This window comes from Streptomyces sp. NPDC049813, from assembly GCF_044465085.1.
Classification (GTDB): domain Bacteria; phylum Actinomycetota; class Actinomycetes; order Streptomycetales; family Streptomycetaceae; genus Streptomyces.
Genome location: NZ_JBITLI010000005.1, coordinates 435386 through 490889, shown reverse-complemented (window position 1 = coordinate 490889; position 55504 = coordinate 435386). Strand labels below are relative to the sequence as shown.

Annotated in this window: 50 protein-coding genes, 1 pseudogene and 1 riboswitch (1 of these 52 only partly in view); of the genes and pseudogenes, 20 read left to right on the top strand and 31 right to left on the bottom strand. The window is 73.0% G+C overall.

The window, feature by feature from the left end:
* From ACIBW6_RS14860 to ACIBW6_RS14835, 6 genes and pseudogenes are all read right to left on the bottom strand, one after another.
* On the bottom strand, nt 1-665 hold the 5' portion of the coding sequence (locus tag ACIBW6_RS14860; protein ID WP_399059679.1) for an ATP-binding cassette domain-containing protein. The gene continues 1312 nt to the left of window position 1, outside the view; the window shows 665 of its 1977 coding nt (coding positions 1-665); its start codon is at nt 663-665; its stop codon lies beyond the left edge, outside the window.
* 560 nt (nt 666-1225) lie between these two features.
* Nucleotides 1226-2992: pseudogene (locus tag ACIBW6_RS14855) on the bottom strand (ATP-binding cassette domain-containing protein); the annotation flags it as partial.
* Nucleotides 2993-3108: 116 nt separating this feature from the next.
* Nucleotides 3109-3246 (bottom strand): SapB/AmfS family lanthipeptide, encoded by a 138-nt coding sequence (locus ACIBW6_RS14850; protein ID WP_399059678.1) that lies wholly within the window; start codon nt 3244-3246, stop codon nt 3109-3111.
* Between the two features lie 79 nt (nt 3247-3325).
* Complete coding sequence (gene lanKC / locus ACIBW6_RS14845; RefSeq protein ID WP_399059677.1) at nt 3326-5950, bottom strand: class III lanthionine synthetase LanKC; 2625 nt, start codon at nt 5948-5950, stop codon at nt 3326-3328.
* Between the two features lie 179 nt (nt 5951-6129).
* Complete coding sequence (locus ACIBW6_RS14840) at nt 6130-6363, bottom strand: ferredoxin (RefSeq protein ID WP_399059675.1); 234 nt, start codon at nt 6361-6363, stop codon at nt 6130-6132.
* Nucleotides 6364-6365: 2 nt separating this feature from the next.
* Entirely contained in the window at nt 6366-7838 is a 1473-nt protein-coding gene (locus ACIBW6_RS14835) for an aldehyde dehydrogenase (RefSeq protein WP_399059674.1), read from the bottom strand.
* Between the two features lie 210 nt (nt 7839-8048).
* On the opposite strand from ACIBW6_RS14835, the gene ACIBW6_RS14830 reads away from it, so the two are divergent.
* The 8 genes from ACIBW6_RS14830 to ACIBW6_RS14795 all read left to right on the top strand — a co-directional run bounded on the left by ACIBW6_RS14830 (nt 8049) and on the right by ACIBW6_RS14795 (nt 16683).
* Nucleotides 8049-9110 carry an MBL fold metallo-hydrolase gene (locus ACIBW6_RS14830; RefSeq protein ID WP_399059673.1) on the top strand — a complete coding sequence of 354 codons (1062 nt, stop codon included), beginning with the start codon at nt 8049-8051 and terminating at the stop codon, nt 9108-9110.
* A 106-nt stretch (nt 9111-9216) separates the two neighbouring features.
* On the top strand, nt 9217-9459 hold the full coding sequence (locus tag ACIBW6_RS14825; protein ID WP_399059672.1) for a hypothetical protein: 243 nt from the start codon (nt 9217-9219) through the stop codon (nt 9457-9459).
* 13 nt (nt 9460-9472) lie between these two features.
* Nucleotides 9473-10639, top strand: a complete 1167-nt coding sequence (locus tag ACIBW6_RS14820; RefSeq protein ID WP_399059670.1) for a flotillin family protein — start codon at nt 9473-9475, stop codon at nt 10637-10639.
* Between the two features lie 352 nt (nt 10640-10991).
* A riboswitch (cobalamin riboswitch) is annotated at nt 10992-11045 on the top strand.
* 113 nt (nt 11046-11158) lie between these two features.
* Nucleotides 11159-12394: a prenyltransferase/squalene oxidase repeat-containing protein gene (locus ACIBW6_RS14815; RefSeq protein ID WP_399059669.1), complete on the top strand. Its 1236-nt coding sequence runs from the start codon at nt 11159-11161 to the stop codon at nt 12392-12394.
* Entirely contained in the window at nt 12391-13080 is a 690-nt protein-coding gene (locus ACIBW6_RS14810; protein WP_399059668.1) for an SCO2322 family protein, read from the top strand. Before ACIBW6_RS14815 ends, ACIBW6_RS14810 begins: the two co-directional genes overlap by 4 nt.
* A gap of 5 nt (nt 13081-13085) precedes the next feature.
* Nucleotides 13086-14213, top strand: a complete 1128-nt coding sequence (locus tag ACIBW6_RS14805) for an energy-coupling factor transporter transmembrane component T (RefSeq protein WP_399059667.1) — start codon at nt 13086-13088, stop codon at nt 14211-14213.
* Nucleotides 14210-15829: an ABC transporter ATP-binding protein gene (locus ACIBW6_RS14800; RefSeq protein ID WP_399059666.1), complete on the top strand. Its 1620-nt coding sequence runs from the start codon at nt 14210-14212 to the stop codon at nt 15827-15829. The genes ACIBW6_RS14805 and ACIBW6_RS14800 overlap by 4 nt, the downstream gene beginning before the upstream one ends.
* A complete protein-coding gene (locus tag ACIBW6_RS14795) occupies nt 15826-16683 on the top strand; it encodes an ECF transporter S component (RefSeq protein ID WP_399059665.1) in 858 nt (285 codons plus the stop codon). The genes ACIBW6_RS14800 and ACIBW6_RS14795 overlap by 4 nt, the downstream gene beginning before the upstream one ends.
* Nucleotides 16684-16706: 23 nt before the next feature.
* Here ACIBW6_RS14795 and ACIBW6_RS14790 read toward each other — a convergent pair whose 3' ends face one another.
* Nucleotides 16707-17876, bottom strand: a complete 1170-nt coding sequence (locus ACIBW6_RS14790) for a steroid 3-ketoacyl-CoA thiolase (protein WP_399059664.1) — start codon at nt 17874-17876, stop codon at nt 16707-16709.
* Nucleotides 17877-18123: 247 nt separating this feature from the next.
* Between ACIBW6_RS14790 and ACIBW6_RS14785 the strand changes: the two genes are divergently transcribed.
* On the top strand, nt 18124-19371 hold the full coding sequence (locus tag ACIBW6_RS14785) for a cytochrome P450 (RefSeq protein WP_399059663.1): 1248 nt from the start codon (nt 18124-18126) through the stop codon (nt 19369-19371).
* A 113-nt stretch (nt 19372-19484) separates the two neighbouring features.
* Nucleotides 19485-21119, top strand: coding sequence for a hypothetical protein (locus ACIBW6_RS14780; RefSeq protein WP_399059662.1), 1635 nt, complete (start codon nt 19485-19487; stop codon nt 21117-21119).
* Here ACIBW6_RS14780 and ACIBW6_RS14775 read toward each other — a convergent pair.
* The 16 genes from ACIBW6_RS14775 to ACIBW6_RS14700 all read right to left on the bottom strand — a co-directional run bounded on the left by ACIBW6_RS14775 (nt 21093) and on the right by ACIBW6_RS14700 (nt 37045).
* Nucleotides 21093-22325 (bottom strand): lytic transglycosylase domain-containing protein, encoded by a 1233-nt coding sequence (locus ACIBW6_RS14775; RefSeq protein ID WP_399059661.1) that lies wholly within the window; start codon nt 22323-22325, stop codon nt 21093-21095. The genes ACIBW6_RS14780 and ACIBW6_RS14775 overlap by 27 nt on opposite strands.
* Nucleotides 22326-22376: 51 nt before the next feature.
* Nucleotides 22377-23096 (bottom strand): hypothetical protein, encoded by a 720-nt coding sequence (locus tag ACIBW6_RS14770; RefSeq protein ID WP_399059660.1) that lies wholly within the window; start codon nt 23094-23096, stop codon nt 22377-22379.
* A gap of 16 nt (nt 23097-23112) precedes the next feature.
* Entirely contained in the window at nt 23113-23640 is a 528-nt protein-coding gene (locus ACIBW6_RS14765; RefSeq protein WP_399059659.1) for a nuclear transport factor 2 family protein, read from the bottom strand.
* A gap of 11 nt (nt 23641-23651) precedes the next feature.
* Complete coding sequence (locus ACIBW6_RS14760; protein WP_399059658.1) at nt 23652-24875, bottom strand: hypothetical protein; 1224 nt, start codon at nt 24873-24875, stop codon at nt 23652-23654.
* On the bottom strand, nt 24872-25369 hold the full coding sequence (locus tag ACIBW6_RS14755; RefSeq protein ID WP_399059711.1) for a hypothetical protein: 498 nt from the start codon (nt 25367-25369) through the stop codon (nt 24872-24874). The genes ACIBW6_RS14760 and ACIBW6_RS14755 overlap by 4 nt, the downstream gene beginning before the upstream one ends.
* Nucleotides 25369-26607, bottom strand: a complete 1239-nt coding sequence (locus ACIBW6_RS14750) for an MCE family protein (RefSeq protein WP_399059657.1) — start codon at nt 26605-26607, stop codon at nt 25369-25371. The genes ACIBW6_RS14755 and ACIBW6_RS14750 overlap by 1 nt, the downstream gene beginning before the upstream one ends.
* Entirely contained in the window at nt 26604-27803 is a 1200-nt protein-coding gene (locus tag ACIBW6_RS14745; protein ID WP_399059656.1) for an MCE family protein, read from the bottom strand. The genes ACIBW6_RS14750 and ACIBW6_RS14745 overlap by 4 nt, the downstream gene beginning before the upstream one ends.
* Nucleotides 27803-28804: an MCE family protein gene (locus tag ACIBW6_RS14740; RefSeq protein ID WP_399059655.1), complete on the bottom strand. Its 1002-nt coding sequence runs from the start codon at nt 28802-28804 to the stop codon at nt 27803-27805. Before ACIBW6_RS14740 ends, ACIBW6_RS14745 begins: the two co-directional genes overlap by 1 nt.
* A 10-nt stretch (nt 28805-28814) precedes the next feature.
* On the bottom strand, nt 28815-29879 hold the full coding sequence (locus tag ACIBW6_RS14735) for an MCE family protein (protein WP_399059654.1): 1065 nt from the start codon (nt 29877-29879) through the stop codon (nt 28815-28817).
* Nucleotides 29879-30949: an MCE family protein gene (locus tag ACIBW6_RS14730; RefSeq protein ID WP_399059653.1), complete on the bottom strand. Its 1071-nt coding sequence runs from the start codon at nt 30947-30949 to the stop codon at nt 29879-29881. Before ACIBW6_RS14730 ends, ACIBW6_RS14735 begins: the two co-directional genes overlap by 1 nt.
* Complete coding sequence (locus ACIBW6_RS14725; protein ID WP_399059652.1) at nt 30946-32220, bottom strand: MCE family protein; 1275 nt, start codon at nt 32218-32220, stop codon at nt 30946-30948. The genes ACIBW6_RS14730 and ACIBW6_RS14725 overlap by 4 nt, the downstream gene beginning before the upstream one ends.
* Nucleotides 32217-33023: an MlaE family ABC transporter permease gene (locus ACIBW6_RS14720; protein WP_399059651.1), complete on the bottom strand. Its 807-nt coding sequence runs from the start codon at nt 33021-33023 to the stop codon at nt 32217-32219. Before ACIBW6_RS14720 ends, ACIBW6_RS14725 begins: the two co-directional genes overlap by 4 nt.
* A gap of 7 nt (nt 33024-33030) precedes the next feature.
* Nucleotides 33031-33888: an MlaE family ABC transporter permease gene (locus ACIBW6_RS14715; RefSeq protein WP_399059650.1), complete on the bottom strand. Its 858-nt coding sequence runs from the start codon at nt 33886-33888 to the stop codon at nt 33031-33033.
* Between the two features lie 169 nt (nt 33889-34057).
* Nucleotides 34058-35065: an ABC transporter ATP-binding protein gene (locus ACIBW6_RS14710; RefSeq protein ID WP_399059649.1), complete on the bottom strand. Its 1008-nt coding sequence runs from the start codon at nt 35063-35065 to the stop codon at nt 34058-34060.
* 430 nt (nt 35066-35495) lie between these two features.
* Nucleotides 35496-36083: a hypothetical protein gene (locus ACIBW6_RS14705; RefSeq protein ID WP_399059648.1), complete on the bottom strand. Its 588-nt coding sequence runs from the start codon at nt 36081-36083 to the stop codon at nt 35496-35498.
* Nucleotides 36084-36109: 26 nt separating this feature from the next.
* Nucleotides 36110-37045, bottom strand: coding sequence for a hypothetical protein (locus tag ACIBW6_RS14700; protein WP_399059647.1), 936 nt, complete (start codon nt 37043-37045; stop codon nt 36110-36112).
* Between the two features lie 431 nt (nt 37046-37476).
* Between ACIBW6_RS14700 and ACIBW6_RS14695 the strand changes: the two genes are divergently transcribed.
* The 3 genes from ACIBW6_RS14695 (at nt 37477) to ACIBW6_RS14685 (ending at nt 41155) form a co-directional block, all read left to right on the top strand.
* Nucleotides 37477-38079, top strand: coding sequence for a hypothetical protein (locus tag ACIBW6_RS14695; protein WP_399059645.1), 603 nt, complete (start codon nt 37477-37479; stop codon nt 38077-38079).
* A 117-nt stretch (nt 38080-38196) separates the two neighbouring features.
* A complete protein-coding gene (locus tag ACIBW6_RS14690; RefSeq protein ID WP_399059644.1) occupies nt 38197-39750 on the top strand; it encodes a DUF6801 domain-containing protein in 1554 nt (517 codons plus the stop codon).
* Nucleotides 39751-39946: 196 nt separating this feature from the next.
* Nucleotides 39947-41155, top strand: a complete 1209-nt coding sequence (locus tag ACIBW6_RS14685) for a helix-turn-helix domain-containing protein (RefSeq protein ID WP_399059643.1) — start codon at nt 39947-39949, stop codon at nt 41153-41155.
* Here the strand turns inward: ACIBW6_RS14685 and ACIBW6_RS14680 are convergent.
* The 3 genes from ACIBW6_RS14680 to ACIBW6_RS14670 are packed head-to-tail and all read right to left on the bottom strand — an operon-like array spanning nt 41143 to nt 44333.
* Nucleotides 41143-41475: a DUF397 domain-containing protein gene (locus ACIBW6_RS14680; RefSeq protein WP_399059642.1), complete on the bottom strand. Its 333-nt coding sequence runs from the start codon at nt 41473-41475 to the stop codon at nt 41143-41145. The two genes, ACIBW6_RS14685 and ACIBW6_RS14680, sit on opposite strands and share 13 nt — an antisense overlap.
* On the bottom strand, nt 41444-42289 hold the full coding sequence (locus ACIBW6_RS14675; RefSeq protein WP_399059641.1) for a helix-turn-helix domain-containing protein: 846 nt from the start codon (nt 42287-42289) through the stop codon (nt 41444-41446). The genes ACIBW6_RS14680 and ACIBW6_RS14675 overlap by 32 nt, the downstream gene beginning before the upstream one ends.
* Nucleotides 42290-42320: 31 nt before the next feature.
* The gene (locus ACIBW6_RS14670; RefSeq protein ID WP_399059640.1) at nt 42321-44333 is read right to left on the bottom strand and encodes a bifunctional glycosyltransferase 87/phosphatase PAP2 family protein; all 2013 of its coding nucleotides are present in this window, start codon (nt 44331-44333) and stop codon (nt 42321-42323) included.
* 457 nt (nt 44334-44790) lie between these two features.
* Between ACIBW6_RS14670 and ACIBW6_RS14665 the strand changes: the two genes are divergently transcribed.
* Nucleotides 44791-46176: an MFS transporter gene (locus ACIBW6_RS14665; RefSeq protein ID WP_399059639.1), complete on the top strand. Its 1386-nt coding sequence runs from the start codon at nt 44791-44793 to the stop codon at nt 46174-46176.
* 274 nt (nt 46177-46450) lie between these two features.
* Nucleotides 46451-47137: an O-methyltransferase gene (locus ACIBW6_RS14660; protein WP_399059638.1), complete on the top strand. Its 687-nt coding sequence runs from the start codon at nt 46451-46453 to the stop codon at nt 47135-47137.
* A 36-nt stretch (nt 47138-47173) separates the two neighbouring features.
* Here the strand turns inward: ACIBW6_RS14660 and ACIBW6_RS14655 are convergent, their stop codons facing one another.
* A complete protein-coding gene (locus ACIBW6_RS14655; protein WP_399059637.1) occupies nt 47174-47575 on the bottom strand; it encodes a hypothetical protein in 402 nt (133 codons plus the stop codon).
* A 96-nt stretch (nt 47576-47671) separates the two neighbouring features.
* On the opposite strand from ACIBW6_RS14655, the gene ACIBW6_RS14650 reads away from it, so the two are divergent.
* From ACIBW6_RS14650 to ACIBW6_RS14640, 3 genes are all read left to right on the top strand, one after another.
* A complete protein-coding gene (locus ACIBW6_RS14650; RefSeq protein WP_399059636.1) occupies nt 47672-48097 on the top strand; it encodes a DUF1992 domain-containing protein in 426 nt (141 codons plus the stop codon).
* A gap of 4 nt (nt 48098-48101) precedes the next feature.
* Complete coding sequence (locus ACIBW6_RS14645) at nt 48102-48419, top strand: antibiotic biosynthesis monooxygenase family protein (protein WP_399059635.1); 318 nt, start codon at nt 48102-48104, stop codon at nt 48417-48419.
* 100 nt (nt 48420-48519) lie between these two features.
* Entirely contained in the window at nt 48520-49149 is a 630-nt protein-coding gene (locus ACIBW6_RS14640) for a glyoxalase (protein ID WP_399059634.1), read from the top strand.
* A 10-nt stretch (nt 49150-49159) separates the two neighbouring features.
* Here ACIBW6_RS14640 and ACIBW6_RS14635 read toward each other — a convergent pair whose 3' ends face one another.
* Both ACIBW6_RS14635 and ACIBW6_RS14630 read right to left on the bottom strand, forming a co-directional pair.
* Nucleotides 49160-49945: a hypothetical protein gene (locus tag ACIBW6_RS14635; RefSeq protein ID WP_399059633.1), complete on the bottom strand. Its 786-nt coding sequence runs from the start codon at nt 49943-49945 to the stop codon at nt 49160-49162.
* A 90-nt stretch (nt 49946-50035) separates the two neighbouring features.
* A complete protein-coding gene (locus tag ACIBW6_RS14630; RefSeq protein ID WP_399059632.1) occupies nt 50036-50707 on the bottom strand; it encodes a hypothetical protein in 672 nt (223 codons plus the stop codon).
* A 171-nt stretch (nt 50708-50878) separates the two neighbouring features.
* Between ACIBW6_RS14630 and ACIBW6_RS14625 the strand changes: the two genes are divergently transcribed.
* Nucleotides 50879-51376, top strand: a complete 498-nt coding sequence (locus tag ACIBW6_RS14625; RefSeq protein ID WP_399059631.1) for a GNAT family N-acetyltransferase — start codon at nt 50879-50881, stop codon at nt 51374-51376.
* An 18-nt stretch (nt 51377-51394) separates the two neighbouring features.
* On the opposite strand, the gene ACIBW6_RS14620 is transcribed toward ACIBW6_RS14625, so the two are convergent.
* Nucleotides 51395-53398 carry a DHA2 family efflux MFS transporter permease subunit gene (locus tag ACIBW6_RS14620; RefSeq protein ID WP_399059710.1) on the bottom strand — a complete coding sequence of 668 codons (2004 nt, stop codon included), beginning with the start codon at nt 53396-53398 and terminating at the stop codon, nt 51395-51397.
* A gap of 231 nt (nt 53399-53629) precedes the next feature.
* Here ACIBW6_RS14620 and ACIBW6_RS14615 point away from each other — a divergent pair, with 231 nt between their 5' ends.
* Nucleotides 53630-54481 (top strand): peptidoglycan-binding protein, encoded by an 852-nt coding sequence (locus ACIBW6_RS14615; RefSeq protein ID WP_399059630.1) that lies wholly within the window; start codon nt 53630-53632, stop codon nt 54479-54481.
* 22 nt (nt 54482-54503) lie between these two features.
* On the opposite strand, the gene ACIBW6_RS14610 is transcribed toward ACIBW6_RS14615, so the two are convergent.
* The gene (locus ACIBW6_RS14610) at nt 54504-55172 is read right to left on the bottom strand and encodes an HAD-IA family hydrolase (protein WP_399059629.1); all 669 of its coding nucleotides are present in this window, start codon (nt 55170-55172) and stop codon (nt 54504-54506) included.
* Between the last annotated feature and the right edge of the window lie 332 nt (nt 55173-55504).

The following is a 55504-nucleotide window of genomic DNA, read 5'->3' as shown; positions in this document are numbered from 1 at the left end:
TACTCGCGGTCGATCAGCGTGCCCGCGTCCCGGGCGGCCGGGTCCTCGGCGCCGGCCGCCGTGACGTCCCGGAGCCCGGCGCAGACGGTGGTGAGGCGGGCCGAGACCGTCTCGTCGGCGATCAGGAAGGCCTCCTGCCCGCGGGCGAGCGGGCGCAGCGTGGCGAGGAACAGGGCGACCCCGGCGACCAGCGGCGGCGCGACCACGAGCAGCAGCACCGGGGCGAGCGAGAAGAGGCCGATCAGGGCGCCGGCCGCGGTGAACACGAAGGCCCGGGAGACCATGACGAGGCCGGCGAAGGTGTCGCGGGCGATCTCCACCTGCTGGGTGAGCCGGGAGACCGCCGCGCCGTCGCCGGCCCGCACGCCGCGCTCGACGACCCGGCGCACGAGGAGGTCCCGCAGCGGTTCGACGAGCCCGGCGACGGCGCCGTAGACCCGGGCGGTGCCGAGCGCCCCGGCGGCGACGCCGAGCACGGCCACGCCGAGCCAGAGCAGGCCGACGTCCTGGCGCCCGGCGAGGAACCCGTCGTCGAGGGCCCGGGCCAGCGCCTGCCCGAGCAGGAACGTCTGCCCGGTCTCCAGGACGGACCAGGCGATGAGCCGGGCGACGGTACGCCGCCGCCGCAACAGGAACCGCAGCCCGCGCCGGTAGGTGCCGCCCATGGACGGCGCCCCGCTCACGCCGTCCCGCCGGGGCGGGGGTCCCTGGCGGGACGGGTGCGGGTGCCGGTGCCGGGCGGGGTGCGGGTGTCCGGCGGGGTGCCGGTGCCGGGCGGGGAGCCAGTGCCGGGCGAGGCGTCGGTGCCCGGCGCGGTGCCGGTGCCCGGCGGAGTGCCAGTGCCGGGTGCGGTGCCGATGCCGGGCGCCGTGCCGATGCCGGGCGCCGTGCCAGTACCGGGCAAGTTGCCAGTGCCGGGCGGGGCATCAGTGCCGGGCGGGGTGCCGAAGCCGGGCGCGGTACCAGCACCGGGCCCTGTGCCGATGCCGGGCGCCGTGCCAGTACCGGGCAAGTTGCCAGTGCCGGGCGGGGCATCAGTGCCGGGCGGGGCGCCGAAGCCGGGCGCCGTGCCGGTGTCGGACGGCTCAGCGTCGTGGCTCCGTTCGCCGGCGCTGGGCGCGGCGCCGGCGCGGGCCCCGGGCACGGTGCCGTCATGGACGCCGGACGGGTCACCGTCGCGGCCGGGTTCGCTGGTGCCGGGTGGGTCGCTGTCGTCGTCGGTGACGAACACGGCGCGGTAGGCCGGGTCTCGCCAGAGGTGTTCGTGGGGGCCAAGGGCGCGGACGCGGCCCGCGTCCAGCCAGGCCACCGCGGAGGCGCGGGCCGCGGTCGTGGCTCGGTGGGCGACGACGAGGCGGGTGGTGCCGGGGGCGTGGCGCAGGAGCGCCGCGGCGATCTCCCGTTCGGTGATCATGTCGAGGCTGGAGAGGGCGTCGTCCAGGACGAGCAGCCGCCCGCCGTGCGCGAACGCCCGTGCCAGGCCGAGGCGTTGGATCTCCCCGCCGGACAGCGGGGCGTCCGCGCAGGCGGTGGCGTAGCCGTCGGGCAGGCGGCGGACGAACCCGTCGGCGTGCGCGGCCCGGGCCGCGCGGACGATCCGGTCGTGGTCCGGCGCGCCGGACCCGGGGCCGAGGGCGATGGTGTCGGCCAGGGTGTCGCCCAGCAGCGTGGGCCGCTCGAAGGCGTATCCGACGGCCGCGCGGAGTTCGGCGCGGCTCAGCTCGGGCAGCGGGGTGCCGTCGAGGAGCACGGTGCCCCCGTCCGGGTCGGCGAGCCGGCCCGCGAGCGCGGCGAGCAGGGACTTGCCCGCGCCGGAGGCCCCGACGACGGCGAGCGTCTCACCGGCGGGGACGGTCAGGTCGACGTGGTCGAGGACGGTGCGGCCGTCGCGTTCCGCGCGGACGCCGCGGAACTCGAGGCGTCCGCCCCGGCGTTCGAGCCGGGTGGTGCCGTACGCGGGCGCGGGCTCGGCCAGGACGTCGGCGAGGCGCTGTCCGGCGGCCCGGGTGCGCACCAGGGCGGAGAGGTCGCCGACGAGCATGCCGACCCCGGTGGCGAGGACGGCGTAGCGGGACGAGGCGAGCAGTTCCCCCACGGTCAGGCGGCCGTGCAGCAGGAGCAGGCCCGCGGTGGCGATGACCGCGATCTGCAGCAGCGGCGCGAGGGTGACCGCTCCCGCGCTGGCCCGGCCCTGCACCCGCCACAGCCGCAGCCCGTGGTGGCCGAGCCGGGGCAGTGGCTGGAGCACCCGCGCCGTCTCGCGGTCCGCGATGCCCGCGGCGGCGATGGTGCGGGCCCCGCCGATCGCCTCGGTGAGCCGGGTCGCGATCTCGCCCTGCTCGTGGAGGTAGGCGGAGACGCAGTCGGAGGAGGCGCGGGCGAAGGCGCGCAGCAGCAGGGCGAGGGCGGGCGCCCCGGCGAGGAACGCGGCGACGAGCCAGAGGTCGGTGAGGGCCAGCGCGACGACGGCGCCGACGGGCAGGACGAAGGTGGCGGCGAACGCGGCCACGGTCGCGGGGGCGGGCCCGGCCTGCGCGGTGCCGCCGACCAGCCGCGCGACGAGGTCGCCCGCGGGGAAGCGGGCGGTGGCCCGGGGCCCGGTGGCGAGGACGTGTCCGACGAGGCGGTGGCGCAGCCAGGCCGTGGTGCGGGCGTTGGTGGTGCCGGTGAGGACGGACTCGCAGGAGTCGAGGAGGGTGAGGCCGCCGAGCAGGGCGGCGCACAGCAGCAGCCAGTGCCCGGTGTCGCCGCCGGCCGCGCCGCCGGCCTGGGCGGTGTGCGCGGCGAACAGGGCGTCCAGGGTCCGTCCGAGGACGTACGGCAGGAGCAGGCCGGCGCCCGCGGAGACGACGGTGAGCAGGCACAGGATCACGCACCGGCCGGCGCTGTACCGGGTCGCGGCGCGCAGCAGCGCGTCACCCGGCTTCCTGGCCGACGTCCGCTCCGACGTCCGGTCCGACGTCCGCACTGGCGTCTTCACAGGGCCTCGCATCCGGGGTCGCGTCCAGCGGGGGAACGGGGACGGGGCCGCCCGCAGTGGGGCGGCCCCGCCGTCATCCGTGCGGAGTCCTCAGCGGTGTCCGGAGGATCTCAGCGGCGGACGGTCGGTCACAGGCACAGGATCGTGCTGTTGGAGCTGTGCTTGTCGCAGAGCAGCAGGCTGACGTTGCTGCCCTCGCCGCCGCCGCCACCGCCACCGCCGTGGGTCTCGTCGGCTTCCATGCTCTGCAGGTCGAGAAGTGCCATGGTTTTCCCTTTCGTCGACGTTCATTCCTGTGGGGACGTGGTGCGGTTGTGTCACGACTCCGGACGTGCCGGAACCGGTTCAGGGCTGCCGCAGGGGCGGCAGGAAGGGCAGATGCGCGCCGCGGTCCGGGTCCAGGGCCGCGCTGAGCGCGAGCAGGCAGCCGGCGGTGCCGGTGCCGAGGTCCATGGACAGGCGCATCATCTGGTGTCCGGGGAAGGCGAGGTGGTCCTGGTAGCGCATCGACAGCCAGGACAGGGCGTCGATCTGGGCGGCGAGCGGCTCGCCCGCGGCGCCGGGCGTGGTGGTGCGGGCGAGGTGCAGGATCATCCCGGCACGGCCCTCGAACAGGCCGGGCTGCACGTAGAAGCGGGAGGTCGCCGCGGTGAGGACGCCCTGGCGCACCTCCTGGGCCGGCCGGCCGCCGAGCGGCGCGTCCGGGGCGGCCCGCAGGTAGTCGTCGAGGACCATGCCGACTCCGGCGCTGCCGTCCCCGAGGTAGGGCATGGTGCGCCAGCCCTCGTCGACGTGCAGGCCGCCGTCGGACGATTTCCGGCACCGGTCGAGGTCGAGTTCGAGCGCCTCGCCCGCGAGCCGCAGACAGTCCGCGCTGCCGGTGTGTTCGTGGCGGCGCAGCAGGAACAGGGCGGGTCCGCTCAGGCCGCGCATCAGTCCGGCGCGCCGCTTCGAGGTGGGGACGCGGTCCGTCGTGCCCACCTCGGTGATCCGGTCGGCGACGAGGTGGGCCGCCTCCCGGGCGCGGTCGGCGAGGGTGCTCTCGCCGGTGGTGCGGGCGAGGTGGTCGAGGACGAGGCCGACGCCGGCGAGGCCGCTGTGCAGGCCGACCGCGAGCCGCTGCCACTTCTCGCTCAGCAGCCGCTCGGTCAGGTCGAGGGCGCGTTGGCGGTGCCCGAGCCGGTCGAGGACGTAGGCGATGCCGGCGATGCCGTCGTAGAGGCCGAGCGCGGTGCCGGGCGGCACCGGGTCGGTGTGGTCCAGGAGCCAGCGTTCGCCCTGTTCGTAGCGGGCGGCGCCGGTCTCGGTGAGGGCGTGCAGGACGCCGGCCGCGCCGTAGGCGAGGCCGAGGCCGCCGCCGGTGGCGAACTGGACGACGTCGCCGGGGAAGAGCCGGTCGTCGCGGTCCGGGGTGGCCGAGGCGAGGATGCCGGCGACCATGGAGTCGCGGCTGTTGGGCCAATCGGCGGGCTCGACGGGGCGCGGTACGCCGCTCGCGGCCCGGGTGCCGGCCGGGCGGCCGGGGGCGCCGCGGGTGATCTCGGCGACGGCCTCGTCCAGGAACTCCCGGGGCACGGTGGGGAATTCGTCGGCGATGATGTCGGCCAGGTGCGCGGCCTTGGAGCGGTCGACGACGAAGAGCGTCGTCACCGGCAGGAACATGGCGATGCGCAGGCAGGCGAGGGCGTAGCGGTCGATGTCGGTGCCGGTGCGGTCCAGCGGCGCCCAGAAGCCGGGGTGGGCCAGCATCTGGCTGCCGTTCTCCTCGACCCGGGTGGCGGCCTCGAAGTCGATGAGGGTGACGCTCTCCTCGTCGGGGGCGACCATGATGTTGAACAGGTGCAGGTCGTTGAAGACGATGCCGCGTTCGTGGACGGCGGCCACCGCCTTCTCCACCGCGTCGTTGATCCGCAGCACCCAGGCCGCGTAGTCGGCGACGGCGGCCGGGTCGGGGGCGGGCGACAGCAGCGGGTGGCGCTCGGCGAAGAACGCGTTGAGCGGGCGTCCCTCGACGTGGTCCATGACGAGGAAGCGGTGGTCGTCGACGAGGAACCAGTCGCGCACCTCGGGGGCGACGCCGAGCCCCGACAGCCGCTCCAGGGCGGCCTTCTCGCGCTCCAGGCGGGCGATGGCGTCGGCCCCGTCGGCGGCCAGCCCGGCGTGCGGGCGGCCTTCCTTGAGGACGACCTTGCGGCCGTCGCGGGTGTCCGTCGCCCGGTAGACGCCGCCGCCGTTGGAGAAGTGCAGGGCCTTCTCGAAGCGGTAGGGCAGGTCGGTGACGGTGGTGGCGTTGCGGGCGTCGACGTGGGGTTTGAGGAAGTCCGGCAGGGGCACCCACTCCGGGACCTGGAAGGCGGGTTCCCGGTTGTCGGGCACGAGGCGGCCGGCGCCGTCCTCGACGGCGGGGACGAGGGTGCCGCGTTCATTCACGACCATGCGGCGGGAAAAGGCGCCGTAGCGCACGTACAGGGGTCCGTCCCCGATGCGCAGGTCGGTGAGAATATACGGTCCTTCGCCGCCGCGCAGGAGTTCTCCGAGTTCTTCCAGAATCTGCTGACATCGGTCGTCGTCGGCCGGATAGATGGTGACGAACTTTCCGCTGGTGTCACGGCCGGCGTATTTCGCGTTCCGTAAGTGAAGGACGTGCGGGGCCGGCACGAATTTGAAGGGAATGCCGCGTGGCACGCAGTAGTCCCAGACGGTCGCAGCGGTCCGCTCGGCGGTGGTCCTGGTGGCCGAGACGTGGATCTTCCAGCCCTGGGCGGGGCCCTGGCGGGGCGTGCCGTCGGATTCCAGCGGGGTGAGATTGAGCCATTCCCCGTTGTTGTCGGAGCGCCAGCCGTCGGGTATCTCTCTGCGGGCCGTCTCGAACTCGGGCAGCGGCCGCGCTTTCCCGTCGGCGGAGAGCCGCTCCGGGGTCTCGTAGAAATCGGGATCGGCAAGGGCGTAGACCTCGTACCGCTTGTCCATGGCGTTGGTCGCCCTCCTTGGCATCCCGTGGTCGGCCGGGAAAGAGATTCGCATGGCGCCGAGGAGGGCGGACAGTCACATCTGTCATCAGTAAGCAGTGCGGAACTCACGAGGAAAGTAATGTTCGCCTTGTTCGAGTTTCCGCCTTTACCGGCTGAGCAGCCGGTTGTTCCGGCAGGTCATTCCTCGGGCGGGAACACCGGTTCCCCGCCGTCGGCGACGGTGATCACGATCGCCTCGACCGGGCAGCCCTCCGCCGCGGCCAGGACCTGCTCGTTCGCGTCCGTCTCGGGGGCCTCGGGGTGGGACTGGCGCGCGGTGTCCAGCCGGAACGCCCCGGGCGCGTGGTGCAGGCACGTCGCCGAGCCGATGCACACGCCCCGGTCGACCTCCACGTGCCACCGGTCGCCCATGCTCAGCCCTCCTCGGGTGCGTAGCCGGCGGGCAGGTGGATCATCTTGTGCTCCAGGTAGGCGCTGTAGCCCTCGGGGCCGAACTCCCGTCCCAGGCCGCTGTTCTTGTAGCCGCCGAAGGGGCCGAGCATGTCGAGGCTGAAGGTGTTCACGTTGTACGTGCCGGTGCGCACCCGCCGGGCGATGTCGACGCCGTGGGCGACGTCGGCGGTCCAGACGCTGCCGCTGAGCCCGTAGTCGGAGTCGTCGGCGATCTTGACGGCCTCGGCCTCGTCGCCGTAGGGCAGCAGGCAGATGACCGGTCCGAAGATCTCCTCGCGGGCCACGCGCATGCCGTTGTGGACGTCGCCGAGGAGGGTGGGCTGCACGTACCAGCCGCGGTCGAGTCCGGCCGTGGTGGGCGCGCCGCCGCCGGTGAGGACCTTGGCGCCCTCCTCCTGGCCGATGCGGATGTAGTCGAGGCTGCGCTGCTGCTGGCGGCGGGCGACGAGCGGGCCGACCTGGGTGGCGGGGTCGAGCGGGTCGCCGACGACCAGGGCGGCGGCGGCCTCGGTGAACGCCTCGGCGAACTCGTCGTAGCGGGAGCGGGGCAGCAGGATGCGGGTCTGGGCGACGCAGGCCTGCCCGTTGTTCATCCAGGCCGCGGGGACGACGCCGGCGACAGTCGACTCCACGTCGGCGTCGGGCAGCACGACGGCCGCCGACTTGCCGCCCAACTCCAGTGTCACGCGCGTCAGCTGGCGGGAGGCGACCTCCATCACCCGCTTGCCCGCCGCGACCGAGCCGGTGAAGGAGACCTTGTCGATGCCCGGGTGCCCGACCAGGTACTCGCTCACCTCGCGGTCGGCGGGGAGGATGGAGAGCACGCCCTCGGGCAGCCCGGCCTCCCGGGCGATCTCCCCGAGGAGGTACGCGTCCAGCGGCGACTCCGGCGAGGGCTTGAGGACGACGGAGCAGCCGGCGAGGAGGGCGGGCGCGAGCTTGGCGGCGGCCACGAACTGCGGCACGTTCCACGGCACGACGGCCGCGACGACCCCCACCGGTTCGCGCCGCACCAGCAGCTTCCCGAGGGCGCCGTCGCGGGTCTCCTCGTACGTGAAGCCGCGCGCGACGGCGATCGCGGAGTCCCAGACCATCATCGCGCCGAGCGCCTGGGCCAGCACCGACCAGGAGTAGGGGGAGCCGTTCTGCTGCGAGATGACCCGCGCGATCTCCTCGTGGCGCACCGCGACGGCGTCCTTGATGCGGGTGACGACGGCGATCCGCTCGTCGAGGTCCGCGCGCGGCCAGGGCCCCTCGTCGAAGGCCCTGCGCGCGGCGGCGACGGCCCGGTCCACGTCGGCGGGCCCGGCGTGCGGCACCCGCCCGAAGACCTCGCCGGTGTGCGGGGAGACGACCTCGATGACGTCCTTGCCGAGGGGATCGGTCAACTCCCCGCCGATGAACAGCTGTCCGTGTTCCACGAGCTCGGTCATGGCGACTTCCGCTTCCGTGAGGCGTGCTGCGTACGGTTTCTGACGGTGTCTCAGAACTGATACCAGTTCTACTTGTGATCCGGAAGGGTGGCGGCGGGCGGCGGGAAGGTCGACCCGGGCGACTACTGAAACAAGTTCTACAAGTTCCATTACAGTGACCGGAGTCCGGCGCGTGCGTGTGGCGCCCTTGGCGGCGGAGAGGCGGCCCCGATGACCGGGACGACAGGGACGACGCAGGTGACCGACCACGGCGGAGGGGTGCACAGCATCCGCGTGCCGATCCCCGACAACCCCCTCGGCCACACCCTCGTCCACCTCCTGGACACCGACGCGGGCCCGGTCCTCATCGACACCGGCTGGGACGACCCCGCCTCCTGGACCGTCCTCACCGCGGGCCTCGCCGCGTGCGGCACGGCGGTCACCGACCTCACCGGCGTCCTCATCACCCACCACCACCCCGACCACCACGGCCTCTCCGCGAAGGTCCGCGAGGCCTCCGGCGCCTGGATCGCGATGCACGAGGCGGACGCCGCGGTGGTCCGCCGCACCCGCGAGAACCCGCCCGCGCGCTGGTACGCGTACATGGCCGCCAAGCTGCACGCCGCCGGCGCCCCCGCGGCGCACGTCGCGCCGCTGCTCGCCGCCGCCGAGGCGGGCCGCCCGCGCCGGCTGCCCGGACTCGACCCGGCCCTGCCCGACCGCGCCATCACCCCCGGCGACCTCCTCGACCTGCCGGGCCGCAGGCTGCGCGCGATCTGGACCCCGGGCCACACCCCGGGCCACGTCTGCCTGCACCTGGAGGAGGCCCACCCGGCGGGCCTGTCCGGCCACGGCCGCCTCTTCTCCGGCGACCACGTGCTGCCCGGCATCACCCCGCACATCGGCCTCTACGAGGACCCGTCGCTCGGCGAGGGCTCCACCGACCCGCTCGGCGACTACCTCGACTCCCTGGAGCGCGTCGGCCGCCTCGCCCCGGCCGAGGTGCTCCCCGCCCACCAGCACCCCTTCACCGACGCCCCCGCCCGCGTCCACGAGCTGCTGGAACACCACGAGTCCCGGCTCACCGGCCTCGTCGCCCTGCTCGCCGCGCCCCTCACCCCCTGGCAGCTCGCCGAGCGCATGGAGTGGAACCGCCCGTGGGCCGACATCCCCTACGGGTCACGGAACATCGCGGTCTCCGAAGCGGAGGCCCACCTGCGCAGGCTGGTGAAGCTGGGCCGGGCGGAGGCCGTGCCGGGCAGCGATCCGGTGACGTATGTGGTGCCGTCCTGACCAGGACCGTTCTTTGCCCCGCCGAGATGGTCCGGGCGGGTCGGCAGGCGTAGGGTCTGGCCTCCAAGGGCTCATCTGAGCTGGGACGACAAGGGGGCGGCCGCCGATGGCGCCGGACGAGGCCGTGGTCGGCTGTACGGGGGAGCTCGTCGTCGGCACACGGGGTGCCGGTGGGCCGGGCGAGGTGCTGGTGCGGGTCAGGGGCGGCACGGAGACGTTCATCGCGTACTCCGACGAGCCCCTGGCGCGGGGCGCGACCGTGCTGGTCGTGGACTCCCTCGGCCACCGGCAGGTCTCCGTCATGGCGTGGGGCGATCCTCTGCTCGGCGACGTGGGCGGCGCCCGCTAAGGAGACATCAGGGATGTTCGGATATCGCGTTCCCGCACCCGACGAGGCGATGCTGATCTCGGGCGGCAGGCGGGGACTTGGGGGAGCGCCGTTCCGTGTCGTCACCGGGCACGGGAAGTTCGTGCTGCCGGTGTTCCGCAAGACCCGCTTCCTCTCCCTCGCGATGAGCGAGGCGGAAGTGGTGGAGAAGTGCGTGACCCGCCAGGGCATCGCCCTGACCGTGCGCGCCGTCATCGCGTTCAAGGTGGGCAACGACCACGAGTCGATCGTCAACGCCGGTCAGCGCTTCCTCTCCGACCAGGACCAGATGTCCGTCCTCACCGGGCGGATCTTCGCCGGTCACCTGCGCTCCATCATCGGTTCGATGACCGTCGAGGAGATCGTCACCGAGCGGCAGAAGCTGGCCACCGAGGTGCTGGACACCTCGAAGGCCGAGATGGCCAAGATCGGCCTGCACGTCGACTCGCTGCAGATCCAGTCCATCGACGACGGCAGCACCGGGTACATCGAGGCGATGTCCCGGCCGCACAAGGCCAACATCCAGCGGGCCGCGCAGATCGCCCAGGCCCAGGCGACGCAGGCGTCCACGGAGGCGGAGCAGGCGGCCGCCCGCAAGCAGGCCGAGTACGCGCGCCAGACCGCGATCGTGCAGGCCGAGTACAGCGCCGAGGTGGACCGGGCGAAGGCCCAGGCCGAGCAGGCCGGTCCGCTGGCGCTGGCCCGCGCGCAGCAGGAGGTGCTCGCGGCCCAGACCGAACTGGCGCTGAAACAGGCCGAGCTGCGCGAGAAGCAGCTCGTCGCCGAGATCGTGAAGCCGGCCCAGGCGGACGCGGAGCGCATCCGGGTGCTCGCGCTGGCCGAGGCCGAGCGGATGAAGATCCAGGCGGAGGCCGCCGCGTCGTACGACCGGGTCGCGCTGGACCGGATGCTCATCGACCAGCTGCCGCAGATCGTGAAGGAGGCGTCCGCCGGTCTTGCCGGGGCGAACGTGAACGTGCTGAACGGGGCGGACGGGCTCGGGGAGATCGCGGCGGGGCTCGTCGGGCAGGGGCTGACGATCCTGGACTCCGTCCGGAAGAACCTGAGTGGGCAGGAGGGGGTGGCTGCGCCGGGGGCGGTCATCGAGCGGTACCTGGGGGCGCCCCGGGGGGATGATGACGGGCCCGTCGATGTGCGGTAGGTCTCGGTTCTGCGGGGTGTGAGGGTGGGCGGGGTGGGTGTGCCGCCCGGGGTGGGGTGCGCCGCCCGGGGTGGGTGGGTGTGCCTTCCTGGCGGGTGCGGGTGCGGGTGCGTCGTGGCTGGGCGCGCCGTTCCCCGCGCCCCTTTCAGGGGCGCTGCGGCTCGTACCTGCGTGCGCGTGCGTCGTGGCTGGGCGCGCCGTTCCCCGCGCCCCTTTCAGGGGCGCTGCGGCTCGTACCTACGTGCGCGTGCGTCGTGGTTGCTCGCGCCGTTCCCCGCGCCGCTGAAAGCGCGCCTGAACGGGGGCGCTGGGGGGCCGGTACAGTAGGGCGGTCGTCATATGCGCGTGCGAGGGGAAGCCGGTGGGAGTCCGGCGCTGATCCCGCAGCCGTGAAAGCCGGAATGCCTCGGACGCGTCGTGATCGGCTCAGGACCGTCGAGGCATACGGAACCGGAGCCGCCCGGTGCCCGCGTGCGCCGTGCCGCCCGGCTCCCCGCAGGGAGAGGCACCCGCCCCACCATGAACATTCGCCGCAGCGCCGCGCTCGTCGCCGCGACCGTCGTGATCGGCGCCGTGAGCGCGCAGGCCGCGTTCGCAGACGGCGCTGCCAGTGCCTCCCCCTCGCCGAAGGCCGTCGTGCCCTCGGGCCTGTACGGGAAGACGGACCCCACCTACGACGGCGTGTGGCGCCAGTCCCTCGCCTTCGTGGCGCAGGACACGGCCGGGGTGCACCCCGCCGCCAAGGCCGTCGACTGGCTCGCCGGGCAGCAGTGCGCGGACGGCGGCTTCGCGGCCTTCCGCGCCGACCCCGGCAAGGCCTGCGACGCCAAGACGCCCGTCGACAGCAACAGCACCGCCGCCGCCGTCCAGGCCCTGGTCGCCGTCGGCGGCCGGGACCAGGCGGTCACCAAGGGCGTCGGCTGGCTGAAGAAGAACCAGAACGACGACGGCGGCTGGGGGTACAACCCGGGCGGCGACAGCGACGCGAACTCCACCTCCGTGGTGCTGGGCGCGCTCGCCGCCGCCGGTCAGCAGGGCGCCGACGTGACGTCGGACTCCGGCAAGTCCGGCGTCGACGCCCTCGCCGCGCTCGCCCTGCCCTGCTCCGACGGCAAGAACGGCGGCGCCCTCGCCTACCAGCCGGACAAGAAGGGCAGGCTCGCGCCCAACGCCGACGCCACCGCGGCCGGTGTCCTCGGTGCGCTCGGCTCCGGCTTCGCGCCCGGCAAGGGCAAGGCCCCGGGCGCGTACACGTGTGAGAGCGGCAAGAGCGCCGACGACCTCGCGCACAACGGCGCCGTCCACCTCCAGAACCAGCTCTCCACCCACCTGTACCTGAAGTCCCAGCTGGCCGGCGCCGAGGACCAGCCCGACTACGGCAACACCGCGGACGCGGTCGCCGCGGTCGCCGCCGCCGAGGGCGTCAAGTACACCAAGGACCCCTACGCCTGGCTGGAGAAGAACGCCAAGGGCTGGGCCGCGCAGTCCGGGCCCGCCGCCTACGCCCAGCTGATCTTCGCCGCCCACGCCACCGGCAACGACCCGCGCGACTTCGGCGGCACCGACCTGGTCGGGGCCCTGAACAAGACGGGTCCGGCGCCCGCCGCGGCGGACTCCGCCGACGACGGCGCGAAGAAGAAGGACGACAAGAGCGACGGCGGCGGCTTCGGCACCTGGTGGATCGTCGGCGTGATGTTCGTCGCCGCGGTCGGCGCGGGCTTCTTGATCAGCGGCCGCAAGAAGCAGCAGCTGTGACCCGCAGGGGAACGGCCGGGCTTGTGCTCGGCCTGCTCGCGGCGGTGCTCGGCCTCACCGCGGCCCCGGCGCAGGCCACCGGGTACCGGTACTGGTCGTTCTGGGAGCGCTCCGGGCAGGCGTGGACGTACGCCTCGATGGGCCCGTCCGGGACCACGCCGGACGACGGCGACGTGCAGGGCTTCCGGTTCTCGGTGAGCGCGGACTCCAAGGACGCCGCGCAGCCGCGCGGTGCCGCGGACTTCGCCGGCATCTGCGCGCACACCCCGGCGCGCGACGGCGACAAGCGCGTCGCCCTCGTCATCGACTTCGGCACGGCGCGCGACGCCCCCGGCACCGAGACGCCGCCGAAGCCGCGCACGGCCTGTGCGCGGGTCGGCCAGGACGCCACGTCGGCCGACGCGCTGGCATCCGTGGCCAAGCCGCTGCGCTACAGCAGCGACGCGCTGCTGTGTGCCATCTCCGGTTACCCGCAGTCGGGCTGCGGCGAGCAGGTGGCCAAGGAGGGCCCGCAGTCCTCCGCCCCGGACGCCACGGACGCCACGGACGCCACGGACGCCACGGACACCGCCGCCCCCGCCGAGCCCGCCCGCTCCGGTCCTTCCGTCGGTCTCGTCGCCGGTGTCGTCGTCGTCGCCGCGCTCGGTGCCGGCGCGATCTGGCAGGCCAAGCGCCGCCGCGGCTGACCCCGATGACCCGCCGTACCCTGCGGGCCCCACGGGCCCACCGCTCCAACGCCGTCCACCCCGGCGCCTGGTGGATCTGGGCGCTCGGCCTGGGCACCGCCGCCTCCCGCACGACCGACCCGCTGTTGCTCGCCCTGCTGATCGGCGTCGCCGGTTACGTGGTGGCGGCGCGGCGCACCGAGGCGCCCTGGGCGCGTTCCTACGGGGCGTTCGTGAAGCTGGGCCTGGCCGTCATCGGCATCCGGCTCGTCTTCGCGACCGTCCTCGGCTCGCCCATCCCCGGGACGCACCTGCTGTTCACGCTGCCCGAGGTGCCGCTGCCGCACTGGGCGCAAGGCGTGCGGATCGGCGGGAAGGTCACCCTGGAGGGGCTCGCCTTCGCGTTCTACGACGGCCTGAAGCTGGCGACGCTGCTGATCTGCGTCGGCGCCGCGAACGCGCTCGCCTCCCCCTCCCGGCTGCTGAAGTCCCTGCCGGGCGCGCTGTACGAGGCGGGGGTCGCGGTGGTCGTCGCGATGACGTTCGCGCCGAACCTGATCGCGGACGTGCGCCGGCTGCGCGCGGCCCGGCGGCTGCGCGGCCGGCCGGACAGCGGGCTGCGCGGACTGCTCCAGGTCGGCCTGCCGGTGCTGGAGGGCGCGCTGGAGCGCTCGGTGTCGCTCGCGGCAGCCATGGACGCGCGCGGCTACGGCCGCACCGCCGAGGTCCCCCCGGCCGTCCGCCGCGCCACGGCGACGCTCACCCTGGCCGGTCTGATCGGGGTCTGCGCGGGCACGTACGGCCTACTCGCCGCGGCCGGCGCGGGCTACGGCCTGCCGGTCCTGCTCGTCGGCCTGGCGTCGGCGCTCGGCGGCCTGTGGCTGGGCGGGCGCCGCTCGGTCCGCACCCGCTACCGCCCCGACGTGTGGGGCGTGCGCGCCTGGCTGATCGCCGGGTCGGGCGCGGTGGCCGCCGCGGTGATGATCTGGGCCGGTGCCCGGGACCCGGCGGCGCTCCAGCCCCAGGTCGTCCCGCTCACCGCCCCGGCGCTGCCGCTGTGGCCGGCGGTGGGCGTCCTGGTCGGCCTGCTCCCGGCGTTCGTCGCCCCCGCCCCGCATCCCACGCCGAAGCAGCCGACGGAGGCCGCACAGTGATCCGTTTCGAGGACGTCTCCGTGACGTACGACGGCGCCGACCGCCCCACCCTGACCGGCATCGACCTCACGGTCCCGGAGGGCGAGCTGATGCTGCTGGCCGGGCCGTCCGGGGTCGGCAAGTCGACGCTGCTCGGGGCGGTCAGCGGGCTCGTGCCGCACTTCACCGGGGGCACGCTCGGCGGCCGGGTCACGGTCGCGGGCCGCGACACCCGCACCCACAAGCCGCGTGAACTGGCCGACGTCGTGGGCACGGTGGGCCAGGACCCGCTCGCGCACTTCGTCACGGACACGGTCGAGGACGAACTCGCGTACGGCATGGAGTCGCTGGGCCTGGCGCCGCCGGTCATGCGGCGGCGCGTCGAGGAGACCCTGGACCTGCTGGGCCTGGCCGCCCTGCGCGAGCGGCCCATCGCGACGCTCTCCGGCGGCCAGCAGCAGCGGGTCGCCATCGGCTCGGTCCTCACCACGCACCCCCGGGTCCTGGTCCTGGACGAGCCGACGTCCGCGCTGGACCCGGCCGCGGCCGAAGAGGTGCTCGCCGTCCTCCAGCGCCTCGTCCACGACCTGGGGACGACCGTCCTGATGGCCGAGCACCGCCTGGAGCGGGTCGTGCAGTACGCGGACCAGGTCGCGCTGCTCGCGGAGCCTGGCGGCCCGCTGCTCGTCGGGGACCCGGCCGCGGTGATGGCCGGCTCCCCCGTCCACCCGCCGGTGGTCGGGCTCGGCCGGCTCGCGGGCTGGGACCCGCTGCCGCTCACGATCCGCGACGCCCGGCGGGCGGCGGGCGCCCTGCGCTCCCGCCTCGACGGGCTGGCCCCGCAACGGCCGGGCGGCGGCTGCGCCCCGCCCGGAAAGACCCGCGCCCCGCTCGCCGCCGTCCGCGGGCTCGGGGTCCGCCGGGGCCGGGTGGAGGCGCTGCGCCAGGTCGACTTCCAGGTGGTGGCGGGCGAGGTCGTGGCGCTGATGGGGCGCAACGGCGCGGGCAAGTCCACGCTGCTGTCCACGCTGGTCGGCATGGTGCGGCCGACGGCCGGCTCGGTCACGGTCTCCGGCGCGGCCCCGCACCGGCTCTCGCCGCGCGACCTGGTCCGCAAGGTGGGGCTCGTCCCGCAGGAGCCCCGGGACCTGCTCTGCGCGGACACGGTGGCGGCGGAGTGCGCGGCGGCGGACAAGGACGCGGCGGCGGCGCCCGGCACCTGCCGGGCGCTCCTGGGCGACCTGCTCCCCGGCATCGCGCCGGACGCCCACCCCCGGGACCTCTCCGAGGGCCAGCGGCTCACCCTCGCGCTGGCGATCGTCCTGACGGCGGCGCCGCCCCTGCTGCTGCTCGACGAGCCGACCCGGGGCCTGGACTACGCGGCCAAGGCCCGGCTGGCCGGCATCCTGCGCGACCTGTCCGCACGCGGGCACGCGATCGTCCTGGCGACCCACGACGTGGAGCTGGCGGCCGAGCTGACCCACCGGGTGGCGATCCTGGCGGACGGCGAGGTCGTGGCGGACGGCCCGACCCCGGAGATCGTGACGTCCTCCCCCTCCTTCGCCCCGCAGGTCGCCAAGGTCCTGGCCCCGCAGCCGTGGCTGACGGTCGGCCAGGTGGAACGGGCCCTGTCATGACGGACGAGTCCCCACGCCCGCGTACGGCACCGGTGGAGACCGGCCGGGCGAACCCCGTCCGGCTCGGCCCGCGCTCGGTCGCGGCCCTGCTCCTGGTGAGCGCCGTCGGCGTGGTCGCGATCGGCTGGCCGCTGATCACCGGCCCCGGCTCCCAGGTGAACGCGCACGCCCAGGACGCGCCCTGGCTCTTCGCGGGTCTGCTGGTCCTGCTGGTCGCGGTGGTCGCCGCGACGATCTCCGAGTCCGGCCTCGGCCCCAAGGCGGTGGCGATGCTGGGGGTCCTGGCCGCCGCCGGGGCCGCGCTGCGCCCGATCGGCGCGGGCACCGCGGGCATCGAGCCGATGTTCTTCCTCATGGTGCTCAGCGGCCGGGTGCTGGGCCCGGGGTTCGGCTTCGTGCTGGGTTCGCTCAGCATGTTCGCCTCCGCCCTGCTCACCGGCGGGGTCGGCCCGTGGATGCCGTTCCAGATGCTCGCGATGGGCTGGTTCACGATGGGCGCGGGCCTGCTCCCGGCGCCGTACCGGCTGCGCGGCCTCGCCGAGCGGGCGATGCTCGCCGCCTACGGCTTCCTCGCCGCGTTCGCGTACGGCACGCTGATGAACCTGGCCGGCTGGCCCTTCATGAACGCCCTCGCGTCCTCGGTCGCGTACCGGCCGGACGCGGCGCTCCACGAGAACCTCGCCCGCTTCCTCGCGTACTGCCTGGCGACGTCGCTCGGCTGGGACCTGGGGCGGGCGGCGCTCACCGTCGTGCTGACGCTGACGGTCGGCGGCGCGGTCCTCAAGGCGCTGCGCCGGGCCACCCGGCGGGCCGCCTTCGCGGCGCGGGCCGCCTTCGACGGCGGCGCGGGGTGAGGCGGTGAAGCGGCCCGGCGCCGCTACAGCCGCTGGATGATCGTGCCCGTGGCGAGCGCGCCGCCCGCGCACATGGTGACGAGGGCGAACTCCTTGTCCCGGCGCTCCAGCTCGTGCAGCGCGGTGGTGATGAGCCGGGCCCCGGTGGCGCCGACCGGGTGGCCGAGGGCGATGGCGCCGCCGTTCACGTTGACCTTCTCCAGGTCCTGCTCGAAGACGCGGGTCCAGCTCAGCACCACCGACGCGAACGCCTCGTTGATCTCGACGAGGTCGATGTCCTTGAGCGTCATGCCGGCCTTGCCGAGCACGGCCCGGGTCGCGTCGACGGGCCCGTCCAGGTGGAAGTGCGGGTCCGAGCCGACCAGTGCCTGCGCCACGATCCGGGCCCGCGGCTTGAGCTTCAGGGCGCGGGCCATCCGCTTGGACGCCCACAGGAGGGCGGCGGCGCCGTCGGATATCTGCGAGGAGTTGCCGGCCGTGTGCACGGCGGTCGGCATGACCGGCTTCAGTCCGGCGAGTCCCTGCGGGGTGGTGTCGCGCAGCCCCTCGTCCCGGTCGACCAGGCGCCACATGCCCTGGCCCGCGGCCTGTTCGTCCTCGGTGGTGGGGACCTGCACGGCGAACGTCTCGCGCTTGAAGCGCTCCTCGGCCCAGGCGACGGCGGCCCGCTCCTGCGAGGCGAGCCCGAGCGCGTCGACGTCCTCGCGGGTCAGGCCGCGGCGCTGCGCGATGCGCTCGGCCGCCTGGAACTGGTTGGGCAGGTCCACGTTCCACTCGTCGGGGAACGGCTTGCCGGGGCCGTGCTTGGACCCCGACCCGAGCGGCACCCGCGACATGGCCTCGACGCCGCAGGAGATCCCGACGTCGATGACGCCCGCCGCGATCATGTTGGCGGTCATGTGGGAGGCCTGCTGCGAGGAGCCGCACTGGCAGTCGACGGTGGTGGCGGCGGTCTCGTAGGGCAGGCCCATCGCGAGCCAGGCCGTGCGCGCGGGGTTCATGGACTGCTCGCCCGCGTGCGTGACCGTCCCGCCGACGATCTGCTCGACGCAGTCGGCGTGGATGCCGGTGCGGCCGAGCAGTTCCCGGTACGTCTCCCCCAGCAGGTACGCGGGATGGAGGTTGGCCAGCGCGCCCCCGCGCTTGCCGATCGGCGTACGTACGGCTTCGACGATGACGGGCTCGGCTGCCATGGCGGTCGTCCTCTCACGCTTCCCGGACCAGCAGGACCACGAACCGGTACGGGCGCCGGGTGCCAAGCGCGAAACTAGAACGCGTACCAGTTCTCCGTGCAGTCTCGATGTGATTACCCCGGGTACGCAAGGGGCGTGCAAGCACCGCGCACACAACCGGCACCGCCGCGCCCCTTGCCACTTCTAGAACGCGTTACTACCTTTCCAGCCAGAACTGACGGCCTGTCAGAACACCCGGGAGTGACCCATGCCGTGCCCCGCACTGCCCGACGGGTTCGACTTCACCGACCCCGATCTGCTGCAAGACCGCGTGCCCTACCCGGAGTTCGCACAGCTGCGGCAGAGCGAGCCGGTCCGCTGGATCGCCCAGGAGCCCGGCATCTCCGGCTTCGACGACGCGGGCTACTGGGCGGTGACCCGGCACGCCGACGTCAAGTACGTCTCCACCCACCCCGAGCTGTTCTCCTCCAACCTCAACACGGCCGTGATCCGCTTCAACTCCTCGATCCAGCGCGACCAGATCGAGGTCCAGAAGATGATCATGCTGAACATGGACCCGCCCGAGCACACCCGGGTCCGCCAGATCGTTCAGCGCGGCTTCACCCCCCGGGCCATCCGCTCCCTGGAGCGGACGCTGCGTGCCCGGGCCCGCGCCATCGTCGCCGCGGCGCTGCGGCAGGCGGGTCCGGACGGCACCTTCGACTTCGTGACGAACGTGGCGGTCGAACTGCCGCTTCAAGCCATCGCCGAGCTGATCGGGATCGCCCAGGAGGACCGCTCACGGGTCTTCGACTGGTCCAACAAAATGGTGGCGTACGACGATCCGGAGTACGCGATCACCGAGGAGATCGGCGCCGAGGCGGCGATGGAGATCGTCGGGTACGCGATGAACCTCGCGGCCGAGCGCAAGCAGTGCCCGGCCAAGGACATCGTCAGTCAGCTGGTGGCGGCCGAGGACGAGGGCAACCTCTCCTCCGACGAGTTCGGCTTCTTCGTGATCCTGCTCGCGGTCGCGGGGAACGAGACGACCCGCAACGCGATCACGCACGGCATGCACGCGTTCTTGACCCACCCCGGCCAGTGGGAGCTCTACAAGCGCGAGCGCCCCTCCACCACCGCGGAGGAGATCGTGCGCTGGGCGACGCCCGTCGTCTCCTTCCAGCGCACCGCCACCCAGGACACCGAGCTGGGCGGCCAGAAGATCGGGGCGGGCGACCGCGTCGGCATCTTCTACTCCTCGGCCAACCACGACCCGGAGGTCTTCACCGACCCCGACGCCTTCGACATCACCCGCGACCCCAACCCGCACCTCGGCTTCGGCGGCGGCGGACCGCACTTCTGCCTCGGCAAGTCCCTCGCCGTCCTGGAGATCGACCTGATCTTCGACGCCCTCGCCGACGCGCTGCCGGACCTGAGCCTGGCGGGCGACCCGCGCCGGCTGCGCGCGGCCTGGCTCAACGGCGTCAAGGAGCTCATGGTCCGCGTCGGCCGCTGAGCCGCCCTGATCCGCACCGCTCCCGCCACCGAGTGAACATTTCCGTCCCCGAGCGCGTCTACGTCCGTGGAACCTGCCCGCACCCATGACGCGCGAAGGAACGGACCCTGCCCGTGGCCACGGCCGACCTGTCCCTGGAGCGCCGCCCCGCACGCCGGCGCCCCGCCCTCGCCGCGCACCACCGCGTGGCGCTCCTGGCCACCGCGCCCACGCTGCCGCTCTACGCGGTGTGGGCGCTGTTCCTGGCGACCGGCGGCGGTGACCTCGCCGCCCAGCAGGCCTGGGCCCGGTTCGCCGCCGACCACGGGGCGTCGGCGTACAACCTGTTCTGGTACGGCGGCATGCACACCGCCAACTACTCGCTGATCTCGCCGTACCTGATGGCCGGGCTCGGGGTGCGCCCGGTGACGGTGGCCTCCGGCCTCGCGGCGGCCTGGCTCGGCTCCGTCCTCGTCGCGCGCACCGGCATCGGCCGCCCGCTCGCCCCGGCCGTGCTGCTCTCCCTGGCGCTGTGGTGCAATGTGGCGTCGGGGCGCACCACGTTCGCGCTCGGCGTCGCCCTGGGGCTCGGCGCCTGCGTGGCCGTGCAGGGGCGGCGCAGGCTCGTGGCGGCCGCGGTCTGCGCGGCGCTGGCCACGACGGCCTCCCCGGTGGCGGGGCTCTTCCTCGCCGTGGCGGGGGCCGGGTACCTGGGCGCCCGGGACCGGGCGCGGGCGGCGGTCCTGCTGGTGCCGCCGGCCGTGGTGGTGGGCGCGACGACCCTGCTGTTCCCGTTCACCGGCGAGCAGTTGATGCCGCCGGCGCGGGTCTGGCCGCCGGTGCTGTGCGCGCTCGTGCTGGTGGCGGCAGGCCCGCGGAGCTGGCGGGTGGCGCGCTGGGCGGCGGTGGCCTACGCGGCCGGCACCGTCCTCACCTACCTCGTCGCCTCTCCCGTCGGGACGAACGTGGAGCGCCTGGCCGAACTGGCGGCGCCCGCAGCGCTGCTGGCGGCGGCCCGCGCGCCGGGCCTGCGCCGGGCCGAGGTGGCGGTCCTCGTGGTCGCGCTGGTGCTCTCCTCGGCGTGGGTGGTGCGCAAGACGGCGGACGACCTGGAGGTGTCGACACGCGTGCCGTCATGGGCGGCGCAGACGCACGGCGTCGTGCGCGAGCTGCGCCGGCTCGGCGCGGACCGCACCCGCGTCGAGGTGATTCCGGCCCGCAACCACCGGGAGGCGACCCGGCTCGCCCCGTACGTGAACATGGCGCGCGGCTGGAACCGGCAGCTCGACATCGAGCGCGGCCGACTCTTCTACGACGGCACGTTCTCGGCGGCTTCCTACCGGGCCTGGCTCGACCGGTGGGCGGTCGGCCTGGTCGTGCTGCCCGAGGGCACGCCGGACGGGTTCGCCGAGCAGGAGGCCGCGCTGGTACGCGCCGGAACCCCCTACCTGGAGCCGGTCTGGCGCGATCCGCACTGGCGGGTCTTCCGGGTGCGCGACGCGGTGCCGCTGGTCTCCGCGCCCGCCTCGGTCGTCGGCTCGGACGGCGCCCACGTCACGGTCCGCTTCCGGCGGCCGGGGACGGCGGTGCTGCGGGTCGCCTACTCGCCCTGGCTGCGGTCCCCGGGCGGCTGCCTGGAGATCCGCGGACAGGGCGAGTTCACGCGGCTGACGGCGGCCGCCGCCGGGACCTACCGGATCGGCTCCGGCTGGGAGCCGGTAGGCAGACCGTCCCCGGGCCCCTCAGGCGGCGGGTGTCGCACACGGTGACGGCGTGTCCGACGGGTCCGGGGACGGCGTGCCGGCCGGGCTCGGCGAGTCCGTCGGGGACGCGCTGTCGCTGGGGCACGGGGACGGAGAACCCGGGTCCGTGGGCTCCTCGGTGGTGGGCTCGTCCGTGGTCGGCGGATCGGTCGGGGGCGTCGTGGGCGGGTCGGTCGGCGACCCGCTCGGCGGGGCGCTGGTGTCGGAGGGGCCCGGGGTCGGGCTGGGGCTCGGCTTGCCCGGCGGCTTCGGGGTGGTGGACGGGCGCGGGCTCTGCGTCGGGGCCGGGCCGATGACGATGCCGCCCCCGCCGTGCTCGCCGCCCCCGCCGCCGGGGTGGCGGACCGGTTCGGTCGCCGGGGTCCTCGACCCCGCGCCCGGGGTGTGCGGGACCACGCCGCGGCCGTCCGGCACGGTGTGCACGCCCTCCTGGTAGAACTCCAGCCAGTACAGGACGAGGTGGAGGTAGTCCTGCGAGTAGTTGTAGCTGAGGACGGCCCGGTCGCGGCCGGCCGCGGTGCTCACGTCCCGGTCGCCCGCGCACAGGTAGCGTCCGGCGCCGAGCGCCGCGTCGAAGATGTTGTTGGGGTCCGAGCGGCCGTCGCCGTTGCCGTCGGCGCCCCAGCGGCGCCAGGTCCCCGGCAGGAACTGCATCGGCCCGACGGCCCGGTCGTAGACGGTGTCGCCGTCCCAGGCGCCGCCCTCGGTGTCCCGGATCAGCGCGAAGCCGTCGCCGTTCAGGGCGGGGCCGGTGATCCGGTGCCGGGTGGTGCCTGCCGCGTCGACGTCACCGCCGCGGGCCTGCCCCGACTCGACCTTGCCGATCGCCGCGAGGAGCTGCCACGGCAGGCGGCAGCCCGGATCGGTGCGGGCGATCGAGGTCTCGGCGCGGCGGTAGGCGGCGAGGACCGTGGCGGGGATGCCGGACTGGTCGCGCAACTGCCGCACCGGGTACGTCATGTTCGGGACCTGCGGGCTGTCCAGGGGCGGCAGTTCCGTGTGGTACGAGTCATCGCCCTGGGAGGCGACGGGCGGCAGCTGCCCGGCCGGCGCGGCGGCGGCGGACGGATCGCCGCCGCCGTCGCGGACCGGGCGGCTCGCCAGCTCCGCGACGACGTCGGGTGCCTGGGACGCGGTCAGCAGCGCGGTCGCGGCGACCGCCACGGCGGTGCCGCACAGGCGGCGGCGCAGTCGGGTACGCGGGGTTCGCATGGGGCCCTCTCTGTCCGTTCGGTCCGGGGGGGGTGGGGCGCGGGCGCCGGCTCAGCCGCCGAAGGTGTCCAGGGCGGAGACCAGCCAGCGGCCGTCCTCGTGGACGAGGTCGACGGCGAGCATCGCGCCCGCGTAATTGGCGGCGTCCTTCGCCTTCGCCGCGGTACTGGTGCTGCTCTGGTCGGCGTAGACGAGGACACGGGCGCGGTCCCCGTCGATGCGCTCCACCGCGCTGTCGGTGACGGTCGTGGTCACCACGGTCTTCTGCTGTTGCGCCTGCGCCAGTACCGGGGCGAGGAGCGCGCGGTGCTGGGCGACGGCCTTGCCGGTGAGGTAGGTGGCGGCGGCCTTCCGCTCGGCGGCGGGGTCCGCGTGGTCGTAGGAGAACAGCGCGTTGACGGCTTTGCCCGCGGCGCCCTTGACCTCGCTGGTGCGGGCGGCGTCGGTGAGCGCGGTGTTGGCGGTGGCCGCGTCGTCCTTCAGCGCGCGCGTCTGTGCGTACGCCCATCCGGTGAAGGCGCCCAGGAGCAGGGTGAGGAGGCAGAGCACGGCGAGCGGGCGGCGGCCGGCCCGCCGGGTCCGCTCCTGCGGGGCGGGGGTCTCCTCGGTCGCACGGGTGCGCGGCCGACGGCTCGGGGTCGCCTCGGCCGGGGTCGCGGGCGCCGGGGCCGCCGGGGCCGTGGCCCGGGCGGTGGTCCCGCCGGCCGTGGCGGCGGGACGCTGGGCCAGTCGGCGGCGGCGGTTGACGGTGTGCCGGGTGGTGGTCGGCATCCTCGGTCCTTTCCGGTCAGTCGGTGGTCGCGGTGGAGCCGACCTGTGCCTGGCCGAGGGCGCTGAGCTTCCAGTGGCCGTCGGTGCGGGTCAGTTCGCCGAGCATGCGGCTGTCCTTGTCGGTGGCCTTCTGTCCCGAGGCCCGTACGGTGACGCGCAGGGCGACCATGACGCGGGCGCGGCCCGCCCGTTCGTCGAGTTCCGTGACGGCGCCGGAGAGGACCTTGGCGGTGCTGACGGTCTTGGCGCTCTGCACCTGCTTGGTGAACGCGGCGCGGCCCTTGACGAGTTGGCTGTGCAGGTCGCCGGTGGTCGAGCTCTCCCACAGGTCGAGCCCGCCGTCGAGGGAGCGGTGGTCGAGGGTGCTGAGGTTCTGCACCGCCTGCTCCCCCGCCTCCAGGGCGTCGTCGCGGGCGGCGGCGTACCCGGCGGAGTCGTCGTGCGCCGCCGCGTACCAGGACCAGCCGGCCCAGGCGGCGACGCCGCCGGCGAGGAGGGTGAGTGCCAGTGCGGCGGCGAGCAGCGGCTGCGTGAACCGGTACATGCGCGCCCCTTTCATCGGGCCTTGATGTCGACGATCTGCCAGACGTCGTCGTGGAGCCGGGCGGTGACGGAGAGCTGGGCGGCGGAGGTCGTGGGCTTCTTCGTGCCGCGCCGCGCGGTCTGGTCGAGGAAGACGAGCAGGTGGGCGGTGGAGCCGCGCAGGCTGACCGTGCCGACGCGCACGCTCTGGGTGGTGAGGGTGACGCGCTCGCTGCGCACGTTCTTCTCGACCTGCGCGAAGAGGCGGGTGTACTGCTGCGCGGCCCGGCCCGAGAGCACGGTGCGGGCCGAGCGGGCGGTGGCCTCGGTGCCGCCGGGCGTGTACGAGAACACCTTGGCGAGAGCGCTGCTCACGTCGCCGTTGACGCGGGTCGTGGCCTCGACGTCGGTCAGCGCGTGGTTCCCCGCGGCGGGGTCGGTACGCAGCTCATGGGCCCGGTACAGCAGCGTGCCGCCCGCACCGGCGAGCAGGACGGCCCCGGCGACGACCCCAACGAGCCCCCGCCGCGCCCGCACGAACCTGCGCACGCGGGAGACCACCCCGGGGCGCTCCGTGTCCGCGCCGGGGGCCGTTTCCGATGCCGGGTCAGGGTCCGCGTCCGGGTCCGCGCCCACGTCGGGAGCGGGCGCTGCGCCCGTGGCGGGGGCCGGGTCCGCGCTCGCGACGGGGGCCGGGTCCGCGCTCGCGACGGGGGCCGGGTCCGCGCCCTTGGCGGGGGCCGGGTCCGCGCCCTTGGCGGAGGCCGGGTCCGCGCCCTTGGCGGAGGCCGGGTCCGCGCCCTTGGCGGAGGCCGGGTCCGCGCCCGTGGCGGAGGCCGGGTCCGCGCCCTTGGCGGAGGCCGGGTCCGCGCTCGCGACGGGGGCCGGGTCCGCGCCCTTGGCGAAGGCCGGGTCCGCGCCCTTGGCGAAGGCCGGGTCCGCGCCCTTGGCGGAGGCCAGGTCCGCGCCCTTGGCGGAGGCCGGGTCCGCGCCCTTGGCGGAGGCCGGGCGGGGGCCTGCGGCCGGATCAGGGCCCGCGGCCGGACCGGGATCCGCCGCCGGACCGGGATCCGCCGCCGGGCCAGGTCCCCCAGGCGGACCAGGATCCGCGGCCGTATCGGAAGCCGGGGCTGCCACCCGGGCCGGGGTGACGGGCTCGGTGCGGGCGCCATCATGCGGCTCCTCCCCCGCGGCAGGCGGTACCCGCACGTCCGGAGCCGGGTCCGCGGCCGGGTCGAGGGCCGTCTTCTCCGTCATCCGGACACCTCCGTCACCGGTACCGCGTTGAGCGTCTTGACCTTCCACGTGCCGCCGGCGTCCCGGGTGAGGACCGCCTCCAGACGCTTGCGGTCGGCCGTGGCGGTGCCGCCGCCCTTGGGGGTCGTCTCCACGCGGACCGTCGCGATGAGCTTCGCCGTCCCGGCCCGGTCGTCCAGCGCGGTGAGTGCCGCGTCCGTGACGACACCGCGCGAGGACGCCCCGGAGTCCGGTGCGAGCCGGCCGAGCTGGGTGCGCAGCGGGCCCGAGGTGACGCCCTTCCAGGTGGTGACCCCGGCCCGGGCGTGCGCGGCCGTCGACGCGTCCAGCGTGGTCAGCGTCGCGACCGCCGCGCGCCCGTCGCTGAGCGCCGCGTCCCGGGCCCGGCCGTACGCGAGGTCGTCGTCCCCCCGCGCCTGCGCGTACGACCAGGCCCCGGTCCCGCACAGGGCGAGCGACACGGCGAGCCCCACCCCCGCGAGGGCCCGGCGTATCACGATCCGCTCCCGGTGCGGGAGTCGAGGCCGAGCAGGTCCTGCATGCCGGACGACGGACCGGCCGCGCCGGACTCGGCGACCGAGGGCAGCGACAGCGCCCCGGGCCTGGCCGGCCGGGGCACCGCGCCGCCCCCGGGCGCGTGCGCCGAACCGCGGACGCCGGTCCCGCTGGAGGCCGGTGCCGTGCAGCGGGCGCCGGTGTTGAGGGCGGGCGCCGGGCTCAGGTCCGTACCCAGGCGGTACTGCGTGCCCGTGTACCCGGCGGTGCAGGGCAGCGGTTTGAAGAAGGTGACCGCCATGCCGAGGTTGACCTTCTTTCCGTCGACGGCCGTGGCCCCCGCGGCGACGGCCTGCGGGAGCTTCACGAGGAGTTCCTCGGTGCCGCGCTGCCGGGTCACGGCGACCTCGGAGGTGGTGAGCAGATTGGCGAGGACGACGCCGAGTTCGGGGTTCATGTCCCGCAGCACCCCGCTGAGCTGCGTGGCGGCCTCGGGCGCGGCCATGACCAGGCGGCGCAGGTCCGCGTCGGAGCCCTTGAGGGTGGCCGCCAGTTCCTTCGCGCCGCCGGCGAAGTCCTTGATGGCGGCGCTCTCCTCGGCCTGGGTGCGCAGCACCACCTCGCCGTCGTCGATCAGCCGCGTGGTCTGCGGCAGGGCCCGGTCGGCGGCCTGGACGAAGTCGGAGCCGTTGTCCATGAGGAGCTGGAGGTCCTCGCCGCGCCCTTCGAAGGCCTTGCCGAACTCGTCGACCACGGTGCGCAGCGACTCCAGCGGCACGGACGTCGTCAGGTCGTCGACGCCGGCGAGGACGTCTGTGACCGGCCGCGGCACGCTCGTCGCGGTGCGGTCGATGTGCGCGCCGTCGGCGAGGTAGGGCCCGTCGGTGCGGTCGGGGCGCAGGTCGATGTACTGCTCGCCGACCGCCGACAGGCTCGCGACGACGGCCTTGGCGTCGTCGGGGATGTCCGGCGCGGACTTCTTGATGCGCAAGGAGGCCTCGACGCCGTCCGGGGTGAGGTCGATGGCGCCGACGCGGCCCACTGAAACGCCCCGGTAGGTGACGTCGGAGTGGGTGAACAGGCCGCCGGTGCGCGGGAGTTCGACCTTGACGGTGTAGTAGTCGGCGGCCCCGACGTAGCGGCCGAGGTCGGCGTAGCGGATGCCGAGGAAGGCCAGCACGAGGACGGCGATGACGAGGAAGGCGAGGTTCTTGAGCCGGACCGCGAGAGTGATCACCGGGTGCCTCCGCTCGACGGCAGGGGCAGCGGCGGCGACGGCGTCGCGCCCCGCGCCCCGCTCGGCGCCTGCTTGCGCTCCGGCGCCCGCTCGGTGTTCCCCTTCTGCACGGTCGCCGTCGGGGTCGGGCTCGGCGAGGACGTGTCCTCGGTGAGGGGCGGGATGAGGGTGGTGCCCGGTTCGGCGGTGAGGTCGAGGTAGGCGTTCAGGTAGTCGCCCTTGATGCCGCGCAGCACCTCGTCGGTGAACGGGTAGGTGAGCAGCACCTGGAGCGAGTCGGGCAGGTCCTTGCCGGAGTCGGCGAGCGCCTTGAGGGTGGGGGCGATCGCCTTGAGGTCGGCGACCATGTCGGCCTTCCCGGTGTCGATGGTGTCCACGGCGACCCCTTTGAGCCGGTCCAGGGAGCGCAGCATCGTCATCAGGGAGCCGCGCTGCTTCTCCAGGGTCTTGACGCCGGGCGAGAGGTCGGTGAGCACGGTCCCGACGTCCTCCTTGCGGTGCGCGAGGGTGGCCGACAGGCGGTTGACGCCGTCGAGTGCGGCGGTGATGGAGCCGCGGTGGTCGTCGAGGTCGGTGACGAGGGTGTTGACGCGGCGCAGCGTGGAGCGGACCTCGCTCTCGCGGCCGCCGATGGCCGAGTTGAGTTCCGTGGTGATGGTCTTGAGCTGGTTGACGCCGCCGCCGTTGAGCAGCAGGGACAGGGCGCCGAAGACCTCTTCGACCTCGGAGTTGCGGCCGGTGCGCGACAGCGGGATGCGGGCGCCGTCGCCGAGCGATCCGGTGGCGTCCTTCGGCGCGACGAGCTGGACGTACTTCTCGCCGAGCAGGCTGGACTGTTCGAGCCGGGCGCCGGTGCCGGCCGGCAGCCGCACGTCGCCGTTGACCCGCATCGTCACCCGCGCGGACCAGGTGTCGCCCTTGTTGAGGGCGATGTCGGTGACGCGGCCCACGGCGACGTCGTTCACCTTGACCGCGGACTGCGGGACGAGGCTCAGGACGTCCCGCATGTCGGCGGTGACCGTGTACGGGTGGGAGCCGAGGTCGGCGCCGCCGGGCAGCGGCAGGTCGGCGACGCCGCCGAAGGTGGGCGTGGGCACGGAGATGACGCCGAGGGTCAGCAGGAACGCCGTGGTGACGGTGAGCGCGCCGACGGTCACCACGCCGGTGCGGACCTTCGTCCGCCGGGAGGCCGCCATCACTGCTCACCGCCGACCGCGGGCAGCGGGAGCAGCGGGCCGCCCATGCTGATCTCGTTGAGGTTCGCCCGGCCCGACAGGGTGCGGGACTTGGGATCGTAGGCGTTCACGACGTTCCCGGCAGCGAGCGGTGCGACGTCCAGCGCCTCGGCGAGGGAGGCGCGCTGGTCGACGAGGGTCTGGGTGAGGGGCACGAGCCGCTCCACGTTCTTCTTCAGCTCGCCCCGGTTGTCCCTGATGAAGGTCTTGACCTGGCCGAGGGCGGCGCCGAGTTCCTTCAGGGCGCCCGCGAGGTCGTCCTTGTTGTCGGCGAAGTAGCCGGTGACGTCGGCGAGGTTCTCCTGGGCGGTGCGCACCCCGCCGTCCTTCTCCTTCAGCATCGTGGTGAAGGACTGGAGCTGGGCGAGGGTGGTGAACAGGTCGTCGCTGCTGCCGTTCAGGGTCTTGGCGGCCTTGCCGAACTGCTCGATGGTGTCGCCCATCGCGCCCCCGTTGCCCTTGAGGTTCTTCGCGCCGGTGTCCAGCAGTGCGGACAGGGCGCCCTCGGCGTTGGCGCCGCCGGGTCCGAGCGCCTTGCTCAGCTCGGTGACGCTGTCGTAGAGCTGGTCGATCTCGACGGGGGTGCGGTTGCGGGACGCGGGCAGCGTCGCCCCGTCGTGCAGGGCGGGCCCGTCGGTGTAGGCGGGGGTGAGCTGCACGTACCGGTCGGCGACGACGCTGGGGGCGACGGCGACGGCGCGCGCGTCGGCGGGCACCTTCACCCCGTCGTCGATGCCGAGGGTGACCTTGACCCGGGTGCCCTCGGGCCGCACGGACTCCACCCTGCCGACCTTCACGCCGAGGACGCGCAGGTCGGACCCGGCGTAGATGCCGACGGCCCGGTCGAAGTAGGCGGTCACGCGGGTGCCTTCGGAGCCCGCGGCCCGGACCCCGACGATCCCGGCGGCGATCAGCAGGGCGAGCGCGAGCCCGCCGACGAGCAGCTTCCTGCGTGCGGTCATCGTCCCCATGTCAGCCACCGGCCTTCACGTCGTACGTCCCGTTCTTCGGCGGCATGCAGGAGGTCTTGGGCAGCGAGGAGGCGGGCAGGTAGTTCCGTGGCACGACGCCGCACAGGTAGCTGTCGAACCAGCGGCCGTTGCCGAGGGTGTTGCCGATGAGCCGGTAGTAGGGGCCGACGAGGGCGAGGGTCTTGTCGAGCTTGCCCTGGTTCTTCTCCAGGACGTCGGTGACCCGGCCGAGCGCCTTCAGGGTCGGCTCCAGCTGCGTCTCGTTGTCGTCGACGAGCCCGCCGAGTTCACGGCCGAGCGCCTCGCTGCCGCTGAGCAGCGCCTTGATGGCCGTGCGCCGCTTCTTCAGTTCGCCGAGGAGCGAACCGCCGTCGTCGATGAGCGTCTCGAAGCTCGACTTCTTGGTCTGGAGCGTCTTGGTCAGCTTCTTGCTGCCCGCGAGGAGCCTGGCGAGTTCCGTGTCGCGCGTGGACACGGTCTTGGACAGTGCGGACAGGCCCTTCACGGCCGCCTTCACGTCGGGCGGCGAGTCCTTGAAGGTCTCGGAGATCGTCTCGAAGCTCGCGGCGAGCTGCTTGGTGTCGATCTCGTCGATGGTGCCGCTGAGGTCCTCGAAGGCCTCGGTGACGTCGTAGGGGGAGGTGGTGCGGGAGAGCGGGATGCGGTTGTCCGGGTTCTGCCGCTCGCCGCCGACCGGATCGAGGGCGACGTACTTCTCGCCGAGCAGCGTCTTGATGGCGATGGCGGCGGTGGTGCGGTCGCCGATCCAGGTGCTGTCGTCCTCGATCTCGAAGGAGACCTTCACCTTGTTCCCGTCGAGCGCGACGCCGGTGACGGTGCCGACCTTGACGCCGGCGATCCGTACCTCGTCGTCGTCGCCGAGCCCGGCGGCCTCGCTGAAGTCGGCGGTGTAGGTGGTGCCGCCGCCGACGAGGGGCAGGCTGCTCGCGTTCATCGCGGCGAGCCCGATCAGCGCGAGCACCACCAGGCCGACGACGGCGACGGCGACGGGGTTGCGCTCCCTGACGGGCTTGAGCCGGGGCCGCCGCTGGGCCTGGGTCCGCATCACTGGCACCTCGCTTCGGTGACGGCGATGCCGGTCGGCGGCTTCGACCCGTCGGACATTTTCACGCCGCCGACCTTCGCCTCGCAGAGGTAGAGGTTGAACCAGGACCCGTACGAGGAGAGGCGGGACAGGGCGGTCAGCTTGGCGGGGGTCTTGTCGAGGAAGTTCTCGATCTGCGGGATGCCGTCGCCGAGCGAGGTGGAGAGCCGGCCCAGCTGGTGGATGTCGTCCTTCAGCGGGGTGCGGGCGTCCTGGAGGAACCCGGCGGTGACCGTGGTCAGCTCCCCCATCGCCTCGACGGCGTCGCCGAGCGGTTTGCGGTCCTCGTTGAAGCCGGTGACCAGTTCCTGGAGGGTGGTGACGAGGTCGTCGAACTGGGCCTCGCGGTCGTTGATGGTCGTCAGGACGTCGGTCAGGTTGCCGACGACCTCGCCGATCACCTTGTCCTTGGCGGCGACGGTCGTCGACAGCGAGCCGACGTGCTCGATGAGGCTGTCGACGGTGCCGCCCTCGCCCTGGAGCACCTTCACGATGGACCCGGCGAGGTCGTTGACGTCGTGCGGCGACAGTCCTTCGAAGAGCGGCTTGAACCCGTTGAACAGGAGGGTCAGGTCGAGGGCGGGGGTGGTGCGGCGCAGCGGGATGGTGTCGCCGTCCGCCAGCGTCGACGTGCCGCCGCCGGTGCCGCGCTCCAGGGAGACGTACCGCTGGCCGACCATGTTGAGGTACTTCACGGCGGCGGTGGTGGTGCCCGGCAGCTTCCGGTCGTCGGCGACGGTGAAGGTGACCTGGGCGGTGCGCCGGTCGACGACGCGCACGTCCGTCACCTCGCCGACCTTGACGCCGGAGATCCGTACGCCGTCGCCGTCGACGAGCCCGGTGACGTCGGTGAACAGCGCCTTGTACGTGGTGGCGTCGGTGCCCACCCCGGTGTTGGCGATGCTCAGGCCGAGCACGGTGGTGGCCAGCGCGGTGACGACGACGAAGACGAGGGACTTCACCAGCGGTCCGGCCAGGGACTTGCGCTTGATGTGCGCGAACTGGGCGAACTCAGCTTGTCGCGGGCTCACTTGAGCTTCACCTCGGTTCCCCGGTAGACGGGGCCTGCGAGCAGGCTCGACCAGTCGGGCAGGTCGTCGGGCGAGGCCTTGGCGCCGGGCGCGATCAGCTCGTTCACCAGGTCGTTCTCCTGCGGCGAGTTGGCGGGCCCGAGCTCCTGCCCGGCGGAGGCGGTGGCGGTGACGGGCGCCTTGGCGGTGCCCGCGCCGAGGTAGGGCACCGGGTAGCAGTGCGGGCCGCCGCCCGCGGTGTACGCGGGAGTGTCGGTCCCCGGGGTGTAGCTCCCCCGCGAGGGCATGGTGGTGACGTCGACGTGCAGTCCCGGCTGGTCCGTCCCCTTGCCGAGCGCCTTGTCCATGCGCGGCACGAAGTCGGCGAGGGTGCGCAGGGTGCAGGGGAAGGACGAGGAGTACTTCGCGAGCAGCTGGAGGGTGGGCCGGGAGGTGGCGGAGAGCCGGATGATGTTGTCCTTGTTGGCCCGCAGGAAGGCGTCCAGGTCCTCGGCGGCCCGGGTGGTGCCGCCGTAGGCGGCGGCGAGGTCGCTCTCCTTCTCGGCGAGCGTGCCGCTGGTGGTGGTGAAGTCGGTGAGCGCGTCGATGATGCCGGGTGCGGCGTCGGCGTAGACGTGGCTGACCTCGACCAGCTGCTTCAGATCCTCGTTCAGGGTCGGCAGGTTCGGGTTGAACTTGCGCAGGTGGGCGTCGAGTTGGGTGAGCGTGTCGCCGAGCTGGCTGCCGCGGCCCTCCAGCGCCTGCGAGACGGCGGACAGGGTCGCCGACAGTTTCTGCGGCTGGACGGCGGTCAGCATCGGCAGGACGTCGTCGAGGACCTGCTGGAGTTCGACGGCGTTGGCGGAACGGTCCTGCGGGATGGTGGCCCCGGCCGGCAGGGTCCGCGCGCTGGGCTCGCTCGGCGGCACCAGGGCGACGTAGCGCTCGCCGAAGAGGGTCGTCGGCAGCATCTGGGCGCGGACGTCGTCGGGGATCGAGTCGAGGGCGCCGGGTTCCAGGGCGAGGGTGAGGCGGGCGCCGGTGGGCGTGGCGTCGATGTCGCGCACCTCGCCGAGGACGACGCCGCGCAGCTTCACCTCGGCGCCGAGGTGCATCTCGTTGCCGACGCTGCCGGTCTCGACGACGATGTCGTCGGAGGCGACGAAGTCCTTGTTGTAGACGGCGACGGCGAGCCAGATGAGCAGGGCGGGCACGACGAGGAAGACGACGCCCGCGAGCCTGCGGCGGAGGGTGTCCGTCCTGGTCGTGCTGGTCGTGCTGGTCGTGGTCACCCCGCCACCTTCACGGTCGTGGTCGCGCCCCACAGGGCCAGCGACAGGAAGAAGTCCGTGACGGAGATCAGCACGATCGCGTTGCGCACGGACCGGCCCACGGCGATGCCGACACCGGCGGGGCCGCCGCTGGCGCGGTACCCGTAGTAGCAGTGCGCGACGATCACCATGACGCTGAAGATGAGCACTTTCAGGACCGACAGCAGGACGTCCGTCGGGGACAGGAACAGGTTGAAGTAGTGGTCGTACGTGCCTTGCGACTGGCCGTTGAAGACGACGGTCACCAGGCGCGAGGCGACGTAGGAGGAGAGCAGCCCGATCGCGTAGAGCGGGATGATGGCGACGACGCCGGCGATGATGCGGGTGGTGACGAGGTACGGCATCGACCGCACGCCCATGCCTTCCAGCGCGTCGACCTCTTCGTTGATGCGCATGGCGCCGAGCTGGGCGGTGAAGCCGGCGCCGACGGTGGCGGAGAGGGCGAGGCCCGCGACCAGCGGCGCGATCTCGCGGGTGTTGAAGTAGGCGGAGACGAAGCCGGTGAAGGCGGCGGTGCCGATCTGGTCGAGGGCGGCGTAGCCCTGGAGGCCGACGACGGTGCCGGTGGCGGCGGTCATCGCGATCATCACGCCGATGGTGCCGCCGATGACGCCGAGGCCGCCGGAGCCGAAGGCGACCTCGGCGAGGAGGCGCTGCACCTCTTTGGTGTACCGGACCAGTGTGCGCGGAATCCACAGCAACGCACGTATGTAGAAGAGGAGTTGGTCGCCGCCGCGGTCGAGACGTTCGAGGGGGGAGGTCATGACGGATTCAGCCTCCCTTCGGCGGAACGATCTGGAGGTAGATGCCGGTCATCACCATGTTCACGAAGAACAGCAGGATGAAGGTGATGACGACGGACTGGTTGACGGCGTCGCCCACGCCCTTGGGGCCGCCGCGCGGGTTGAGTCCGCGGTAGGCGGCGACGATCCCGGCGATGAAGCCGAAGATGACGGCTTTCAGCTCGCTGATGTAGAGGTCGGGGAGCTGGGCGAGCGCGGAGAAGCTCTGCAAGTAGGCGCCGGGGGTGCCGTGTTGCAGGATGACGTTGAAGAAGTAGCCGCCGAGGGTGCCGACGACGGAGACCATGCCGTTCAGCAGGAGCGCGACCGTCATGGTGGCGAGTACGCGCGGCACGACGAGGCGCTGCACGGGCGAGACGCCCATGACGGTCATCGCGTCCAGCTCCTCGCGGATCTTGCGCGAGCCGAGGTCGGCGCAGATGGCGGAGCCGCCCGCGCCCGCGATGAGCAGGGCGACGATGAGGGGGCTCGCCTGCTGGATGACGGCCAGGACGCTGGCGCCGCCGGTGAAGGACTGGGCGCCGAGCTGCTGGGTCAGTGACCCGACCTGGAGCGCGATGACGGCTCCGAACGGGATCGACACGAGGGCCGCCGGCAGGATGGTGACACTCGCGATGAACCAGAACTGCTCGACGAACTCCCGGAACTGGAACGGCCGCCGGAACGTCTCCCGCGCCACCTCGATCCCGAGCGCGAACAACTTCCCGGTCTGCCGGAGGGGCCCGAGGAGCGGATTCGGAGTACGGGGCGCTCCGCGTCGTCCCTTGACGTCGGTGACGGGGGGTGCCTGGGGCGCGGGGCCCGGAACTTTGTTGTCGACGCTCATACGGTCACCGCCGGCTGACACCCAGCCCCGGGGCTCCGCCCCGGCCCCCGCTCCTCAATCGCCGGAGGGGCTTGAAAGGCCGACATCGCCAGCCGGGGCACACCCCCCAGGGGCGCGGGGAACTGCGCGACCAACCACGACGCACCCGCGGACGAACAACGACGGCGAGTCACCCCGCACCCCCGACCCGCGGCATCACCACAGTCGGCTCAGCCCCGGCGGAGCCATACGTGGCCCGGATCGCCGCAGCCGCCGACGGCGGCAACGTGTCCAACATCCCCAGCACCCGCGCCCGCCGCCGCGCGACAGCGGCCCGCTCCCCCAAACCCGGCGAGGGCTGAAGCTGCGGCACAAGCGCCCGCGGCTCCACCACCCCCGCCCCGCCGGAGGCCTCCGCGGCCAGCGTCGCCGCGTCCTTCTCCTCCGACATCCCGATCGGCCCCGCCTTGCTGGCGGTCAGGAACTGCGCCACGACCGGCTCCCGGCTGGTCAGCAGCACCTCCCGCGGCCCGAACGTCACGAGCTGACGCCGGAAGAGCATCCCCATGTTGTCCGGCACGGTCGCCGCGATGTCGAGGTTGTGGGTGACGATGAGCATCGTCGCGTCGATCTTGGTGTTCAGGTCGATGAGCAGCTGGGAGATGAACGCGGTGCGGACCGGGTCGAGCCCGGAGTCGGGTTCGTCGCAGAGGATGATCTGCGGGTCCAGCACGAGGGCCCGCGCGAGCCCCGCCCGCTTGCGCATGCCGCCGCTGATCTCGCCGGGCAACTTCCCCTCGGCGCCCAGGAGTCCGACGACCTCGATCCGCTCCATGACGATGCGGCGGATCTCCGATTCCTTCTTCTTGGTGTGCTCGCGCAGCGGGAAGGCGATGTTGTCGAAGAGGTTCATCGACCCGAACATGGCGCCGTCCTGGAACATCAGCCCGAACAGCTTGCGGGCCTCCATGATGTCCCGCTCGGGGCTGCGCGCCATGTCGACGCCGTTCACGAGGACGCGGCCGCGCTCGGGCTTGAGCAGACCGATCAGCGACTTCAGGAAGACGGTCTTGCCGGTACCGGAGGGGCCGAGCATGACGCTCACCTCGCCGGCGGGCAGGGTGAGACTGACGTCCTGCCAGATCTGCTGCTTGCCGAAGGACTTGGTGAGCCCTTCGACCTTCACTTCGATTCCCATCGCTTCTCACCTTCAGCGAGCGAACTCGGCAGCGCACGGTAATTCGCTTCATACGCGCCGGACAAGATCCCGGAGCGGCCGCCCCGAATCTTTCTCGAAACTTGTCATCCGGTGACAAGAGACCCGTTCTCTCCTGTCGGCGGATGAGTAAGAATCACGGAGCCCTGCGGGGCTCTGACAGTTCGTGGCGGGGTCCCGTCCCGCCGGGGGTACGACGAGAGACCGGGACCCCGCCACGGAGGCGACGACCGGAAAGGAGGATTCCGGTCGGCCTTCATACGACCCCTGATCGACTGGGGACGCCAACCAGGAGCGAAGTACTTTTTGGAGACGTTACGGCCGAGTAACCTGCGCTCGCAATAGCGGTTGAGAATTTTCGCGCCGGTCCGAGAAGGGCGCCCGGTTTTTTGTCACCGGGTTATAAGGGGGGTCAGGCGGGTGGGGTGATGGTTTGTCGGGGGGTGAGGGTGTAGGTCGCCTTGATCGTGAGGACGTCTCCGGGCGTGACGAGTCCGAGGCAGGACGCGCCGGCACCGGCCACGAGCCGGCCCGCGGGGGCGCCGTTGAGACCGGTACTCAGTCGCCCGGTGGTGTTGTCGTACTGGCCGTATACGGTTCCGGTCCACGTCGCGTGGCAGCCGGTCGCGGACCAGTTGAACGTCACTCCACTGATGGACAGGTCGATCTTCGAGGGGTCGGCTGCGTTGCGTTGCAGCAGATTGACCTTCCAGGGAGTGGGACCGGCGCTATAGGTGAACGGGATGCCCGCGATGGCGCAGCCGGTGTAGGACTTCGGCGCGAGGGTCCCGGCGGCAAGGCCGTCCGCATCCATGGCCGCCAGAGATCCGGTGACGGTGGACGAAGTGCAGTTGAACACCATGGAGTTCCAGGCGAACACCGGGTTGGCGCCGGCCCCGGTGTAGTTCCCGCCCGGGCTGACCGTCCACACCCCACTCCCCGTGGCGGACGCCGACGTCCCCGACACCCCCAGCGCGGCGACGAGCGCGACCCCGCTCATCACCGCCCTGCGCAGCGATAACCACATCACTTGACCGCCGAGTGCCAGTACTGGGAGAAGACCTTGCCCTGGTTCGGGGCGGCGGCGCCCGGGTCGTTCAGGGTGCCGAAGTAGGTCTGGGTGTTGTTGAGCTTGAGGCTGTTCACGCCCGAGGCGGCCGGGAGGCCGGACTTGAGGTTGACCGCCCAGTTGAAGGCGCCGAGCCCCAGGGGACCACAGCCGCTCGCACCCGGTGCCGCGAAGGTGAGGTCTTGCTGGGTCGAGCCGGTCATCACGAGCCGGCCGAACGTCCCGTCATCGGCGGGCGTGCCGTTGGAGGTGGCGCTGTCCTGGGCGATGTTCGGCGCCGCCGCGTTCCCCGGGCGCAGGACGACCGGCGCGGACTTGGTGCCGATGTAGCAGTTGCCGCCGATGAGCGGGTTGCTGAGGTGGATGCGGACCGGGATCGAGATGATCGGCACGCCCTCGGAGACCCCGGCGAGCAGTTGGAAGTCGGAGGGGGTGCCCACCGATTCGACGGTCGCCACGATCCGGTTGAGCGTGCTGTTGGTGATCTGCCCGCAGACGGCGCTGACGACGGGCACGGAGCTGGGACACATCAGCCCCAGCAGGCCGCCGGGCAGGTCGGCGGGAGCGGCGACGAGTGCCCCGTCCGACGGGGCGACCACCGAGTTGGTGCCGTCGGCATGGGTGATGATGCCCACCTGAAGGTCGGTCTTCCCCGTCGGGACGACCGAGCTGCCGATCTTGATGACACCGCTGGCCGAGCTGGAGGAGACGCACGTCGCCTGGTCGTCGATGCCGTCGGCGCCCAGCATGGCGGCGTTGTCGACCGGGCAGCGGTTGAACGGCGCCCAGTTTCCGTTCAACTGGGTGCCGGCCGCGCTGGAGGTGCCGATGGAGGCGATCGTCGCCAGGGCCGCCGTCGCGCCGAGGACGGACATACGTCTGAGAGTGGCCATGCCGGTTTCCCTTCTCGTAGGGGAATGCGAGCCCGGACGTTACTCACGGGAAACCTTTCGCACAATGGCCTTGCTGACAGTTCTTCCACTACTCGCGGGTTTATCTGCAAGTGAGCATGCGGGAGATCCGGTTACTCATCATGTGAGTGTTCTCCGCGGCAGGACGAAAATTCGTCACTCGACGACAAGGAAAGTCACGCGACCTGTATCCGGAGCGACAAGAAAAACTGCGCATTCCGGTCCGCCCGAGGAACCTGGCGCATTCCCATTGCGGCTTCTGGTTACCAGCTCGTAACGTCCGTCTCGAAGGCGACGAAGGTTGGCCCCCGGGCCGGCCCCCCGGGGTTGCCTGACGGTGCGACACGGTCGCGTCACCGGCCAACGGTCACGCTCCCTCTCCATTCACCCTCGTTCACATCGGAGGAATCACTGTGCGCAGATTCGCCCGTAACACCGCCATCGCCACTGCCGCGCTCGCCTCGGCCCTCGGCCTCTCGATCTCCTCGGCCTCGGCCGGGGCGCTGGCCACCTACACGGTCACGCCCGGCGGGACGTACACGGCCAACGCCACCAGCCCGAAGCTGAAGGTCGGCAACACCACGCTGACCTGTTCCACGTCGCAGGCCAAGGGCAAGCTGAAGTCCGGCTCCGGCCTGGCCGGCGCGCAGATCGGCACCATCACCAGCCTGACGTTCAGCGGCTGCAACGTCGCCGGCATCGCGTTCACGGTCACCACCACCGCGACGGCCACCACGCCCTTCTACATCAACGCCACGGGCACGACGGCCAATCACATCGAGGGCAACATCAGCGGCATCAACGCCTCGATCAGCGGCACCGGCTGCCACGCGACCTTCGTGGGCACCACGACCGGCTACTACGAGAACACCTCGAACTCCCTGAACACCATCGGCGGCGGCACCCTCGCCGCGCAGTCGGGCGCCAGCTGCCTGGGCCTGATCACCGGCGGCGCGCACGCCGACTTCACGTCGAAGTACGTGCTGACCACCACGAACACGATCACCTCCCCGTGATCGCGTAGCACCGCCCAGCCCGCCGCCGAGCCCCCACTCGGCGGCGGGCGTGCACGCGTTTGCGGGGACGGAGCCCGCACCGGGCGAAGGAACACGACTTCAGGAGGCAAGGACCGGATGAGAGCGATCGGGAAGCGGGCCGGACTTCGTGCACGGCGCTCGGTGCGGGTGGCGTCGGTCGCCTCGGCCGCGCTGGTCGCCGGGCTGCTGTCCGGTTCTGGTTCACAAGCCGACCAACAACCGCCCTCCTCGGTCAAGTTGGCGTACGAGTGCACCTTGCCTCCGGCCGCGGGCGCCGACGGCACGGCGACCGCGAAGCCGACGGCGACGGCGACGGCGACGGCGACGGCGACGAAGCTGGACGCCACGGTGACGGTGTCCACCCAGTTGCCGGTGACTGCCACGACGGGGCAGCCGATCCAGGCGGGCCCCGTCGAGGTGGAGGCCCGGCTGCCCCGCGCCGAACTGGCCGAACTGCTGCCCGCCGGAGGCGATCTGACGAGCCAGGCGTCCCTCGGCGTAGAGGTACGACAGAACGAGCAGAAGGCGAACGCGACATGGTCCGGCCTGAGCGCGCGGGCCACCATGCCCGCGGAGGGCCCGGATCTGGTCCTGACGCACACGGGCGACGTTCCCACCGTCACCGTCGACGCGGCGGGTGACATCGAGCTGCTCGCACGCGATCTGATGCTGACGGTGTCCCCGGCGACCGGCAGTCCCGTCAGCGCGATGTGCTCACCGGCCGGGGACACCGATCCGCTGCTGGCCCGGGTCGCCGTGCCCGCGGGCCCGGAGCCGGAACCGGGCGGTTCATCGCCGTCGGGAACACCGTCCGATCAGCAACAGGAGGACTCCCCCGGCGGCGTCACCGTCACACCGAAGGACGAGCCGAAGGCGGCGGCCACCACCTGCGGGCCACGGCCGACGGGTGTGCCGGACACCAGTCAGGCGCCGCTCCCCGCGGGTGAGCCCGTCGAGTACCCCGGCGAGCCCATCACAGCCTGCGCCTACGCTGCGGGGCTGGCCACCGTCCGCAAGCAGGACGGATCGATGATCGTCAACGCTCCCTCGAAGTCGCCCGCTCTGATGGACGTCTCCGCCGGCGTGCAGGCCGCCAGCTACTACGACGAGGCAACGGACGCGGTCTACCTTCGCATCGACTCCATCGGCAAGCTCACGCTCCCCGACGCCGAATCGACCTTCCTCGGCTTCGGCTTCGTTCCCGTGTCCGCGAAGGTGGCGTTCGAGAACGGCCCGATCACCATATCCACCGGCAGCATGGCCATGCCGAACGGTCCGTTCGCCGTGGTGACGTTCCACCAGAGGCTTCACATCCGCTCCGTGCGGGTGAACGGCACCACCCTGCCGGTCGGCGCCAACTGCCGCACCGAGAAGCCCTTCCGCGTCACGCTGCGCGGAAAGTTCGGGGAAGACGGCTCCGGCTACGTCAACGTCTTCGCCGGCGGCCTGCTCACCGGCAAGGTCACGATCCCCGCCTTCACCGGTTGCGGCACCGGCGGCGAGAACCTCAACCCCCTCTTCACCGCGTCCATCAGCGGCCCGGACAACCTCATCTCGATGAATCAGGCCCCGACCTGCGCGCTCGATCCCGCGGGCGCGTTCGGCTGCCCCCCTGTCCTGCCCACCCTCCCCCCGTTCAAATTGCCCTGACCGGCACCTACACGGCCCATCACTTCTCGGCCACATCTCCCACCCGGTGATCGATCCCTGCGCAACTGATGTACAACACACAGTAGTTGTTCTAACTTCATAGGCCCCATTGGTACGCACCTGGCGGGCGGGACAGCGCACCCTGCGTCGCCCGCCCGGCCCCCACCCGGCGCTCGGACAAGCGAGGAAGGCGGCCATGCCCCTGCCCGCGCACGCGAAGGATGTCGACGACCCCCTGGGGCCGCTGCCCAAGGAGTTCGCCCACATCATGCGTCCCGAACTCCCCGGTCTCATCAAAGAGATCGGGGTCGAGGTGACCCGCGCGTTCCCGGAGTACGCGGCCCTGCTCAGCGGGCCGAGCGGAGCGGCGATCCGGCAGGGCGTCGAGCAGAGCCTGCACGCCTTCGTGGACCAGGTCGCCGATCCGAACGCCTCCACCGCGACCCGTGACGAACTGCTGCGCAAGTTCGGCCGGGTCGAGGCGTACGAGGGCCGGGACCTGGCCACGCTCCAGGGCGCCTACCGCCTCGGCGCCCGGGTCGCCCTGCGCCGGGCGAAGGACCTGGGCCGCCGCTTCGACCTCTCCCCCACCCTCCTCCTCTCCTTCGCGGAAGCCGTCTTCGCCTACATCGGCGAACTCGAATCCCTCTCCCACGAGGGGTACATGGAGGTGCAGTCCCGCGCGGGCGTGGCCGGCGAGGCGGTGCGCAGACGGTTACTGCATCTGCTGCTCGCCGGAACGCCGCTGGGGCACACCACCATCAACAACCTGTGCGAGCAGACCGGTTGGCAGCTTCCCGCCGAGGTGACCATGATCGCCCTGCGGACCCCGGCCGAACACATCCAGCCAGGTCTGGCCGTCGACGTCCTCGCCGATCTCGGCGCCCCGCAGCCGCATCTCCTCATCCCCGGCCCGCTCACCCCCGAGCGCCGCGCGATGCTCGCGGCCGCCGCCCCCGGCAGCTCGTACGCCATCGGCCTCACCGTGCCCACCGAGCAGGCCGCCGACTCGCTGCGCTGGGCCCGGCAGGTGCTGCAACTGGTGGACGACGGGATCGTGCCCGACGCCCAGGTCATCGAGGCCGGCGACCACCTGACGACCCTGTGGCTGCTCTCCGACCCGGCCCTGGTCACCCAGCTCGCCGCCCGCGAACTCGCCCCGCTCGACAAGGCGTCCGGCGCGCGCCGGGCCCGCCTGGTGGAGACGCTGCACGCCTGGCTGACGACGCGCGGCACCGCGCACGAGGTCGGCAGCATGCTCAACGTGCACGCCCAGACCGTCCGCTACCGGCTGCGCAATCTGGACTCGCACTACGGCGACTGGCTGGAGGACCCCGATCACCGCTTCGCCCTGGAGGCGGCGCTGCGCGCGCTGCACCTCCAGGGCAAGGACTACGCGGAGTAGCCCCGCACGAACGCGCCGAACGCCCGCGGTGAGAAAGAGATGCTCGGGCCCGCGGGGTCCTTCGAGTCCCGCACGGCGACGGCGGCACAGGGAGTCCCGGCGACCTCCACGCACGAGCCGCCCTGATCGCCGCTGTACGTGGACTTCTGCCAGGCGAGCGCGCCGACGGGGGCGCACTCGACACAGTCACCGCCCTGGTCGCCGCTGTAGGAGGACGTGCGCCAGGCGAGCGCGCCGAGCGGCGCGCACTCCACGCACTCACCGCCCTGGTCACCGCTGTAACTGGACTTACGCCACTGGATGTTCGTCGACTTCGGCATAATGCTCCTCCATCACGTACCGGATCAGCTCCGCCGAGTCCCGCACGGACAGAGCAGCGGCTTGCAGGTGATCGTAACGGAGCGAACAGTCCTTGATGGTGGCCGGATTGGCGGTCGGATGCCCCTGCCCGTACCCCTCGGTGTAGACGATGGGCGGGTCGCAAGGAAAGCGGAAGAGGTCGTAAGAACCCTGCATCCCCGCATGCGGCCCCGCCGAGAACGGCAGTACCTGCACATTGACCCGCGGATCGTTCTCGTACGACAGCAGCCGCTCGAACTGGCCCCGCATCGCCGCCTGTCGGCCGACGCCCATGTCCTGGTACAGCACCCCCTCGCCGAGGATCAGCCAGACCAGTGGCGGCTCCTCCTTCTCCAGGATGCGCTGGCGGGCGAGCCGGACCTCCGTGCGGTCGTCGAGGTGCTCCTGGTCGAGCGCGCCGAGCACCGCCCGCGCGTACTCCCGGGTCTGGAGCAGCCCGTGCACCAGATGCGTGTGGAAGGCGCAGATCTCGACGGCGCGCGCCTCCAACTCGGCGACCTGCTGGAACCAGGCGGGCAGCTGGGAGCGCAGCACGAGCCCGACCAGACGCGAGAAGAAGCCGTCCGTGCCGAGCCCGGCGTCGAGCCGCTCGCTGAACTCCGGGGTCGGCAGCTTGCGGGCCGTCTCGATCTGGCCCACCAGGGACCCCGTGTAGTTGAGGATCGCGCCCAGCTTGTCCTGGGTCAGTCCGGCGGCCTCCCGGTGCCGGCGCAGCTCGAAGCCGTAGTAGTCGAGCGGTGAGGCGCTCGGGTCGAGGACGTTCACGTTGGCCATGCAGCCCCCTCGGGTCGGCTGCACAGCGTAGTCAACTCGCCACGGAAGCACCCGCGTTGTGCGGGGAATCCACCTGTGTGGGTGGTTCCTCGCGCGTGCTGGCGCGGGGGCCCTGGAGGAGGTAGGTCAGCAGGAAGCCGGCGCCGACGACCGTCGCGCCGCCCACCGCGTCGAGGACCCAGTGGTTGCCGGTGCCGACGATCGCGGAGACCGTGCACAGGGGGTGGATGACACCGAGGGCCTTCACCGACTTCCGGCGGGCCAGGACCACGATGACGATGCCGCACCACAGGGACCAGCCGAAGTGCAGCGAGGGCATCGCCGCGTACTGGTTGGTGAGTTGGGTGAGCGTGCCGTAGTCGGGCTTGGAGAAGTCCTGGACGCCGTGGACCGTGTCGATGAAGCCGAGGCCCGGCATCAGGCGCGGCGGCGCGAGCGGGTAGGCCCAGAAGCCGACGAGGGCGAGCAGGGTGGCGAAGCCGAGGGCGGAGCGGGCCCAGCGGTACTCGGCGGGGCGGCGCACGTACATGAGGGCGAGGAGGCTGAGCGGGACCACGAAGTGGAACGACGTGTAGTAGAAGTTGAAGAAGTCCTTCAGCCAGGTGACGTGCAGGGCGACCGAGTGGTTGACCCAGTGCTCGACGTCGATGTGCAGGAACTTCTCGATCGCGTGGATCTGCGCCCCGTGGTGCTCGGCGGTGGCCCGGCCGCCGGAGTTGGTGCCGCCGGTCGCGGCGAGCCGCACCTGCTGGTAGGCGGAGTAGCCGACGCGGATCAGCAGCAGTTCGAGGATCAGGTTGGGGCGGGCCAGGACGCGGCGCCAGACCGGCACGAGCGGCACCTTCGACCAGCGGGCGGGCACCGGTTCGGCGTACTCGGTGGGGACGGGGCTCGCGTACAGCGGGGAGGTGCGGGAGAGGAAGGGGACGACGCAGGCGGCGGCGAGGGCCGCGATCAGCACGACGTTGTCCCGCACCGGTTCGAGCGAGGTCATGTTCGGCAGCAGCATCTTCGACGGCAGCGTCAGCGCGAGGACGACGAGGACGGGCCACATGTAGCGGTCCGAGGCGCGCTTGCCGACGCGGCCGACGACCGCGAGGAGCACCCACAGCAGCTGGTGCTGCCACGTGGTCGGGGAGACGGCGACGGCGACGCAGCCGGTGACGGCGACGGCGAGCAGCAGCTGGCCGTCGCGCGCGTACGTGACGGCGCGGCGCAGTCCGAGCACGGCGACGCCCGCGCCGAGGGCGAGGAACAGCCCCTTCTCCAGCGGGCCTTCCAGACCGAAGCGGAGCAGCATGCCGTGGAGCGACTGGTTGGCGTTGGCGGCCGGGTCGGTGGCCAGGCCCGCGCCCGCCAGGTGGTGTATCCAGTACGTCCACGAGTCGTGCGGCATCGCCGCCCAGGCGACGCCCGTCGCGGCGGCGAAGGTGCCCGCGGTGGTCAGGGCCGCGCGTCTGCGGCCGGTGAACCAGAGCAGCGGCGCGAAGAGCAGCACCGTCGGCTGGAGGGCGGCGGCGACGCCGATGAGCGCGCCGGACGCCTTCTCGCCGCGGACGGTGAAGCAGCCGAGGAGGACGAGCAGGACCGGCAGGATGCTGGTCTGGCCGAGCGTGAACGCGTTGCGCACCGGCAGCGACAGCATGAGCAGGCTGATCGCGACCGGCGTCGCGAACAGGGACGTACGCCGGGAGACGGGTCCCGGCAGGGCGCGCGCGGCGACCACGCCGAGGGCGACGACCAGGGCGAGCGAGCCGAACGTCCAGCCCCAGCCGAGCGCCTGCTCGGCGGCGCGGGAGAGCGGTTTGAGGACGAGGCCGGCGAAGGGGGTGCCGGTGAACCGGTCGGGCGCGTCGTAGAGGGAGCCCTTGACGTGCAGCACGCCCTCGGGCCCGATCCACGTCTCCAGGTCGGTGAGGCGCTCGCCGCGCGGCGTGCTGAGGACGGCGACGAGCTGGCGTGCGGCGAGTACGGCGGCGAGCAGCCACAGTGCGGCGCGCACGGCGCTCATCCGTCCCGTCGCCGCGCCCGCAGGTCCCGTCATCGGCCTTCCGTGCTCCACGTTCGCCACGCGCTCCCGACCCTCCCGCCTGTCGGCTTCCGGACGGAAGCCCCATGTCGTCCCGGTTCGGCCCCGGTCGTCCCAGGTGGCCCCGACTGGTCCCTGGTCGTCACTAGAGGTTCGCACCGCCCCCGGTATGAGACGCACGCAACCCCTACTTCACCTGCTTGTCCACTCGGTTTTGACCGGAAGACGGCTCTCGGCGGCTGCTTCGTTGCGCCGTACACGGGCCTGGTTCCGCGACAAAGATCACAGATTCGCTTATTTGCGATGCGTAAAGCTACACAGCTTTTAGCAGGTCAGAGCCAATTTCCAAACGTAACGCACTGGAATCTTCACTATGCGTCACGCTCCCGGACGCACCTATGGTCGGTTCGAGGCCGTTCCCCGCTGGACGGCCTCTGTCCTTGTCCCCCACGAAAGGCAGGCGAGCGGATCCTTGGCCAGCGCCACGTCCATCGCAGTCAGTACCGGCAGGGTCTCCACCCCGGCACGCGGCCGTACCGCGACCGATGTCACCGTCACCGACCCCTCGCTCGTCAAGCGCGCGGTCAAGGCCGCGGCCCTCGGCAACGCGATGGAGTGGTTCGACTTCGGCGTCTACGGCTATCTGACCGCGACGCTCGGCCACGTCTTCTTCCCGACGGCGTCGAGCACGGCGCAGGTCCTGTCCACGCTCGGCACGTTCGCCGCCGCCTTCCTGGTGCGCCCGATCGGCGGCGCCTTCTTCGGCCCCCTCGGCGACCGCATCGGCCGCCAGCGCGTCCTCGCCATCACCATGATCATGATGGCGGCGGGCACGTTCGCGATCGGCCTGATCCCCTCGTACGGCACGATCGGCGTGTGGGCGCCGGTGCTGCTGATCGTGGCACGCATGCTCCAGGGCTTCTCCACGGGGGGCGAGTACGGCGGCGCCTGCACCTTCATCGCCGAGTACGCCCCGGACAAGCGGCGCGGCTTCTTCGGCTCGTTCCTGGAGTTCGGCACGCTCATCGGCTACATCGCGGGCGCGGGCCTGGCGACGGCGCTGACCACGCTGCTCTCCGACGGCGACCTGTACAGCTGGGGCTGGCGCCTGCCGTTCCTGATCGCCGGTCCCATCGGCCTGGTCGGGCTCTACGTGCGGATGAAGCTGGAGGAGACCCCCGCCTTCCAGAAGCTGACGGAGGAGGCCGAGAGCAAGCAGAAGGCGCGGCCCAAGCCCAAGCTGAAGGACATGTTCGTCGGCAACGGCAACGCGATGGCCATCTGCATCGCGCTCGTCCTCGTCTTCAACGTCACCGACTACATGCTCCTCTCCTACATGCCGACCTTCCTGAGCGAGGAGCTCGGCTACGACGCCACGCACGGCACGCTCATCCTCATCGCCGTGATGGTGCTCATGATGTGCGTGCAGATCCCGATGGGCCGGGCCAACGACCGCTTCGGCCACCGGGTCGTCATCGGCGCCGCCTGCGCCGGCTTCGTCCTGCTGTCCGTCCCCGCGGTGCTGCTGATCCGCGCCGGCTCCACCTGGGCCATCGCCCTCGGCCTCGCCGCCCTCGGCCTGCTCCTGGTCGGCTTCACGTCGTCGATGCCTTCGACGCTGCCCGCCCTCTTCCCGACGAAGGTCCGCTACGGCTCGCTGTCCGTCGGCTTCAACCTCTCGGTGTCCCTGTTCGGCGGCACCACCCCGCTCGTCGCGGCGGCCCTCATCGCCGCCACCGGCAACCTGATGATCCCGGCCTACTACATGATGGCCGCGGCGCTCATCGGCGGGATCGCCGCCTGGCGGATGCGCGAGTCGGCGGGCCGCCCGCTCCCCGGGTCGCCGCCCGCCATCTGATCCGGGCCGCGCCCGCCCGCGGTCCGGGCCACCGTCCCGTCCGCCCGGCCTGCCCGATCCTGTCGGCGCACCCGCCGCCGCGCCTAGGGCCTGTCTCTCAGATCCCTCCGTCCGCCCGGAGGGCGGGCCTCGCGGCGTCTGGTGCGTGCTCTCGGCGTGCCGGGCGCAAGGCCTCGTACTGGACGTACTCGGCCTTGTGCCCGGTGCGGCGAGAGCGCGTGCCAGGCGTCGCGAGGCAGGAGGGATCTGGGAGACAGGCCCTAGGCTGACGGCCATGACCTCACCTCGTGAACCGGGGCAGCCCGGCCCCGCCGCCGCCGTCGACGCCTACTTCGCCGAGCTGCTCGCCCCCGCCGACGAGGCGCTGGCCGCCGCGCTCACCGAGAGCGCGGCGGCCGGGCTGCCGAGCATCAGCGTCTCCGCCACCAACGGCAAGCTGCTCCACCTGCTCGCCCGTGTGCAGGGCGCCCGCCGCGTCCTGGAGATCGGCACGCTCGGCGGCTACAGCACCATCTGGCTGGCCCGCGCCCTGCCCGCCGACGGCTCGCTGGTCACCCTGGAGTACAGCCCGCGCCACGCCGAGGTGGCCCGCGCCAACCTCGCCCGGGCCGGCCTGGACAAGCTCGTCGAGGTGCGGGTGGGCCCGGCCCTCGACGCGCTGCCCCGGCTCGCCGACGAGGGCGCGGTGTTCGACTTCGTCTTCATCGACGCCGACAAGGTGAACAACCCGCACTACCTGGAGTGGGCGGTCCGGCTGACGCGGCCGGGCAGCGTGATCGTCGTCGACAACGTGGTGCGCGAGGGCCAGGTGATCGACGCCGGGAGCACCCGCCCGGACGTCACCGGCACCCGGGCGGCCCTGCAGTTCCTCGCCGACCACCCGAAGCTGGAGGCGACGGCCGTGCAGACGGTGGGCGCCAAGGGGTACGACGGCTTCGCGGTGGCCTACGTGCAGGCCTGAAGGCAGGACCGCACCCCGGCGCCCCCACCTTGGCCCCTAACTCTCCTGATAGAAGCCCACGTTCACGCTGCGCGGCCCGCTCCGGTCCAGGACGACGACCTCGCCGGAGCCGCCGCGCGGCAGCCGCACCTCCCCGCCGTACGCGAGGGGATGCCCGGGACCCGGCGCGTCCCCGAGCCGCACCCGCACCTGCGAGGCCGGGTCGCCCTGGGACCCGCGCAGCCAGCACACGCTCCACTCCTGCCCGGGCCCGCACCGGAACTCCAGGTGCACCCGCGACACGAACAGCCAGTCCTGCGGCGTCACGAGCCGGCACAGACTGCCGTCCCGCCCCACCCGCAACACCGCTCCGGGCTCGCTGTCCGCCTCGGCCATCACCATCCCGGCCGTGGCCCCCGCGTCACCGCCCGCCATCGTGGCCATGGTCAGTTCGAGCACCGCACTCCCCCAGTGTTCGTGTCCGTAGGAGCGGCATCCTAGGCCTTCACCGGGCCGTCCTGGGCTGCCACGGATGGGCTGGGCGACAATGGGACCATGACCGAACGCAAACCCCCTGGCGTCAGTTTCGAGTCATTCGTCGACAAGCAGATCCGTGACGCCGAGCGTCGCGGCGACTTCGACGCGACGGCCGGCGCCGGCCGTCCGCTGGACGCGTCGACCGAGGCCCCCTACGACGAGAACTGGTGGATCAAGCGGAAGCTGGCCCGCGAGGGCCTGTCCGTCCTCCCGCCCAGCCTGGCCCTGCGCAAGGAAGCGGAAGAGGCCCTGGAGGCGGCGGCGAAGGCCCCGTCGGAGACGGCGGTGCGCCGGATCGTCACCGACCTGAACGCCAAGATCAGCGACATGATGTTCAAGCCGCCGCCGGGCCCGCCGCTCGGCCTGAAGCCGTACGACGTGGACGAGATCGTCGAGCGCTGGCGGACGGGCCGTCGGGCGCCGGACAGCGGTGCGGCAGGATGAACCCATGAGCATCGTCAAGATCAATGTCCTGTCCGTCCCGGCCGAACAGCGCGAGGTCCTGGAGAAGCGCTTCGCGTCCCGCGCGGGCTCCGTGGAGAACTCCGACGGCTTCGAGTGGTTCGAGCTGCTGCGTCCCGTCGAGGGCACCGACGACTACCTGGTCTACACGCGCTGGCGCGACGAGGAGTCGTTCCAGGCGTGGATGGAGGGCCCGATGAAGGCGGCCCACCAGGGCGGCGGCGACCGCCCGAAGCCCGCGTCGAGCAGCTCCTCGGTGTGGTCCTTCGAGGTCGTGCAGCAGGCGGCGCCGAAGAGCGCGTAGCGCCCGGTCCGGACCCGGTCGGCGCCCGGTCCGGAACGCATCAGGAACGGATCAGGAATGGAGAAGCCCCGGCGGCCCCGGCGGCCCTAGCGTTGCGGACATGACCTCACTCGCATCCGTGACCCTGGAGGTGGCCGACCTCGCGGCCGCCGAACGCTTCTACGCCGCCGCCTTCGGGCTCGGCCCCGAACTGGCCCTGCGCGCCTCCCAGGAAGCCACGTCCGGCTTCCGCGGCTTCACGCTGTCGCTCACGGTCGCCCAGCCCGCCGACGTCGACGCCCTCGTCGCGGCAGCCGTCGAGGCCGGCGCCACCGCGGTGAAGCCGGCCTCGAAGTCGCTTTGGGGTTATGGCGGCGTGGTCCAGGCCCCCGACGGGACGCTCTGGAAGATCGCCTCCTCCGCGAAGAAGAACTTCGGCCCCGCCACCCGCGCCGTCGAGTCGTTCGTCCTGCTGCTCGGCGTCCAGGACGTCAAGGCGACCAAGGAGTTCTACGTCGGGCACGGCCTGACCGTCGACAAGAGCTTCGGCAGCAAGTACGTGCAGTTCGCCGCCGGGTCCGGCGCGGTCACGCTGGGCCTGTACAAGCGCGCCGCCCTGGCCAAGGACGCCGGGGTTCCCGCCGACGGCGCGGGCTCGCACCGGATCGTGCTGGGCGGCACCGCGGGGTCGTTCACCGACCCCGACGGCTTCGCCTGGGAAGCGGCGTCCCTGGCCAGGACGGGCGAGTAGCGGCCGGAACTCACAGGCTGAGCAGGCGCTCCGCCGTCTCGCGGTAGTCGCGCAGGGCGAGCCGCAGCCGCTCCGTGTCCTCCTCGTTCTCCTGCCAGGACGTGCGCAGGGTCTTGCGGCGGCCCGCGAGGGTCTCGGTGAGCCGGGTCGTCAGGTCCTCCAGGACGTGGTCGGCCTCCTCCACCGCGGCCCGGGGCTGGTCCACGAACCCGGCGACAGCGTGCTTGAGCCGGCCCGCCAGGTCGTCCCGGGTGTCGGGGGCGACCAGCGCGGAGTTCGGGCCGTGGACCTCGCGGCCGGTCCCCGCCCCGGCGTGCACGCCGTCACCGTGCAGGCCCTTGTCACCGTGCAGGCCCGTGTCGGCCTGGTGGCCGCTGCCGCGGTGGAGGCCCGTGCCGTCGTCCGTGCGGAGGCCGGGGTCGCCCTGCACGCCGGCGCCGCTGTGCAGACCGGGGTCGCCCTGCACCCCGGTACCGCCGTGCAGGCCGCTGTCAGTGGTCCGCCCGGTGTCGCCGGGGAGCCCGCTGTCGCCGTGCGGGACTCCGTCGCCGTGGCCCGGCCGGCCGGTGTCCCGGTGGTGGCCGGTGCCTTCCGGTACCGGCGCGGCGAACGGGTCGGTGGCGGGGGTGCCCCCCGCGGGCACGGGGGGCTGCTCGCGGATGTCGCTCCGCGGCTCGCGGCCCGGCTCGCCCGCACCGGGCGCGAGCGGGGGCTGCGCCGGGTCCTGCAACGGGTCACGCCCCGCCACCGGCCCGTCCTGCCGCCCGGGCACCACGCCGTCCTGTCGCCCTGTCACCGCGTCCTCCTGTCGCCCGGGGACGGAACCCTCCCGCGGGTCCGTCGCGTAACCGTCCTGCCGTGCTCGGTCGTCCTGCGCCATCGTCGCTCAACTCCCCTTCGCGAGACGCCCCTTGAGGGGGCCGGTCCGCTCGTGCCGCGTCGTCGTGCCGTCCGGGGTCCGCCCCGCCGTGTCGTCGCCCCGGTCCCGGCGCGCGACCCGCCCGCCGGTACCGGTCAGGTCGTCGAACAGGGCCCGCGCCTCGACCATGGCGGCGCGCAGCTCCTCCGTGCCGGACCCGTTCGGCCCGGCGCCGTCCCGGTGGGCGTGCGCGGCCAGGTGGATGCGCCGGTAGCCGTGGACGTGGGGGCCGTGGTGGACGGAGAGGGCCTCGAACTGGTCGTCGTAGCGGCTGCCGTCGGGGAAGCCGCGCTCCTTCGCGACGTCGCCGATGAGCCGGTCCGCCTCGGCGACCGCCTCGGCGGGCGACTCGACGAAGCGCTCCTGGGCGGCCGCCCAGCGCGCCCGGTACCGCTCGCGGGCGGCGGGCTCAAGGTCGTGCGTGCGCAGCGACCCGTGCCGCCGCACCCGCTCCGTCAGCTCCTGCTCAGCGGCTTTCGTGTCGCCGTCGTGGCGCGCCACGACCCGCTCGTACTCGGGCCCGAAGCGGCTCTTGAGGCTCCGTCCGCCGCGGGGCTTGGTCCGCGCGGCGAAGACGCCCGCCGCGACGACGACCACGATCCCCACCACGATCAGAGCGATGATCACGCCTGTGGACATGGGTGTCTTCCCGACCTTCCCGGTATCCGTCGAATAGGGGTCAGCTGTCAACCGTGCTTACCGACAACCGGGTTGCCCGCCCCGGCAGGCTCAAACAGGCCGCGCCGCCCCCGCCGGCCGCGCGACGGAATCCGCTTGCCCGACCCCGCCCCACCACCCCCACAATGCGCCATGAACACCCGCTGGACCGTCGCGCCCGAATCCCCCGGCTCCCCTGTCGCCGCCGCCCTGTGGCGCGCGTACTACACGGAGGTGAGCGACCGCTGGTACCTGCTGCACGAGGGACGCACCACCGACGTGGCGGAGCTGGAGCGGGAGATCGCCGCGGTCTCCGGAGCCGAACTGGCGCCGCCGCGCGGCCTGTTGCTCGTCGGCCGGTACGACGGGGAGCCGGCCGGGACCGCGGGGGTGCGGCTGGTCGGCGCGGGCACGGCGGAGCTGACCCGCGTCTATGTGCGCGCCGCGCTGCGCGGCACGGGCGGGGCGCCGCTGCTGGTGGCGGCGGCCGAGGCGGCTGCCCGGGAGCTGGGCGCGGACCGCGTCCGCCTGGACACCCGCAGCGACCTCACCGAGGCCCGCGCGCTGTACGCCCGGCTCGGCTACGAGGAGACGGGCCGGCACAACGACGACATCTACGCGGAGCACTTCTTCACCAAGCCGCTCGGCTGAGGCCCCGCGCGCCGGGCGTCAGGCCGCCAGGCCCGGCCGGCGGCCGCCCTGGGCGTGCGGGCGCTCGGCGTCGCACCCGCACATCTCCGCGTTCAGCTCGCGCACCAACTGGTGCAGGTCGGTGGGCCGTTCAGGCGTCCACCAGTCGCCGAGCAGCTCCGCGAGCGACTCCTCGCGGGCGGCGCCGAGCCGCGCGGCGACCGTGCGCCCCTCGTCGGTGAGGACCAGGTCGAGGCCCTCGCGCACCGCGAGGCCGCGCCCCTCCACCTGCCGCGCCGCCTCGATGATCACCTGGAGCGGGACGGCGCTGCGTTCGGCGAGGACGGCGGGCTCGGCCCAGCCGTACCGGCCGATGCGCAGGACCAGCCAGCCGGCCGCGGGCAGCAGGTCGTACCCGGCCCGCGCGGTGATCTTCTCGTAGATCTCGCGGCGCCCCTCCCGCGTGCCGAGCGTGGACAGGGCCCGCGCCACCTCGTCGTACGAGGAGCGCTCCACGGGGTTGGAGGCGAGGGTCTGCGACTGGTCGGGGGCGGTGACGGAGCCGCGCAGCTTGTCCTCGCGCAGGAACCAGGCGAGGACGAAGGCGGCCAGGGCGACCGGGACGGCGTAGAGGAAGACGTCGGTGATGGAGGTCGCGTAGGCGTGCAGGACCGGCTGGCGCAGGGTGGGCGGGAGCGCGCCGATGCCGCGCGGGTCGGCCTTGAGCGAGTCGGGGGTGACGCCGGGCGGCGCCTGTGCCCCGTTCAGCGCCGAGGTGAGTTTGGTGGCGAGGCGGTTGGCGAAGATGGTGCCGAAGATCGCGACGCCGAAGGAGGCGCCGATGGAACGGAAGAACGTGGCGCCGGAGGTGGCGACGCCCAGGTCCTCGTAGGGGACCGCGTTCTGCACGATGAGCACCAGCACCTGCATGACGAGGCCGAGACCGAGGCCGAAGACGAAGAAGTAGGCGCTCATCTCCCAGGTGGAGCTGGTCTCGTCGAGGTTGTGCAGCAGGAGCAGGCCGATGGTGGTGACGGCGGTGCCGGCGACCGGGAAGACCTTCCAGCGGCCGGTGCGGCTGACGATCTGGCCGGAGAGGGTGGAGGAGAGCAGCAGGCCGATCACCATCGGCAGCATGTGCACGCCCGACATGGTCGGCGAGACGCCCTGCACGACCTGGAGGAACGTCGGCAGGTAGGTCATCGCGCCGAACATCGCGAAGCCGACGACGAAGCTGATGACGGCGGCGAGGGTGAAGGTGCGGACGCGGAACAGCTTCATCGGCAGCACCGGTTCGGCGGCCCGGAACTCCACGCGGACGAAGACCGCGCCGAGGACGACACCGAGCACGGCGAGGCCGATGATCTGCGGCGAGCCCCAGCCCCAGGTGGTGCCGCCGAGCGAGGCGACGAGGACGAGGCAGGTGGCGACGGACGCGATGAGGAAGGTGCCGAGGTAGTCGATGCGGTGCTTGCGGGCGCGGACCGGGATGTGCAGGGCGGCGGCGATGACGAGGAGGGCGACGACCCCGATCGGCAGGTTGACGTAGAAGACCCAGCGCCAGCTGAGATGCTCGGTGAACAGGCCGCCGAGCAGCGGTCCGAGCACGCTGGTCGCGCCGAAGACGGCACCGAACAGGCCCTGGTACTTGCCGCGTTCGCGGGGTGAGACGAGGTCGCCGACGATCGCCATGGACAGCACCATCAGGCCACCGCCGCCCAGGCCCTGCAAGGCGCGGAAGCCGATCAGCTGCGGCATGTCCTGCGCCGTTCCGCAGAGCGCCGAGCCGATCAGGAAGATCACGATGGCCAGCTGGAAGAGCCGCTTGCGCCCGTACTGGTCGCCGAGCTTGCCCCACAGGGGCGTGGCGGCCGTCGCGGCGAGCATGTACGCGGTGACGACCCAGGACAGGTGTTCGAGTCCGCCGAGGTCGCTGACGATGGTCGGCAGGGCGGTGGAGACGATGGTCTGGTCGAGCGCGGCCAGCAGCATGCCGAGCAGCAGCGCCCCGATGGAGACGAGGACACCCCCGGTCTTGGCCATGTCCCCGGGCAGCGCCCGGTGCGTGCGGGAGCTGTCGCCGCCTGTCGCCGTGCCGCTGTCCTGGCTGCTCATGGCCACCTCCACAGGCACCCCGGCCCGGTCCGGCCGGTGGCTCGGTATCTTCCATCCTGGTCGGTGCGGTCCCATTTGGCCTGTTGAGTTCCGGCCCGGCGGTGCGGGCGGGCCCCGGGGTCTGCATAATTCGCTGCAGTTCTCGGGGAGGGGACCACAGTGAGTGGTGAGCGGCGGCGCACGTGTCCGGAGTGCGGGGCGGGGCCGGGGCAGGACGGGGGGCCCGACTGCGCCTGCGAGGCGGAGGGCTTCAGTCCGCTGCGCGTCCGCCCGTACGTCACCTTGCCGGAGCCCTCCCAGCCCCCGCCCCCGCGGGTCCCCGACCCGTACGCGCACCCCCCGCTGCCGCCGGAGCAGCCCCCGGCCGCCGACGATCCCGCCGGCCCCGACGACCGCCCCGGGGACCGGCCGCGGCGCGCGCCGGTGCTGCTCCTTGCGGCGGTCGCGGGCGTGCTGAGCGTGGCGGCGCTGGTGACGGTCCTGATCTCCTCCGGCGACGGCGGCTCGGGCGCCGCCGCGCAGGAGGCAGCCGCGCCGCTGGTCACGAGCCCGGCGTCGCACAGCCCCGCGCCCGGCGGATCGCCCGCACGGTCGCACGCCGCGGCACCCTCCGGGGCCGCCGCGTCGCCGCGGCACTCGGCCCCGGCGCCGTCATCCGCCCCACCCACGGCCACGCCCTCGTCCGAGGCCCCCGCGGCACCGGACGGGACCACGTCCTCCGGGCCCGCACCGTCGTCCTCGTCGCCGGCGTCACCCTCGTCGTCATCGTCCCGGCGTCCGCACCAGGAGCAGGCCACGGCCCTGCACCGCGGGGACCACGGCCCCGAGGTCGCCGAACTCCAGTACAGGCTGCGGAAGGTCCATCTCTTCGCGGGCGACCCGGACGGCAGCTTCGACACCCGCACGGAGTACGGCGTGCGGGCCTACCAGCTGGCCCGCGGGGTCCACGAGGACACACCGGGCGCCTACGGCCCGGCGACGCGCAGGGCGCTGGAGTCGGAGACCCGCTGAGCGACTCCCGGGCCGTCCGCGCTCAGCCGATGTGGAGCAGGATCTCCCCGTCCGGACGGGCCTCGACCCGTACGGCGGTCAGGTCCGGCACGTGGACGGCGGGCCCGTGCGCACCGGCCCGGGGCCCGACCCCGACGACCCGCATACCGGCGGCGTGCCCGGCCGCGATACCGGCCGCGGAGTCCTCGAAGACCACGCAGTCGGCCGGGTCGGCGCCCAGCTCTGCGGCGCCCTTGAGGAACCCCTCGGGGTCCGGCTTGCTGGCGCCCACGCTCTCGGCGGTCACGCGCACCGCCGGGTAGGGCAGCCCGGCGGCGGCCATCCGCCCGGTGGACAGCGCCACGTCCGCCGACGTGACCAGCGCGTGCGGCACCCCGCCGGTGAGCAGCGCGGCCAGGAACGCCGCCGCGCCCGGCACGGGCACGACCCCGTCCATGTCGGCGGTCTCGGCGGCGAGCATGCGCGCGTTGTCGGCGTGGTTCTCGGCCATGGGGCGCTCGGGCAGCAGCACGGCCATCGAGGCGTACCCCTGGCGCCCGTGCGCGACGCCCATGACGTGGTCCCCGTCGAGCCCGTGCGCGGCGGCCCAGCGCCGCCAGATCCGCTCGACCACGGCGTCGGAGTTGACGAGCGTGCCGTCCATGTCGAGCAGGAGGGCGCGCGCGGAGAGAACGGTGGGCGTGGCCGGCATCGGCGGGCTCCAGAGGACGCGGAGGGGGTGCGACGGAATCGAGCGCGGCCGCACGGGTCACGAAGACAGAGCGGCCCCGCCCACCGGTCAGGGTACGCGGGCGGGAACCACTTTGTTCCCCCACGGTACAAAAACGGACCGGGTGATCGCCACTCGCGGGCAGCGGAACCCCGATCAAGCCCCTCCGGCGATTGAGGAGCGGGGCCCGGGGCGGAGCCCCGCGACCTCGGCGGCGATAGGCCCCCCCCCCCCCCCCCCCCCCCCCCCCCCCCCCCCCCCCCCCCCCCCCCCGGGCCCCCCCCGCGGCCCCCCCCCCCCGGCGGCGCCCCCGC

What these genes read in the sequence shown, in the direction of transcription:
- ACIBW6_RS14850 (WP_399059678.1), bottom strand. Translation starts at nt 3,246, where the DNA reads ATGGCACTTCTCGACCTGCAGAGCATGGAAGCCGACGAGACCCACGGC.
- lanKC (WP_399059677.1), bottom strand. Translation starts at nt 5,950, where the DNA reads ATGGACAAGCGGTACGAGGTCTACGCCCTTGCCGATCCCGATTTCTAC.
- ACIBW6_RS14840 (WP_399059675.1), bottom strand. Translation starts at nt 6,363, where the DNA reads ATGGGCGACCGGTGGCACGTGGAGGTCGACCGGGGCGTGTGCATCGGC.
- ACIBW6_RS14835 (WP_399059674.1), bottom strand. Translation starts at nt 7,838, where the DNA reads ATGACCGAGCTCGTGGAACACGGACAGCTGTTCATCGGCGGGGAGTTG.
- ACIBW6_RS14830 (WP_399059673.1), top strand. Translation starts at nt 8,049, where the DNA reads ATGACCGGGACGACAGGGACGACGCAGGTGACCGACCACGGCGGAGGG.
- ACIBW6_RS14825 (WP_399059672.1), top strand. Translation starts at nt 9,217, where the DNA reads ATGGCGCCGGACGAGGCCGTGGTCGGCTGTACGGGGGAGCTCGTCGTC.
- ACIBW6_RS14820 (WP_399059670.1), top strand. Translation starts at nt 9,473, where the DNA reads ATGTTCGGATATCGCGTTCCCGCACCCGACGAGGCGATGCTGATCTCG.
- ACIBW6_RS14815 (WP_399059669.1), top strand. Translation starts at nt 11,159, where the DNA reads ATGAACATTCGCCGCAGCGCCGCGCTCGTCGCCGCGACCGTCGTGATC.
- ACIBW6_RS14805 (WP_399059667.1), top strand. Translation starts at nt 13,086, where the DNA reads ATGACCCGCCGTACCCTGCGGGCCCCACGGGCCCACCGCTCCAACGCC.
- ACIBW6_RS14795 (WP_399059665.1), top strand. Translation starts at nt 15,826, where the DNA reads ATGACGGACGAGTCCCCACGCCCGCGTACGGCACCGGTGGAGACCGGC.
- ACIBW6_RS14790 (WP_399059664.1), bottom strand. Translation starts at nt 17,876, where the DNA reads ATGGCAGCCGAGCCCGTCATCGTCGAAGCCGTACGTACGCCGATCGGC.
- ACIBW6_RS14785 (WP_399059663.1), top strand. Translation starts at nt 18,124, where the DNA reads ATGCCGTGCCCCGCACTGCCCGACGGGTTCGACTTCACCGACCCCGAT.
- ACIBW6_RS14775 (WP_399059661.1), bottom strand. Translation starts at nt 22,325, where the DNA reads ATGCGAACCCCGCGTACCCGACTGCGCCGCCGCCTGTGCGGCACCGCC.
- ACIBW6_RS14770 (WP_399059660.1), bottom strand. Translation starts at nt 23,096, where the DNA reads ATGCCGACCACCACCCGGCACACCGTCAACCGCCGCCGCCGACTGGCC.
- ACIBW6_RS14765 (WP_399059659.1), bottom strand. Translation starts at nt 23,640, where the DNA reads ATGTACCGGTTCACGCAGCCGCTGCTCGCCGCCGCACTGGCACTCACC.
- ACIBW6_RS14760 (WP_399059658.1), bottom strand. Translation starts at nt 24,875, where the DNA reads ATGACGGAGAAGACGGCCCTCGACCCGGCCGCGGACCCGGCTCCGGAC.
- ACIBW6_RS14745 (WP_399059656.1), bottom strand. Translation starts at nt 27,803, where the DNA reads ATGGCGGCCTCCCGGCGGACGAAGGTCCGCACCGGCGTGGTGACCGTC.
- ACIBW6_RS14740 (WP_399059655.1), bottom strand. Translation starts at nt 28,804, where the DNA reads ATGACCGCACGCAGGAAGCTGCTCGTCGGCGGGCTCGCGCTCGCCCTG.
- ACIBW6_RS14735 (WP_399059654.1), bottom strand. Translation starts at nt 29,879, where the DNA reads ATGCGGACCCAGGCCCAGCGGCGGCCCCGGCTCAAGCCCGTCAGGGAG.
- ACIBW6_RS14720 (WP_399059651.1), bottom strand. Translation starts at nt 33,023, where the DNA reads ATGACCTCCCCCCTCGAACGTCTCGACCGCGGCGGCGACCAACTCCTC.
- ACIBW6_RS14715 (WP_399059650.1), bottom strand. Translation starts at nt 33,888, where the DNA reads ATGAGCGTCGACAACAAAGTTCCGGGCCCCGCGCCCCAGGCACCCCCC.
- ACIBW6_RS14710 (WP_399059649.1), bottom strand. Translation starts at nt 35,065, where the DNA reads ATGGGAATCGAAGTGAAGGTCGAAGGGCTCACCAAGTCCTTCGGCAAG.
- ACIBW6_RS14705 (WP_399059648.1), bottom strand. Translation starts at nt 36,083, where the DNA reads ATGAGCGGGGTCGCGCTCGTCGCCGCGCTGGGGGTGTCGGGGACGTCG.
- ACIBW6_RS14700 (WP_399059647.1), bottom strand. Translation starts at nt 37,045, where the DNA reads ATGGCCACTCTCAGACGTATGTCCGTCCTCGGCGCGACGGCGGCCCTG.
- ACIBW6_RS14690 (WP_399059644.1), top strand. Translation starts at nt 38,197, where the DNA reads ATGAGAGCGATCGGGAAGCGGGCCGGACTTCGTGCACGGCGCTCGGTG.
- ACIBW6_RS14685 (WP_399059643.1), top strand. Translation starts at nt 39,947, where the DNA reads ATGCCCCTGCCCGCGCACGCGAAGGATGTCGACGACCCCCTGGGGCCG.
- ACIBW6_RS14680 (WP_399059642.1), bottom strand. Translation starts at nt 41,475, where the DNA reads ATGCCGAAGTCGACGAACATCCAGTGGCGTAAGTCCAGTTACAGCGGT.
- ACIBW6_RS14675 (WP_399059641.1), bottom strand. Translation starts at nt 42,289, where the DNA reads ATGGCCAACGTGAACGTCCTCGACCCGAGCGCCTCACCGCTCGACTAC.
- ACIBW6_RS14670 (WP_399059640.1), bottom strand. Translation starts at nt 44,333, where the DNA reads ATGACGGGACCTGCGGGCGCGGCGACGGGACGGATGAGCGCCGTGCGC.
- ACIBW6_RS14660 (WP_399059638.1), top strand. Translation starts at nt 46,451, where the DNA reads ATGACCTCACCTCGTGAACCGGGGCAGCCCGGCCCCGCCGCCGCCGTC.
- ACIBW6_RS14650 (WP_399059636.1), top strand. Translation starts at nt 47,672, where the DNA reads ATGACCGAACGCAAACCCCCTGGCGTCAGTTTCGAGTCATTCGTCGAC.
- ACIBW6_RS14645 (WP_399059635.1), top strand. Translation starts at nt 48,102, where the DNA reads ATGAGCATCGTCAAGATCAATGTCCTGTCCGTCCCGGCCGAACAGCGC.
- ACIBW6_RS14640 (WP_399059634.1), top strand. Translation starts at nt 48,520, where the DNA reads ATGACCTCACTCGCATCCGTGACCCTGGAGGTGGCCGACCTCGCGGCC.
- ACIBW6_RS14630 (WP_399059632.1), bottom strand. Translation starts at nt 50,707, where the DNA reads ATGTCCACAGGCGTGATCATCGCTCTGATCGTGGTGGGGATCGTGGTC.
- ACIBW6_RS14625 (WP_399059631.1), top strand. Translation starts at nt 50,879, where the DNA reads ATGAACACCCGCTGGACCGTCGCGCCCGAATCCCCCGGCTCCCCTGTC.
- ACIBW6_RS14620 (WP_399059710.1), bottom strand. Translation starts at nt 53,398, where the DNA reads ATGGCCAAGACCGGGGGTGTCCTCGTCTCCATCGGGGCGCTGCTGCTC.
- ACIBW6_RS14610 (WP_399059629.1), bottom strand. Translation starts at nt 55,172, where the DNA reads ATGCCGGCCACGCCCACCGTTCTCTCCGCGCGCGCCCTCCTGCTCGAC.